The organism is Cellulomonas alba (assembly GCF_030362835.1).
In the GTDB taxonomy this organism is placed as follows: domain Bacteria; phylum Actinomycetota; class Actinomycetes; order Actinomycetales; family Cellulomonadaceae; genus Cellulomonas; species Cellulomonas alba.
In genome coordinates this window covers 573469-629380 of the sequence record NZ_JAUCGQ010000001.1, presented here as the reverse complement: position 1 = coordinate 629380, position 55912 = coordinate 573469, and the positions used below count along the sequence as shown (strand labels likewise).

The window sequence follows — 55912 nt, the reverse complement described above, 5'->3', positions numbered from 1 at the left end:
TCTCGCCAGCTCGTCCACGAGCTTGTCGAGGTAGCGGATCCTCTGCATCAGCGGGTCCTCGATCTGCTCGACGCGCACGCCGCAGACCACGCCGGTGATGAGCGACGCGTTCGGGTTGAGGTGGGCGTCGGCGAAGAAGCCCTCGAACGTGGTGCCGGCGTCGAGGTGCTTCTCGAGCGCGGCGTCGTCGAAGCCGGTGAGCCACTCGATCGCCTCGTCGAGCTCCGCGCGCGTGCGTCCCTTGCGCTCGAGCTTCGCGACGTACAAGGGGTAGACCGCCGCGACACTCGTGGTGAAGATCCGGCTCATCCCCGCACGGTAGCGACAGACGGCGCGGCCCGGAGCCGCCGGGTGCCGGGCAGCATTGCGGTTGGCCGGGCGTCGGCCCGCTGCCAGGGTCGGGCGGGGGGCGCGGACCCGGACCGCCGGGCCGCGACCCCGGCGGATCGAGGTGATGACGATGTCGGACCGGCGGGCGGTGGCCGCGGAGCTCGCTGCGGCGGGGTACGAGAGCGGACCGGGCGCCGCGGTGCTCGCCACGGCGCGGGCGTCGACGCGCATCGGCGCCGCAACGGTGGTGCTGCTCGTCGAGGGGATCAGCGACCAGGCGGCGGTCGAGGCGGCGGCGCTCGGCCGCGGCCGCGACCTGCGGGCCGAGCGGGTGGTCGTCGTCCCGGTCGGTGGCGCGCACGCCGCGGGCCGGTTCCTGCGCGCGGTCGGTCCGCTGGACCCCGGCACGCTCGTGCTCGGACTCTGCGACGCGCCGGAGGCGGACGTGTTCCGCCGGGGGCTCGACGGTGCCCGCACCGGGGCACCCGCGCACGGGACGCCCGCGCCCGGGACGTCCTCGGAGGGGCCGGTCGATGCGCTGTTCGTCTGCACGCCCGACCTCGAGGGCGAGCTGATCCGGGCGCTCGGCCCGGCGCTGGTCGAGGCGTGCCTCGCCGAGCAGGGCGACCTCGCCGCGTTCCGCTCGCTGCAGGGACAGCCGGCGTGGCGCGACCGTCCCGTCGATGCGCAGCTGCGCCGGTTCCTCGGCAGCGGCGCGCGGCGCAAGACGCGGTACGCGCGCGTGCTGGTCGCGGCGGCGACGCGGGACGCCCGGCTGCCGGCCCCGCTCGACCGGATCCTGGACGCGGCCCGGCCGGCGTGAAGCGTCCTGCGACGTACCCGCGCGAGCACCGGCGGATGTCCACGGAAAAGCGCTGACGGACGCGTCCGAGGTGCTTCAGGAGGCATTGTACCGTGCATTCTGAGATCGTTTCTCGACGCACGTCACCCCTCGCGAAAGAATGCGTGCGGGCGGTCGACAGCGGCTTTCCGGAGAATCCGAGCGGGCCAGCATCGGCCGCTCCCTGCGACGCACGGGTTGCCGCATGTCGTCCGCCGGCGGGCGTCGTGACCGCCGCGCAGGCCTCCATCCGCTGCCGACGTGCCGGGGCCGGACGGGGCGCCCGGTAAATCCACGGGTCGGACCGGTCCCGACGCGTTCCGGCTGGTGGACGTCCCGACGAAGAGCGGCCCCGACGTGCGATCTCGCGTCGCCATTCCGCCGTCCGTCACCCATCCACCGCGCGGTCCGCGGACTCGGCCCGCGTCCCGACCGCCCGCAGCGCACGCCCGCGCGCGGCAGCAGGCGGACGCGTCGGCGGGCCGGTGCCGCGTCCTGGGGCCTGGGACCCGGGGCCGCAGGCGCCGACCCTGGGACCTTTTTCCCAGACGAATGCACGCCACAGGTGATCGCGGTCGCCATCGGTTCCCGGCGGGGGACAAAGGTCCTGCGAATCGTGAAGATCGGGCGCAAGTCTGTGTCTCGGGCGACGACTCAGCCGCCACCAGCGGACCACCCGGTCCGCACGAACAACGCACCGTGGGGAAGACACCATGTCCACTGCTCTGGTCGGCAAGTCGCCTGCTGACAACACGCTCGCTCCCGCCGGCGCGGAGCCGGCCAAGGTCAAGAACGGCTCGTCCGCGCTCCGCGTCCTCACCGTCGTCGTCGCCGTGGTCGGCGCGGTGTTCCTGGTCGTCGGCGGCACGATGTTCGGCGTCACGTCGGCGCAGCTGAAGAACCAGCAGGTGACCGTCGCGCCGTACGACGAGGGTGCCAACGGCGTCGAGAACGGCGCGTTCGCGGGCAAGACGGTCGCGGGTCCGTTCACCGCCCTCGCCCAGATCCACGCGATCCAGCACCACATGGGCCAGGCGGGCGCGAAGGCGACCGGCGGCAAGGCCGACCCGCAGACCGGTGTCGTCACCGGCGGCGACGCGAACCTCACCTTCGGCACGACCCCGATGATCGTGCTGAACCAGGACGGCACCTGCAAGATGCCGGTCGACTGGACCGACCCGGCCGGCATGGGCACCTTCAAGTGCGAGGCCAACGCCCAGCCTGCGGTCACGGGCTCGGTGAACGCCCAGGCGATGTCGACCGTGCGGTCGACGCTCCAGACCGGCTCGCTGCTCGTCGGCTCGCTGTACGTGTCGGTGCTCGCGTTCGGTGTCTCGGCGCTCGTCGCCGGCCTGGGCGTCGTGCTCCTGATCGTCGCCGCCTGGCAGTACCTGGCGCTCCGTACGCGCAGCTGACCCGAACGCTGCGCGGCGGTCCGCACGGACCTCGCCGCGTCCCCAGGGTCCGGCACCGGCGGGAAGGCCGGCCGAAGGCTGGCCTACCCGCGGACGAGGCGCGTGAGCAGCGCGAGGAGCTGACGCTGCTCGTCGGCAGCCAGGGGCGCGAGCACGTCGCGCTGGATCTGCTCGATGACGCCGTCGAGCGTGCGGAGGGTCGTCAGCCCGTCCGGCGTGATCGTCACGATGTTGCGGCGCTTGTGCTCGGGGTCGACGCGCCGCGCGACGAGGCTGCGTCGCTCGAGCTCGAGCAGCGCGGCCGTGACGTCGCTGCGGTCGATGCCGGTGTCACGCCCGAGGTCGGCCTGGCTGGCGGGGCCCCACTGCTCGAGGGCCGCCAGCAGCCGGTAGTGGTAGCCGCGCAGGCCGTCGCCGTGGGCCTCGAAGCCGGCGTGCAGCATCGCCACCGACCGGGCGTGTGCCCGGTTGAGGAGCCAGGTCGGGCGGTCACGCACCCGGTCGGGCGTGCGGCCGGCCGGATCGTCGCGGATGGGCACGCGGCGAGCCTACCCATTGTGGGGACGGCCAACACGACATATGTTGGCGCCATCAACATTGGGACGGCCAACACCGGAGGATCCATGACCGCCACCCCGCACCACGACCGCGGGACGTCCGTGCTCATCGTCGGACGCAGCCCGAGCGTGCTGGAGGACGCCGTCGCGATGCTCCGCTCGCGCGGCATCAGCGCGGGCGCGACCAACGACTACGACCGCGCCCTCGACGGCGGCGGGCCGACCCCCGACGTCCTCGTGCTCGGCGGCGCCGTCCCGCCCGCGACGAAGGAGCTGCTCACCGCGGAGCTCCAGCGGCGGAACCCGGCGGCGCGCGTGCTGCTCGGTCTCGTCGGGATCGCCGAGGTCGTCGCCGCGCAGGTCGAGGCCGAGGTCGAAGGGACGCCGTCGAGCCAGGTGGCGTACGACGCGGCGGAAGGCGCCGTCGTGATCGACCTCGACCGGTCGGCGCACGTCGCGGTCGACGCGTTCTGGGCGACCAGCCTGACGCCGCCGCAGCCGACCAGCACCGGCACCCAGGTGCTCGCCGCCGACCTCGCACCGGGCCGTCACCGCGTGCCGCTGCCCGACGGCCTGCCCGACAGTGCCGCGTTCGCGGTGGTGCGCGTCGACGACCGGGTCGCGGTGCTGACCCTCGCCGCCGTGCCGGACCTGCAGCTCGCGCCCGGCGCACTGCCGCCGGTCCGGCCGGTGACGCTCCGCGCGGGGTCGCTCTCGTGAGCGCGACCGAGCACGGCCGCGCCCGCACCCTGCCCGGTCAGCGCGCCGCCAACCGCGTCGTCCGCGGGCTGCTGCGGGTGCCGGGCGTGTCGCGCCTCGTCGGACGCCGGCTGGTGACGCTCTACGTCGTCGGCCGCTCGACGGGCCGGCGGTACACGATCCCCGTCGCGTACGAGCCCGACGGCGGCAGCCTGCTCGTGGGTACACCCTTCGCGTGGGCCCGGAACCTGCGTACCGGTGACGAGCTCGAGGTGCGGCTGCGCGGCCGCCGTCGGCGGTGCGACGTCGAGGTGTTCACGGACGAGGCGGAGGTCGTCGCGGCGTACACCCGCATGGCGCGGGCCAACCCGGCGTTCGCGAGCTTCAACTCCGTGCGCCGCGGCGCCGACGGCGAGCCCGACCGCCAGGACGTGACGGCGGCCTGGCGCGGCGGGGCGCGCGTGATCCGGCTGACGCCGCGCGCGGCGGGCTGACGGGTCCGGCGGCGTCCGCACCTGCTCTGTCGGCGGGTGCGGGCGCCGCACTACGTTCGCGCCATGGTCAACGACGGCATGCGGCAGACGTGGACGGCCGGGGCCGAGCACTGGGTCGCGAACGAGGCGCTCCTCGACGGCCTCTACGTGCCCGTCACCGCCGCGATCCTCGACGCGGCCGGGCTCGCGCCCGGCGTCAGCGTGCTCGACGTGGGGTGCGGCACCGGCACGCTGCTCGAGGCCGGCGCGGCCGCAGGCGCGGCCGTGACGGGGGTCGACATCTCGGCGGAGATGGCAGCCGCCGCGGCGCGCCGCGTGCCGTCGGCCGACGTCGTGGTCGACGACGCGCAGACCGCCGACCTCCGGGCGTTCGGTGCGGCGCCGTTCGACCGCGTCGTGTCGCGCTTCGGCGTCATGTTCTTCGACGACCCCGTCGCGGCGTTCGCCAACATCCACGCGGCGAGCGCCCCGGGTGCGCGGCTCGCGTTCGCCTGCTGGCGCCCGGCCGACGAGAACCCGATGTTCACGCTCGGCACGTCCGTGCTGCTCGAGGCGACGGGATCCGACGCCGCCGCCGCCGCGCCGGGCGCGTCGGGCCCGATGGCGTTCGAGGACCCGGGACGCGTCGTCGCGTTGCTGACGGCCGCGGGCTGGTCCGACGTCGAGCTCGCACCGCTGGACTTCACGTGCGACTACGGCCCGGACGGCGTCGACGCCCGGCTCGCAGTGATCTTCGGCACCACCGCGGGGATCCGCGCCCGGCGCGACCTCGAGGCGCGCGTCGGGGCGCCCGGCTGGGCGCTCGTCGTCGACGAGGTGCGCGACGAGCTGCGCCGGTGGCAGGGCGACGCGCCGACGCTCACGCACCCCGCCGCCGTGTGGGTGACGACCGCCACGGCCTGAGCCGGCGGCGGTGTGCGACCCTGGAGGGCGACCCGCGCTCGCGGGACCGCCGGACGAGATGTGCGCCGTACCCGGACCGACAAGACGACGCTCCTCAAGGAGTCGTCATGACCGGCCAGCTCGTCCAGGTCGTCGGTTCGCTGCTCGTGCTGGCGGGGTTCGCCGCGGCGCAGACCGGCCGCCTCGACCCGAGGTCGCTGCCGTACCTCGTGCTCAACCTCGTCGGTTCCGCCGTGCTCGCGGTCGACGCGCTGCTCGGGCACCAGTGGGGCTTCCTGCTGCTCGAGGGCGTGTGGGCCGCGGTGTCGCTCGTGGGGCTCGTGGGCGTGCTGGTCGCCCGGCGCCGGACGACCGACGCCCGCGACGCGGGTTCCGCGGCCGGATAGGGCTCCACGCCCAGGCGGGCTCGGTACGTTCAGGTCCAGGTGTCCAGGTGCCCGGCTGTGGGGGTCCGGCTCGGGCGGCGGCCGATCGTCGGCCTCGACGCCGTCCGGACGGCGGAAGGAGGCGGCGCGCATGGCCGTGGTCGCCGTCTGCGAGGACGACCCGAGCGTCCGACGCGTCGTCACCGAGATCCTGCGCGGCGAGGGCCACGACGTGCGCGTCGCGCACACGGGCGCCGAGGCGATGCGCCTGTTCGGCCCGGAGCAGCCGCTCGACGTCGTCGTCCTCGACATCGGTCTGCCCGACGCCGACGGCCGTGACGTGTGCACCGCGCTGCGGGCGGCCGGGCAGCACGCGCCCGTGCTGTTCCTCACGGCGAAGGACACGCTCACCGACCTCGTGTCGGGCTTCAGCGCCGGCGGTGACGACTACCTGACGAAGCCGTTCGCCGTGCCCGAGCTCGTGGTGCGCGTCGCGGCTCTGGCGCAGCGCCGTCCGGCACCGCCCGCGCCCGTAGGCCTCGTGCTCGACCCGGCGACGTTCTCCGTGCGCCACGGCGACCTCGCCGCCGCCCTGACGCCGACCGAGTTCCGGATGCTCGCGGCGCTCACCGCGCGGCCGGGCACGGTCGTGCGCCGGCGCGAGCTCGTCGCGGCGGGCTGGCCGATGGGCGCGATGGTGCAGGAGAACACGATCGACTCGTTCGTGCGTCGGCTGCGCACCAAGCTGGAGGCCGTCGACTCGCCTCGGCGGATCGAGACGGTCCGCGGGGTGGGGTACGTGCTGCGATGAGCGGACGGTCGTGGTCGCCTGGGTCGCCGCGCGCGTGGGGCCTGCGCGCGCGGATCGTGACGACGGCCGCGGTGCTCACCGCGGTCGGGATGGCGGCGCTCGTCGCGATCACGGCGCTCGTCCTCGACCGCGCGAACGACGCGAACGTGCGCGGGCTGCTCGAGGACCGCGCACAGGCCGTCGCGGCGGCGAGCGTCGCGCCGGACGGCAGCCTCGGGGAGCCGCAGGGGCTCGCCGCGAGCGACGAGGTCGCGTGGATCTTCGACGCGTCCGGCGCCCAGGTCCACGGGCCGGCCGGCTCGGACCTCGACCACGCCGCCGCGCGACTCGCCACCGTCACGGCGCCGGCGACGGCCGAGCCCGACGGGTGGCTGCTCTACGCGGAGCCCCTCCCGCGCGGCGCGGGTGCGGTGGTCGTCGGGTCGTCGCTGCGACCGTACGAGAGCACGCGGGACACCGCCCTGCTCGTCGCCGGTGCGCTCGGCGTGCTCGTGGTCGGCTCGGTCACGGCGATGTCGGCCTGGACGGTGACGCGCGCGCTGCGGCCCGTCACGTCGATGGCCCGCAGCGCGGCCGCCTGGAGCGAGCAGGACCTCGACCGGCGATTCGACCTCGGCCCGCCGCACGACGAGATCACCGAGCTCGGGGCGGTGCTCGACGCGCTGCTCGGACGCGTGGCGCGGGCGCTCGTCGCCGAGCAGCGGCTCACCTCCGAGCTCGCGCACGAGCTCCGCACGCCGCTGACCGTCGTCCGCGCCGAGGCCGAGCTCGCGCTGCGATCGCCGGCGCTCCCGGCCGACGAGGCGGACCGTCTGGAGCGGATCGTCGCGGCGACCGACCACCTGGCGTCGGTGATCGACGCGCTGCTCAGCGCGGCGCGCGGCGCGTCGTCGGCCGAGACGCCCGTGCCGGTCGACGAGGTGCTCGCCGCCGCAGCGAGCGTCGCGTCGACCGGGCGCCTCGACGTCGACCTGGTGGTCGCGCCGGCGGGGCGGCTGTACGTCGCGACGCCCGTCGACGTCGCGGCCCGCGCGCTGTCGCCCCTCGTCGCGAACGCGCTGCGGTACGCGCGCACGGCGGTGACCGTGGCGGCGCGGGACGGCGGGGCGGTCGTCGAGATCGAGGTCCGTGACGACGGGCCCGGCGTCGACCCGGGCCGCCGCGAGGACGTGTTCGTGCCCGGGCGGCGCTCCGTCGAGAGCCCGGGCGCCGGGCTCGGCCTTCCGCTCGCGCGGCGGGTCGCGCGGGGGAGCGGCGGCGACGTGCAGCTCGCCGAGGGGTCGCCGACCCGGTTCGTGCTGACGCTGCCGAAGGCTGCGCGACCGCCGCGGGACTGAGCGCCCGGCGCCGCGGCCGGTCAGGTCGGCGGCAGGTGCGCGCCCCTAGCGTGCGCGCGTGCGCCCCTCTGCCCTCCGGTCCCTGCCCGCCACCATCGCGCTCGCCGCCGCCTGCCTCGTGCCCTTCGTCGTCCTGCTGGTCGCCGTGCTCGCGGCCGACCTCCAGCCGCTGGCCATGGACACCCGGTGGGCGACGACGGTCGCGTCGCTGACGAGCCCGGCGATGACCTCGTTCCAGCAGCTCGTGAGCGCGGTCGGCGGCGACGTGCTCGGCGGCATCGTCGTCCCGCTCCTGGTCGGACTGGTGCTGTGGCGCGTCCGGTCGTGGCGCGCCGCGACCGTGTTCGTCGTGGTGGTGCTCGGCTCCGCCGTGGTGGTGCAGGTCGTCAAGCACGTGGTCGCCCGACCCCGGCCGCCGGCCGCGCTCGCGCCCACCGACCTGACGTCGTTCCCGTCGGGGCACGTCACGAACGCCGCGACGCTCACGCTCGTGCTCGCGCTGCTCGTGCGGCGCCGCTGGACCGTCGCGCTCGCGGTCGTGTGGCCGGTGCTGATGATCGTCAGCCGCACGTACCTGCACGTCCACTGGCTCAGCGACACGCTCGCCGCCGCCTCGCTCGGGGTCGCGGTCGCGCTGGTCGCGACGCCGGTCGCGGCGGCGCTCCTGGACCGGATGGTGCCACCGGGCCTCGCGCCGCAGCGCGAGCCGACGCCGCTCGAGCCGGCGCAGCACGGCGACCCGGTCACGCCCGCGCCCCGTCAGATCACCCGGCGTGCGCGGGTGACGCCGCGCGCGTGACGCCGGGCCTGTGACGCGCGCGGCCTAGCCGCGTCGACGGGCGGCAGCCGTCGGCGCCGCAAGCGAGGATGGATCAGTGGCGCAGGCGGGCTCAGGCGCAGCCGCCGGCGGGCCGGGCGCGGCGCCCGGCGCCCGCCGGGAGCTCCTCGCGGCCGCAGCCGCGATGGCCGGCGTCTCGGTGCTCGTGGTCCAGTTCGCGCGCTGGGGCCCCGACTGGCCCGCGCAGCAGTTCCGCGCGTGGCTCGCGCGGTCGAGCGCGTTCCTGCTGTGGAACGACAGCTGGTACGCGGGTCACCCGCTCCCGGGCTACTCCGTGCTGTACCCGCTCGTCGCCCACCAGCTCGGCGCGGGCGGTACCGGCGTCGCGGCGAGCGTCGTCGCCGCGTGCGGCGCCCACCGGCTGCTGCCGGTGGGAACCGGGGTCGCCCGGCGCCGGCTGTACACGGGCGCGGTCGTGGTGACGCTCACGGTGGTGCTCGTCGTCGGCCAGCTCCCGTTCCTGCTGGGCGTCGCCCTGGGCGCCTGGGCCGTCGTCGCCGTCCTGCGCGTGCCCGGCGCTCGCGGCTGGAGCCTCGCCGCGGGGCTGGCCCTGGCGTGCTCGTTGGCGAGCCCGCTGCCCGGCGCGCTCCTCCTGCTCGTCGCCAGCGGACTCATCGCCGTCCTCCCGGGCCGCCGCGTCGCTGCGCTCGCCACTGCTGGGGGCGGGATCGTCGTGGCGCTCGCCGTCGGCGGTGCCGGCGGCCGGATGCCGTGCCCCTGGAGCGCGCTCGTCGGCACGCTCGTGTTCTGCGCCGTGGTCTGGCTGCTGAGGCCCTCGGCACCCCCCGCCGTTCGTGCCTTCGCGACCCGCTTCGTGCCGCTCTACGCCGTCGCGGCCGTGGCCTGCTGGGCGGTGCCGAACCCGGTCGGCGGCAACATCGCGCGGCTCGGCCAGCTCCTCGCGGTCCCCGGCGGCGTGTACCTCGCCACACGCGGGTCGGCGCGTCGGGTCACCGCGACCGCGCTCGTGCTCGGGCTCGCGCTGTTCTGGACGGCGCAGCCCGCGGGCGGCTCGGTGTTCGGCGGGTCGCGCCAGCCGTCGCGCGACGCCGCGTACTACCGAGGGCTCCTCGGCTTCCTCGCGACCCGGCCGGACGTCGGACGCGTCGAGATCCCGTTCACGCGCGACCACTGGGAGGCGTCGTACGTCGCGCCGCACTACCCGCTCGCGCGCGGGTGGGAACGGCAGACGGACCTCGCCCAGAACGCCGTGCTCTACGAGCCGCTCAGCGCGGCCGCGTACCGCGGGTGGCTGCAGGACGACGCGGTGACGCTCGTGGCGCTGCCCGACGTGCCGCTCGACGCGGGCGGCCAGGCGGAGGCGGCCCTGCTGCGCCACCCGCCCCCGTACCTGCGGCCTGTCTGGCACGACGCGCACTGGCGCGTGTGGAGCGTCTCGGGGAGCCGCCCGCTCGCGACGGGCGCGGGGACGGTGACCTCGCTCGGCACCCAGGAGTTCGTGCTCCGGGTGACGCGGCCGGGCGTCACCGAGGTGCGGATCCACGCGAGCCGGCTCTGGACGGTGGTCGAGGGCGACGCGTGCGTCGGCGCGACGTCCGACGGGTGGCTCACCGTGACGGCGACCCACCCCCAGGTGGTCGTCGCGTCGACAGAGCTCGCGACGCTGTTCCGCGTGCGGGACGAGGAGCCGGGTTGCGCGACCTGACGGACCAACCACGTCGCCCCGCGCGCCCCGGACGGGCGTCCGCGTGTGGTTGATCCTCCAGGCTCACCCCGCGGCGCCGGCGCCGCCACCGGGGCAGCAGGTGCAGCTCCCGCGGGCCGGACCTAGCGTCGGACGATGGGAAGGATCGCCGCGGAAGTGCTCGTCGACCGGCTTGCCGAGTGGGGCGTGGACACCGTCTTCGGGCTCCCGGGTGACGGGATCAACGGGATCATGGAAGGTCTGCGCCGGGCCTCCGACAAGGTCCGGTTCGTGCTCGTCCACCACGAGGAGGCGGCCGCCTTCATGGCGACGGCCCACGGGAAGGCGACCGGTCGGATCGGGGTCTGCCTCGCGACGAGCGGCCCCGGCGGCATCCACCTGCTCAACGGACTGTACGACGCGAAGCTCGACCACGCGCCGGTGCTCGCGATCACGGGCCTGCAGGAGACGAGCGTGCTCGGCACGGGCTACCAGCAGGAGGTCGCGCTCGACCACCTCTTCGAGGACGTCACCGAGTACAACCTCGTGGTCAGCAACCCGGTGCAGCTCCCCGGCGTGGTCGACATCGCGATCCGCACCGCGCTGGCGCGACGCGGCGTCGCCCACCTGACGATCCCGAACGACGTGCAGGTCGCGGACGCCGAGGCGGACCCGTACGAGCACGTGGCGCCCGCGCGGCCGCCGGCCACGTCGCCGACGTTCCTGCCCGCACCGGGCCGCCCGCGCGACGAGGACCTGCGCGCCGCGGCCGCGGTGCTCAACGCGGCGGAGCGGCCCGCGATCCTCGCCGGCCAGGGCGCGTTGCGTGCGCGCGACGAGGTGCTCGCCGTCGCCGACGCGCTCGGCGCGCCGGTCATCAAGACGCTGCCCGGCAAGGCCGTGATCCCCGACGACTCGCCGTTCGCGGTCGGTGGGATCGGACTGCTCGGCACGCGCCCGGGGGAGGATCTCGTCGAGGACTGCGACACGCTCCTGATGGTCGGCACCAACTTCCCGTACACGAAGCACCTGCCCGCACCCGGAACGGTCAAGGTCGTCCAGCTCGAGGCGGACCCGGTCCGCGCCGGGGTGCGGCTGCCGACGGACGTACCGATGATCGGCGACGCCGCGGAAGGCCTCGCGGCCCTCCTGCCGCTGCTCGACCGGCGCACCGACCGCGGCCACCTCGAGAAGTACCAGGCGGCGATGGCTACGTGGCGCGCGGAGATGGATGCGCTCGAGGACGAGACGCGCCGCCCGATCGCGCCACAGCTCGCGGTGGGCGTGCTCGACGACCTCGCGTCCGACGACGCGATCCTCACGTGCGACTCGGGCACGATCGCCACGTGGGCCGCCCGCCACTGGACGATCCGCGGCGACCGCCGGTTCTTCCTCTCCGGCACCCTCGCGACGATGGCGCCCGGCCTGCCCTACGCCAACGCGCTCGCGCTCGCGTACCCCGGCCGCCAGGTGATCGCGTACCTCGGCGACGGCGGCTTCGCGATGCTCATGGCGGAGTTCCTCACGGCGGCTCAGCACCGGCTGCCCATCACGGTCGTCGTCAACAACAACGACTCGCTCGGCCAGATCCTCTGGGAGCAGATGGTGCTCGGCTACCCCGAGCACGGGGTGCGGTTCGGCGAGCCCGCGGGCGACTTCGCCGCGTGGGCGCGCGCCTGCGGCGGGTCGGGCGTCCGCGTGACGGAGCCGGGTGACGTGCGTGGCGCGATCAAGGACGCGCTCGCGTTCGACGGCCCGTCACTCGTCGACGTCGTGGTCGACCCGAACGAGCCCCCGATGCCCGGCAAGGTCTCGTACGAGCAGGCCAAGAAGTTCGCGACCGCGTTCCTCAAGGGCCAGCCGCACAAGGCCGCGATCGCCACGACGCTGTTCAAGGACAAGATCAGCAAGCTCGGCAAGCGGTGACGGCCGGGGGCGAGCGCCGCGCCGCGTCGGGACGCTCGAGCGGGGCGAGTGACCGCGGGCCGCGACGGCCCCCTCAGCAGCCTGCCGTGCTGAACCCGTTCGCCTTGTGCGTGCCGTCGCAGTAGGGCGGGATCGTCGTACCGCCGCACCGGCAGAGCGCGACCGTCCGGCGCCGGCGCGGCACCGGACGGCCTCGGTCGTCGACGATCTCGACGTCGCCGCGCACCACGATCGGCCCGTCCGGGCACGCGACGATGCGAGGCACGGTCGGGACCGCCGGGTCCTCCCGCACGGACGCGCGCGCCCCGTCGGCGGCCGTCATCCGGCGCGCCTCGCCGCCGCCGCGGCGGGTCGCAGCGAGGACTCCCCGCGCTCCCACGCGCCGAGAACGTGCTCGCCCACGAGGTCGTCGAGGTACAGGCACGCCGCGGCACCGAACAGGATGTCGGGCAGCAGCTCCGGCTCGTGCTCGGCGAGCCCCCCGGCGAGGTCGCGGGCCGCGATCTGCTCGTGCACCGCGTCCGCCTCGACGTGCTCGTCGAAGTACTCCGTGGTCGCCGTCCCGTAGCCGTGCCGGCGGAAGCCGTCGCCGTACAGCCGGTTGGGCAGCGAGCTCGTCATCTCGAAGGCCGCCAGGTGCCCCGCGATCGCGCCGCGCAGGCGGCGGTGCAGACCGAACAGCGACATCGCGTTCACGCCCGCGAGCGTCACGGCGGGCACGCGGTCGACGTACGCGCCGAACGTCGCGTCGAGCCCCGCGCCGTGCATGGTCCGCGCGAACAGCTCGCTGTGCATCCGGCCCGGCGTGCCGCCGCCGTACTCGTCCGCCTGGATCTCGACGAGGGCCGCCTTGGCGTGGCCCGCCAGGCGCGGGATCGCCCACGTGTGCGGGTCGGCCTCCTTGAGCTGGTACACGGACCGGTGCACGAGGAACTCGTGGAGCTGGTCGTCGTCGGCGCGCCGTCCGACGTAGCGCGCCACGCTCGGGCCCGGGCCGGGCGCCGTCAGGGCGAACAGCGCGTCCGCCACGGACCGCCCGTCGGCCGCGACATCCGCCGGCACCTCGACCCGATCGCGCAGCGCCTCCTCGAACGCGGCTTCGAGCACGCCGCGCGCACGCAGCAGGTCCGCGTCCCACTCCCACGCGTCGTCGACGCCCGCGACGCCGCGGTAGTGCAGCTCGTAGAGCACGAAGAGGGTGAGCTGGACGTCGTCGTCCGCGAGCAGGTCGCCGGACGCGACGGCGGTGCGCGCCGCCGTCACCAGGGCGGCGCGCACCTCCTCGTCGACCTCGTCGGGCCGCCGGTCGAGCGCGCCCCACACGAGCGCGCCGAGCGGCCCGCGCGGCTGCGGACGGGCCATGCCGGTTCGCAGCCCTGCCGGGACGGTGGCGGTCACGGCCGCCCCGTCGACGAGGGGTCCGGCGGGAACGACGGCGGGAGGTCCGAGCCAGAGCCGGTCTCCTCGGGCTCGAACGTGGACGCGGGGGCCCGCGTCGTGCCGACGCCGGCGCTGCCCGCCGTGCCGGGCCCCGACGCTCCCGCGCCCGACGCGCCGAAGCCGGAGGTGCCGGCGCCCGACGCTCCGAAGCCGGAGGTGCCGGACCCGGGGCCGGTTCCGTCTCCGCCCGACGTCGCGCCTCCCGCGGCGTCCCTGACCTTCTCCTGCGCGTCCTGCGCGTGGTCGACCACGTCGTCCTTCGCGCTCGCGGCCTCGCCCTTGACGTCGTGCGCCGCCTGCTTGGCCGTGTCGCCGACGCGGCTCGCCGCCTCGCGGGCGGGTTCCTTGAGGTTCTGGGCGACGTCCTGGGCAGCCTGCTTGGCCTCGTCGACGAGCGGCTCGCTCTTCTCCTTGACCGTCTGGGCGGCCTGCTGCTCGGGACGCGAGGCCGGGATCAGCGCGGATGCCACCAGCCCGAGGCCGAAGGCGACCAGGCCGGCGGCGAGCGGGCTACCCGCCGTGCGCTCGCGGGCGGCGTCGGGTGCCGACGCGACCGCGTCGCGCGCGGACTCGATCGTGTCGCCCACGCCGTGGGCCGCGTCGTGCGCCGACGACCGGACGTCGTCGGCCGAGCCCATCACGCGGTGGCGCAGCGAGCCGCCCGCGGACCGCAGGCGGTCGCCCTGCCGGTGCAGCACGCGTCCGGGGCTGACCTTGTCGGCCAGCGCGTCCACATCGGAGCTCAGCTCGTACCGCGTGCGCTCGATGTCGGAACGGATCTCGTCCGGGTCGCTGCTCATGAGTTCTCCTCCTCGTGCCCCTGCAGGGCGTGCGGGATCTTCTTGACGGTGTCGGCCGTGCGGGGCAGGCCCTGGACGCGGCGCAGCTCGGTACGGCCGCGCAGGGCCAGCACCGCCGCGACGATCGCCCACAGCACGGCGACGATCACGCCGGACCACCCGAGGCCGACCGGGTCGCCCAGCGCCCACCAGAGCGCGAGCGAGACGAAGATCAGCGCGAGGTGCACGGCGACGCCCGCGCCGCCGAACATCCCCACGCCGCGGCCGGCGTTGCGCGCCGACTGCGTCGCCTCAGCCTTCGCGAGCTCGATCTCCTGCCGGATCAGCGTCGACAGGTCGCGGGTCACGGCCCCGAACAGCTCGCCGGTCGACGCCGAGCTCGTGGTCGTGCGGCCGGGTGCGACCGGATCGGGCCCGGCGGTCATCAGAGCACCTCGCCGGTCGCCGGCCCCGTCGGCGTCGGGGGGAAGGCGGGAGCGCTCGCCGGCGCGGGCCCGGCCGAGGTCGGCGGGAACGCGGGCGGCGGCGTGGCGCCGGGCTGCGCGGTGCCGGTGGCCTGGCGCGTCTCGTCGTACACGGGCTCGGGGCGCAGGCCGTTGCCGGTGCTCGTCGTCGCCGCGGAGCGCTGCCCCCACGACGACCGCTGCGTGGACGGACCGTGGCCCGACGAACCCTGCGACGAGGAGTCCTTCAGCGCCCGCGACAGCCGTCCGACCAGCACGCCCGCGCCGGCCGCGACCAGCAGGAACGTCCCCGGCCGGCGGCGCGCGAACGCGCGCACCTCGTCGAGGACCTCCCCGGGACCGCGCTCGGCGAGCCAGTCGCCGAGGCGCCCGCTCTGCTCGGCGACGCGGCGGACGACCTCCGCGGCGACGCCGCCGTCGGCCGACTGCGCCATCGTGTGCAGGTCGCCCGAGAACGTCCGCATGCCGTCGGCGAGGCGGGACTGCTGGCTCGCGGCCTGCCCGCTGACCTCGCCACGCGTCTGGTCCCACAGCCCGCGCAGCTGGTCCTGCGCCTCGTGCGCGACCTCGCTCGCGGACTCCTTCGCCTGGTTGGCGACCCGCTGGCCCGCGTCCTTCGCGGTGCCGGCGACGTCGCGGGCCTCGTCCTTCGCCGTCTGCGCGGCGGCCTGTGCGGACGAACCCGCACCTCCGGTGCCCGCGCGTCCGGACTGGTCGTACTCGCTCATCGTGCCTCCCGAGGGCTCGACGCCGGGGCGGTCTCCCGCCGGCGCCCGTACAAGACGTACGCATCGAGGTGGTGGGAGAGAGCTCTGGCTCGACTCTCGGGGACGGGGGACGCGGCATCGCGTTCCCGTCACGTCGGCATCGCCGAGACACGAAAGTAAGCAGGTTCCCGTGGGCCCGCCAGCCGGACGGTCGGTCCCCTGGACGCAGCACGGCCCGGCGGCCGATACCGGTTGCGGGCCGCGTGCGCCGTGCGAGGCTGGCGTACACGGTCGGTCTGGAAGCGCGCCGGCAACGGGGCACGCGCCACGGCGGGTGCCCGCCCGGACGGAGCTCCCGATGGCTGACGCCACGACCACCGGGACGCACGGCGTGACGGGCGAGGTCGAGCACGACGTCCGCCCGGCTGTCGAGGTCGACATGGGCTCGACCGACGACCAGGACCTCGACGAGACGCCCGACACCACTGCCGGCACCACCGCGACGCTCGCGGCGCACCTGGTGCACGGCGCCCGCCTGCTGCGCGACCCGCAGTACCCCGCGGGCTCCTGACCCGAACACCCAGAGCGAGAGGACCCCCATGAGCGCGCAGACCTTCCCGGCCCAGCAGCAGACGCCGCCGGGCCTGACGGGCGAGATGCGCCCGCGCCCCGACCACGGCGAGGACAGCTACGTCGGCGCGTCGCGCCTCGAGGGCCGGCGCGCGCTGATCACCGGCGGCGACTCGGGCATCGGCCGCGCCGTCGCGATCGCCTTCGCGCGGGAGGGCGCCGACGTCGCGATCGTCTACCTCCCCGACGAGCAGCCGGACGCCGACGAGACCTGCCGGCTCGTGGAGGACGCCGGCCGACGCTGCGTGCTGGTGCCCGCCGACCTGACGGTGGAGGACGAGGCGCGCGGCGCGGTCCGGACGGCGGTCGACGGGCTGGGCGGCCTCGACGTGCTCGTCAACAACGCGGGCTTCCAGATGGCGCGGCGCGAGTCGGTCGCCGACATCACGAGCGAGGACCTGGACCGCACGTTCAAGACGAACCTCTACGCGCTGTTCTGGGTCACGCAGAGCGCGCTCGAGCACCTGAAGGACGGCTCGTCGATCGTCAACTGCTCGTCGATCCAGGCCTACCAGCCGTCGGAGCCGCTGCTCGACTACGCGTCGACGAAGGCCGCGATCAACAATGTCACGGTCAACCTCGCGGCCGAGCTCGCCGAGCGCGGCATCCGGGTCAACGCCGTCGCGCCGGGGCCGATCTGGACGCCGCTGCAGCCGGCCACGCAGCCGCCCGAGAAGGTCGAGAAGTTCGGCTCCGACACGCCGCTCGGCCGCGCCGGTCAGCCGGCCGAGGTCGCGCACGCGTTCGTCTTCCTCGCGTCCGAGCAGACCGCGTCGTACGTCTCGGGCACGGTGCTCGGCGTGACGGGCGGCAAGCCGGTGTTCTGACGCGAGCGGGATTCGCGCCCGCCTCGAGCGGGGGACGCACGCCGCCCGCACGGCTGACCAGGGTGCTCGCACCCCGATCTGCCGACCGCGCGGCGGGGCATTACTCTCGCAGGAACGCATCGCCGCGGCGGTGCGGCAACGGGTTGAAACAGCAGCCCGCAAGTGCGACCAGGTCGCCCTGAACCTGTGGGGACACCGTGCACGAGCGTGCCACGGCCCGCGTGGGCCATTTCCGAATCAACGCCGAGGACGGCCGGGCCGAGTGGTCCGACCAGCTGTTCGAGCTGCACGGCATGGCGCCGGGCGAGGTCGTCCCGTCGCGCGACGTGCTGCTCTGGCACGTCCACCCCGACCAGCGTGAACGCGTCGACGCGGCGCTGCGCTCCTGCGTGCGTTCGGACCAGCCGGTCGCCTTGTCGTACGTGCTCGTCGACCTCGCCGGTGACGAGCTGATGGTGGACCTGACGGCGGTCGGACAGGCCGGGCCGGACGGCCGGCGCGCCATCGTCGGGTTCCTGCTGGACGCGGGCGTCGCGTTCCGCAGCGCGGTGGCGGCGCAGGTGGACGACCAGCTCCGGCGCGCGGTCGAGTCGCACGCCGTGATCGACCAGGCCAAAGGCGTCCTGATGCTGGTGTACGGGATCGACGGCGAGGCCGCGTTCGAGCTGCTGCGGTGGAGCTCGCAGCAGCGCAACGTCAAGCTGCTGTCCCTCGCCGAGCGGGTGGTGCGCGCGGCCGTGACGGTCGGCGGCCTCGCGCCGGACGTGCGCGCGCAGCTCGACGAGCTGTTCTTCGTCGCGTTCGGCGAGGAGGCGGTCGACCTCGAGATCGCCGCCATGGGCATCGACGTGACCACGGCCGTGCACGACGGCGTGGCCGTGCTGACCGTGCGCGGCACCGTCGACCTTGCGACGGCCGGCACGTTCGCGGCCGCGCTCGCGGCGGCGCCCCGGCCCTCGGGCGGCGTCGTCATCGACCTGCGCGAGGCGTCGCACGTCGGGTCCGCCGGCGTCGCGGTCCTGGCGTCCCTCTCCCGACGCGAACGCGCGCGCGGGTTGCGCCTGCGCATCGTCGCGGCTCCGGGGAGCTCGCTGGCACTGGCGGGCGACGCGCTCGACGTCGTGGAGGCCGCGTCGCGGCCCTGACCCGCGGATGCGACGCTGGTGGCATGAGGGGGATGCCCGCCGGGACCGGGGCTGGCGTGGAGCAGGTCTTCGACGACCTGCCCGTCGCCGCGGCCGCGATCGCGGCCGACGGTCTTCGCGTGGTCGTCGCGAACCGGCAGGCGCGCGACTGGGGCATCGGCGAGGTCGTCGGCGCCTCGGCGGCCGACGCGCTGACCGAGCCCGTCGCGAGCCGCATGCTGCCGCGCCTCGAGGAGGCCGTGCGCACGCGCCACCGCGTCGGGCCGGAGGAGGCGCTGGTCGAGCTGGGCGAGAACCGCACGGAGCTCTGGATCCGGTGGTCGCTGGAGCCGTGGTACGACGCCGACGGCACGTTCCTCGGGGTCCTCGTCCTCGCTTCCGACGTCACCGCGGAGGTCGGCGAGCGCCGGTCGGCGGCGTCGCGCCTCGCGGGGGTGGAGGAGAGCTACGACGTCGCGCGGGGCGTCGTCTCCGCGGTCCAGGGCGCCCTCCTGCCGTCGAGCGTGCCGGTGCTGCCGCGCCTCGACATCGCGGCCACCTATCTCGTCGCCGGGCGCGAGCAGGCCGCCGGGGGAGACTGGTTCGACGCGGCGATCATCCCCGACGGCAGGGTGTCGCTCGTGGTCGGTGACGTGGTCGGGCACGGCGTCGCCGCGTCAGCCGCCATGAGCCAGATGCGCGCGGTCCTCGCGTCGCACCTGCTCGACGGCGAGTCGATCGAGCGGTCGCTCGCGTCGATGGACCGGTACGCGCAGGTGGCCGCGCAGGCGTTCGCGACGACCGTGTGCGTGGTCGTGCTCGATCCCGACACGGGAGAGCTCGACTACGCCACCCGGGGCCACGTGGGGCCTCTCGTGGTCGGTCCGACCGGCGCCCGGAACCTGGAGCCGACGGGCGGCGGCCCGCTGGGCGTCGACGCGACCGGGTCCGTCCAGTCTGCCCGGCTCGGCGAGGACGAGGCCGTCGTCCTGTTCACGGACGGCCTCGTCGAACGGGCCGACCGCCCGCTCCAGGCGGGACTGGAGCGGGTCGCCGCGGCGGCCGAGCAGGCGGTCCGCGGTGCGGTGATGGCGCGCCACGAGACAGCCTCGGTCGCCGAGCGGTTGTGCCTGCACGTGCCGTGGGCGCTCGACGACGGCTACGTCGACGACGTGACGATGCTGGTCGCCGCGCGCCGACCCGCCGTCCCCGACGCGCGGCTCGACATCCCGGCGGTGCCGTCGCGGCTCGCCTCGGTGCGCTCCTGGGTGTCGGCCTGGGCGTCGGCGGCCGGACTCGACGAGCTCGAGTCGATGGTGCTCGTGCTCGCCGCCAGCGAGGCAGCAGCCAACAGCATCGAGCACGGGTACGGCGGTGCGGCCACGGGCGACGTGCGGCTCGAGCTGCGCCTGCGCGGAGCGGCGGTGACGCTGACGGTCGCCGACGACGGCCACTGGCTCAGTCCCGCGCGGGACGTGGCCGACCGCGGGCGAGGGCTCGCCATGGTGTCGGCCGGCGGTGCGCGCGTGACCGTCGACGCGTCGGGCGGCGGCACACGCGTGGAGTTCGAGGTCGACGCGCGGCGGCGCGCGCCCGTTCCTCCGCTCGTCACGCCCCGCGAGGCGCCGCGGCCCGAGGGTGCGGACGTCTCGACGGACGGCGACGGAGTGGTCCACGTGCACGGGGCTCTCGACACCGGCCCTGCGGCCCGTCGCCTCGAGACCCATCTCGACCGCCAGTCGCGCGGCGGCGTGGTACCCGTCGAGGTACGCATCGCGGCCTCGGCGTTCCTCGGCAGCGTGGCCATCCGGGTGCTGGAGCAGCGCATCCGCGGCGGGCAGCGCGACCAGGCGCCGGTCACGCTGCGCGTGCCGCGTGCGTCCGGGCCCGCGCGGACGCTGGCGATCGCCGGTACGCCGTTCGTCGAGGTCTGACGCGGCTTCCGACCATCCTCGGGGCCGCCGATCGCGGTGGGGTGCGGTTGCAGCACCGGTGCTGCTGTCGCACGCTCGACGAGATCGTTCCTCCGGCCAGCCAGGTGGTCCGGCACCGTGCGTCCCGCCCCGAGGAGCCTGTGATGACGACCGACGACATGGACGTGCACGGCAGCGCCACGGCGACCCGCGCCGTCCCGCGCGCGGCCCGCCGGCGGCGTGCGCCCGACGAAGGCGCGCCCGGTTGGAGCTCGTCCGAGCTCGCGCGCGCGGAGACCGCCCTGCGGCAGCTGGGCCGTCGCGACTGCGTGGGTGACACGGACGGGCTCGACGAGCTGCTCGCCGGTGCCACCCAGCAGCTGCTCGCGGCCGACGACGAGATCCGCGTGCAGCGCGCGGCCCTCCGCGGCCTCGCCTCCGAGACCGCCGCGACTGTGCACCGCCGATCGCGCGCCGGCGCGTCGCCGCCCGTGCCGGGCCACAGCACCCACCCAGGCCAGAGCGAGCCGGCGGCCCTGGACGTCGTCGTCGCGGCCGAGCGGGCGCCCGACCTGCTCACCTGGACGGTGCCCGATGCGGGCAGCGTCGAGCGCGGCGACACGGCGCTCGCGCGTGGTCTCGCGGAGATGTGCGGCGTGGCGTCCTCGAGGGGCGGCCGGCACGAGGTTCTCGTCGCGCTCGCGCGGGCGGCGTCGGTCGGGGTGCAGGCGCCGGGTCGACGGCGCTGACGCTCGGCCCCTCAGAAGCGCCTGCGGCTGTCGGGTACGCCGGTGAGCTCGCCGCGAGGCTGGACGCGAACCAGCTGCGCTGCGGCGAGGGGCCCTCGCTGCTCGCCGAGCAGAACGACGACGTGGTCATCAGCGACGACCTGCTCGCGGACGCGCGCTGGCCACGGCTCGCGCGGATCGCCACCGGCACGACCGTGCGCTCCGTGCTCGTGGCGCCCGTGCGCGTCGACGGCCGGCACGCAGGGCTGCTCACCTGCTGCTCCTCAGGCCCCCGGGCCTTCGGACCCGGGCATCGCGACGCGGCCACCACGCTCGCGACCGCGGCGGGCTCCGTGCTCGCGGGGATGTTCGAGCGCGACCGTCTCTCGGCCCTCGCGGTGCACCTCGATCTCGCGCTGGTCTCCCGCCAGGAGATCGACGAGGCGAAGGGGGTCGTGATCGCACAGCGCGGCTGCACGCCGGACGAGGCTTTCGCGCACCTCGCCGAGCTGAGCCAGCGCGAGAACGTCAAGCTGCGCGTGATCGCGCACCGCATCGTGGTCGAGGCAGCCCTGCCCGACGACGTCGCACCGACCCGGTGGCGCGCACACGGTCGACGCGCGACCTGACGACCGGCCGCGCCGACCGCCGTACCGAGCGACCGGGCCGCGGCCGCCCTCGAGCGGATCCCGCCGCAGGCGTCAGAGGCGAGGCGGGCCCGGCCGGCTCACGCCCCACGCTCCTGCGCTGCCCGCACGAAGGCGCCCGGGCGGACCGCCTGCAGCGTCCGCTCGACGGTCGCGAGCTGCGCGTCGGCGCGCGCGCCCAGCGCCGCGAGCTCGACCGCGTCGAGCCCGAGCGGGCCGGACCAGACCTCGAGCGTCGCCCACAGCGACCGCTTCCCGGCGATGCCGGAACGAAGGGCCTCCAGCTCGACGACGGGCGTCAGCGGCGACGTCTGGGCCACGCGTCCGTTGAGCTTGAGCCGCCCGACGCGCTCACCGAGCCGTCCGAGCCAGCGCCGGGGGATCGGCGGCGAGATGCCGAGCCGGCGGGTCATCTCCACGAGCGCCACGCGGTCCGACGCGATGCCGTCGGCGAGCTCGCCGACCGCGCCGCCCCAGGGCTGGTCGGCGTACCGCTGCGCCATCCAGCGCACGCGCGCGGTGGCGGCGTCCGCGCCCGTGAGGTGGTCGCCGAGGTAGACGCGCAGCACCCGGCGGTCGGGGGGCCCGACGGTCGGCAGCTGGCCGACGCGCCGCGCCGACGATTCGGGTCGAGTGCTCATGGGCAGCTCCTGGCCGCTCGGGCGGCCGGTCCGCCGCCGTGCGGTTGGTCGGCGCTGCCCGAGCGTGGCCGTCCGGGTGAACGCGACCGGCACGGCGCCGACTTCACCGCTGGGTTCATGCTGACGCGTCCCGCCGCCCGGCGCATCCCAGCGTGCCGGCCGTTCCCGGCGTGCGACGCGCGGTGGGCGTGCCTACCGTCGAGTCCCCGCTCGGAGCGCTCCGCGAGCGGGCCCTCGGCACCCGACGGAGGAACCATGCCCCAGGACACCCTCGACGTGACGGCCCTCGACCGGACGACGGGCGACCCCGGTCCCCGCGGCGTCGCGGTCGTGACGGGCGGCTCGGGCGGCCTCGGCCGCGCGATCGTCCGACGGCTCGCGGACGACGGCTACGACGTGGCCGTGCTGGCCCGCGGCCGCGACGGGCAGGCAGGCGCCGTGGCCGACGTCGCGGCCCGTGGCCGGCGCGCGCTCGGCGTGCCCACGGACGTCGCACGCCACGCCGAGGTCGAGGCGGCGGCCGACCAGGTCGAGGAGCGGCTCGGTCCGATCGACCTCTGGGTGAACGACGCGATGACGGGCGTGTTCGGCACGTTCCTCGACGTCGAGCCGGACGACTACGAGCGCGTGACGGCCGTGACGTACCTCGGCTTCGTCAACGGCACGCGTGCGGCCCTGCGGCGCATGGTCCCGCGGCGCCACGGCACGGTGATCCAGGTCGGCAGCGCGCTGGCCTACCGGGGGATCCCGCTGCAGGCGGCGTACTGCGGGGCGAAGCACGCGATGGTCGGGTTCACCGAGAGCGTGCGGACCGAGCTGCTCCACGACCACAGCCCGGTGCAGATCGGCATCGTCCACATGCCGGCGCTCAACACCGTGCAGTTCAGCTGGCTCAAGAACCTGATGCCGCACCACGCCCAGCCGGTGCCGCCGATCTACCAGCCGGAGGTCGGCGCGGACGCGGTGTCGCACATGGCGGCGCACCCGCGGCGCGAGATCTGGGTCGGCTCGCCGACGGTCGGGACGATCCTCGGCAACCGCACGATCCCCGGCCTGCTCGACCACTACCTGGGCCGTACGGGGGAGGACGCGCAGCAGACGACGCAGGACCCGCACCACGCGATCGGCGTCAACCTCTACGAGCCGGTGCCGGGCGACCACGGAGCGCACGGCGACTTCGACGACCGCGCGCACGACCGCAGCCCGCAGCTGTGGGCGTCGGAGCACCGTCCGCTCGTGCTCGCCGGCGCCGCGGCCGCGGGCGTCGCCGCGACGGTCGGGATCGTCGCGCGGGTCCGCCGCCGCTGAGGCGGCCGGAGCGTCACGAGCCGGCCGCGGCCGACACCATCGCGCCCCAGCGCTGCCACTCGCCGAACGCCGCGGTGTACGCGTCCTGCGCGCGCCCCTGGACCGAGGCGTCGTCGAACCGCAGGCCGACGGCCCACGCCGCGACGGCCGAGAGCAGGTCCTGGGCGGCTCGGACCTCGAGCGCGTGCGCCGCGACCACTGCGGGCAGCTCGAGCCCGGCGCCGTCGGTCCGCGCCAGGTCCCGCAGCTGACGCGCCGCGGCGACCGGCCCGGCCTCGATCTCGGACGCCATCGCGGTGCCGTCGCCACCCGAGGCGATCACGGCGGCGAGCGCGCGGTCGAGCGCGTTGACCGACGCGGCGACGGTCGGGACGACCTGCTGGAGGTACCGGACGTCGGCCGCGGACGGGCCGACGGCCACCGACGTGTCCGTCGGCGAGGGCCGGTTGGACCCGTCGGACCCGTCGGACCCGTCGGACCCGTCACCCGACCCGACCGTGCCGGCGAGGTTCGCGGCCGCCACCCGCGCGGCCACGGCGTCGGCCTCGGCCGTCGCGGCCGGGTAGAGCGCGTCCCGTGCCGTGAGCGCCGACGCGCCGAGCAGACCGGCGACGGCAGCGGCAGCGACGCCGGCCGCGACGAGTCGGCGCGGTGCACGCCGAGGTGCGTCGCCCGCGTCGTCGCGCCAGGCGTCCACGGGTGTCGCGTCTGCGACCGCGTCGTCCGCGAGGGCCGCGCCGGCGCCCGGGACCCGGCCCGCCCGGACGGCGAGGAGCCCCGGCGCCGTCACGAGCACGAGCACGAGCCCCATCGCCACGATGCCGCGCTGCACCGGCTGCACGAAACCCCAGGTCAGGTGCCCACCGAGCGCGGTGTTCAGCAGCACGAAGCCCGCGACCGCCACCAGCGCGGCCGTGATGCCGGCCACGAGCGCGGCCGCGAGGTCGGCGCCCAGCCCGACCACCGCCGCGAGCACCGCGGCGACCGCCGTCGCCCCCAGCACCCACGTGTACACCGCGTACCGCTGCTCGGCCGCGTCGGCGCTCGCCGCCCCTGCCACGGCGCGGAACACGGCGACGGCCGCCGCGCCGGCAACGCCCCCGCAGAGCCCGACCAGCAGCAGCGCGGCCAGCGTCGGCGACGTCCGCAGCGGCCACGGCCGCACCGGTCGGGGCTCGTCGACGGCGTGCGCCCAGGCGGGCACCCCGGCGGCGCGACGCAGGACGGTGAGCAGCGCGGCCACCGCCGCGAGCCCCCAGAACGTCGCGGCCGGCCACACCACGGGCACGAGCGTCGCGGCGGTCATCAGACCGAGCCAGCGACCGCCGAGGCTCAGCGACGCGTCGACGGTGAGCCCGGCCCACAGCGCGATCGCGAACGCGGCCGACGCGCCCACCGCGACGACCACCCACGCCGCGACGCGCGGCAGGTGCGGCGCGGCGTCCGCGGTCAGCTCGCCGAGCCCCCGCGTCAGCACCACCGCACCCGCGACGCCGAGCGCGGTCAGGGCGAGCCCGACGGGCGTCGAGTGCGACAGCCCGGCCGAGTTCCCGAGCGAGCACACGCCGCCGAGCACGATCCCGGCGAAGGCGCCGGCGGCCGCGGGCGCGACCGACGCCCGGGTGCCCGCGGCGCGGCGGAGGACGGCGTCGCGCCAGGCGGCGAGGCCGAGCGTCAGCCCGAGCATGAGCCCCAGGCCCGCGGCGGGCACGCCGATCGCCACGGAGCTCGCGCCCGGCGCGGTGAGCAGCAGGCCGCGCACCAGCGCGACCGCGAGCATGCCGAAGAACGCGACCGCCGCCGCGTCGAGCGCCGTCACACGCGAGGCGAGCGCGGGCCGGTCGAGCACCGCGACGCGCTCCGCCGCGCTCGGGTGCAGCGCGAGCCACGGCGGGCGTGGGCGGCCGGTCGCCGCGTCGGCCTGGCGGGCGAGCAGCGTGCGGAGCGCCGCCCGCTGCTCGTCGCTGCGCGCGGAGTCGAGGTCCGCGTCGTGCTCCCGGTCGCGCACGAGCGCCCGCGCCGCGACGAAGGTCGCCGCCACCAGCACCACCGACCGCCACACGTACGCGCCGAGGATCGAGGCGTCGCCGTCCACCACGGCCCACACCACCGGCACCACGACGAGCACGGCGAGCACCCACCAGGCGGCCGTCACCACCCACACCCAGCCGGCGTCGCGCCGCCGCACGTGCACGAGCTCGTGCCGCACCACGGGGTCGAAGAGCCGCACGTCGCGGGCCCGCAGCGCGAGCGCGCGGGGCAGCGCGACCCGCCCGGCGCCGTACGCGAACGCGTCCGTCTGCCGCGGGCCGCCGACGTCGAGCCGCGCGCGGGGGACGCCGAGCTCGGTGGCGAGGGCGCCGAACCGCGCCACGGCGGTCGTGAACCGCGCGTCGGCCGGCCGCAGCGCGTGGCGTCGCCGCAGCACCACCGGGACCAGCAGCGCGCCGATCGCCGCGAGGCCGGCGACGACCACGACCCCGAGCGCCGACGCGAGGGCGAGCCGCGAGGAGACACCCGCGGTGCACGCCTCGAGTGCCGAGGCGCGTGGCAGCGTGAGCCCTGCGGCCCGCGTGCGCTCGACGCACACCTCGAGCCGGGCGACCCACTCGCGGCCCGCGGGCGACGCGTTCTCGGCCCACGCACCGAGGTACAGCCCTGCGGCCACCAGTGCCGTCGCGAGCGTGACGGTGGCGGTCGCGGTGCGCGACGGTGCGAAGGTCGTCGCCGGGTACCAGCGGGCGCCCGGCGCGCTCGTGGTGGTGGTCATCGTCGGCCCCCTCCCGGCGTCCGTGCCCAGGAGCTCAGGTCGCCGCCGGGCGCAGCAGCGCGCCCACGACGGCGTCCGCCACCAGGCCCGCGCGCGCCTCGTCGAGCCCGGCGCTCGTCGCGCTGCTCCGCGTGACGGCCCGCAGCCGTGCGACGTCCGCGTCGGAGAGCGCGAGCGCGTGCGGCGCCGTGCTCGGGTCCGGGTGCCGCCCCGCGAGCCGGCCGATCAGCGCCTTCACCCCGGCGCGCACCGCCTCGGCGCCCTCCTCCTGGGCCGAGTCCGCGACGACGGACGCGAGCCAGCGGACGGCGGCCACCGCGGCGTGCACGATGAACGGCCCCAGCAGCGCGAGCTCGAGCCCGAACCCGACCGTCCCCTCGCCGCGGCCGGGCGCGAGCGCAGCGGCCGGGTCGTCGAAGTACAGGTCCGCGGTCTCGTCGAGGATGGGCAGCTCGTCGGGCGAGGCGGTCGCGAGCGCCTCGCGCGCCAGCTCCCGTGCCGCCGCCTGCTCGACGTCCGGTGTCGTCGTCATGACGCCTCCTCGACCCCCGCTCGGCCTCGTCCTGGAGAGGAACGGGCGCGACGGCGGGTGATACCCGACGGTCCCGCACCGCGGCCGGCGGCGCCAGGGTGCTGGGCCGAGTCATCCCATCACTGACGTATGCTGCTCGGGACGCCTCGGCGTCGAGCGCCGCCCGCCGGGTCGGCGCATCCTGGGTCTCGTCAGGAAGGAGAGGTCGTGCGCGCCTGTTGTCGCTGTCCGCAGCGCCGCCGCACGACGACCGACCGACCCTAGGAGACCCATGACGCTCGACCACGCCGACGAGCTGGTCGCTGCGCCCTCGAGCCCAGGTGCGGCGCGCCCGGCGCGCCGCGAGACGTGGTGGCGCGTGCTGCGCCGCGACCGGTTCGCGTTCACCGGCCTGCTCGTCGTCGTCGGCTACGTCGTCGTGGCGCTCACGGCCCCGCTCTTCCTCGGCTGGCTCGGCGTCGACCCGTACACGTACCACCTCGACGCGCTCGACGAGAACGGCGCGCCCGCGGGCTGGGGCGGCGGGATCAGCGCCGAGCACTGGTTCGGTGTCGAGCCGCTCACGGGCCGCGACCTGTTCGCGATCGTCGTCATGGGCTCGCGCGCGTCGCTCGCGGTCGGGCTCGGCGCCACCGCGGTGGCGGTGCTCGTCGGCGCGACGCTCGGGGTGCTCGCCGGCTACGCGGGCGGCTGGGTCGACGTGCTCGTCAGCCGCATCGTCGACGTGCTGCTGGGCTTCCCGGCGCTCGTGTTCATGATCGCGCTCGGCGCGATCATCCCGCTGCGGTTCCCGCACTCGCCGCGCATCCTCATCCTCGTCCTGGTCATCGGGCTGTTCGGCTGGACCTCGATCGCGCGGGTGGTGCGCGCGCAGTCGCTGACGCTCCGGTCGCTGGGCTTCGTGCGCGCGTCCCGCGGCCTCGGCGCGGGCTCGGGCCACATCGTGCTGCGCCACGTGCTGCCGAACCTCGCCGCGACGGTCGTCGTGTTCGCGACGATCTCGGTGCCCGGCGCGATCGGCTCGGAGGCCGCGCTGTCGTTCCTGGGCGTGGGCGTGCAGCCGCCGACGCCGTCGTGGGGCCGCTCGATCGGCGACGCCGTCACGTGGTTCAGCAGCGATCCGATGTACCTGGTGTTCCCGGGCCTCGCGCTGTTCGGCATCACGCTCGCGTTCAACGCGTTCGGCGACGGCCTGCGTGACGCGCTTGACCCGAGGGCGGTGCGCCGGTGAACGCGCGCCACGTCCTGCGCTTCCTCACGACCCGCGTCGCGACCGTCGTGCTCGTCCTCGCGGTCGTCTCGTTCCTGACGTACGCGGTGTTCGTGCTGCTCCCGGCGAACCCGGCGGCCGCCGCGTGCGGCAAGCCGTGCACGCCCGAGCGGCTCGCGACGGCGCAGGCGTTCATGGGGCTCGACAAGGGGCCGCTCCAGCAGTGGTGGGACTTCGTCGTCGGCATCTTCACGGGCCGGACATTCGGCACGGGTGCCGCGGCGATCCACTGCCCGGCGCCGTGCCTCGGGTACTCGTTCCAGCTCCGGGAGCCGGTGACGACGCTCATCGCAGCGCGCTTCCCGGTCACCGCGTCCATCGCCATCGGCGCCGCGATCCTGTGGCTCGTCATCGGAGTGTTCGCCGGGACCGTCGCGGCCGTCCGCCGGGGCACTGCGCTCGACCGCGGGCTCATGGTCGCGGCCGTCACCGGCGTCTCGGCGCCGAGCTACCTCGTCGGGTTGCTCGGCATCCTGCTGTTCGGCTTCACGCTCGACATGGTCCCCGTCTCGGGCTACGTCCCGTTCGCGACGAGCCCGGTCGACTGGGCGTGGCACCTCGTGCTGCCGTGGTGCGTCCTCGCGCTGCTCTCCGCCGCGATCTACGCCCGGCTGACGCGCGCCCAGATGATCGAGGCGCTCGGCTCGGACTACGCCCGGACGGCTCGCGCCAAGGGGCTTCCCGAGCGCCGCGTCGTCACGCGCCACGCGCTCCGCAACGTCACGATCCCGATCATCACGCTCTTCGGCCTCGACCTCGGCGTGCTGCTGGGCGGCGCGGTCATCACCGAGAAGGTGTTCTCGATGCCCGGCATGGGCGCGCTGCTGCTCGACGCGGTCAGCACGACCGACCTGCCGCTCGTCGTCGGCATCACCGTGTTCTCCGCGGCGCTCATCGTCGTCGCGAACCTCGTCGTGGACCTCGTCTACGGCGTGCTCGACCCGCGGGTGCGCGCATGACCGCGCGCGTGTGGCGGCCGGCCCGGCGATGTCGGTGGCGCCTCGAGCGCCGCCCCCGATGACGCACCCGCAGACAGCCCCCGGAAGGACCCTCATGCGCACCACCCGAACCCGCCGCCTGCTCCTGGCGGCCTCCGCGACCGCGACCGCGCTCGTGCTCGCCGCCTGCAACGCGAACCCGACGACCAGCAGCACGTCGAGCGCCCCCGCGGCCGCGGCGCAGCAGGGCGGCGAGCTGCACATCCTCACGTCGCAGACCGCGATCAACTGGGACCCCGCGACGAGCCAGAACCTCGCGATCACCACGCTGGGCCTGGTCGAGCGCCGCCTCACGACGTGGGACGCGCAGGCGGGACAGCCGTCCAAGGTCGTCCCCGACCTCGCGACCGACACCGGCACGCCGTCGGACGACGGCAAGACGTGGACGTACCACCTCAAGCCGGGTCTGAAGTTCGAGGACGGCACGCCGATCACGGCGAAGGACGTCAAGTACTCGGTCGAGCGCTCGTTCGCGCCCGAGCTGTCCGGCGGCCTCAGCTACCACAAGAGCCTGCTGGTCGGCGGCGACTCGTACACCGGGCCCTACCAGGGCAAGGAGCTCGACTCGATCGCGACCCCCGACGACTCGACGATCGTCTTCCACCTGAAGTCGGCCTTCGGCGACTGGCCCTGGATCGTCTCGATGCCGGCCTTCGGCGCGGTGCCGCAGGCCAAGGACTCCGTCTCGGGCTACACGACGAAGCCGGTCGCGACCGGCCCGTACAAGGTCGCCGAGACGCAGCAGGGCGCGTCGGTGACGCTGGTCCGGAACGACCAGTGGGACCGCTCGACCGACGCGGTCCGCACGGCGGGCCCGGACTCGATCGTGTTCGAGCTCGGCCAGGACCAGACGGTGAGCGCCAAGCGGCTCATCGCCGACTCGGGGGCCGACAAGAACGCGTTCGGCGCCAACTTCGTGCCGCCCGCGCAGCTCGCGCAGGTCGCGCGGGACCCCTCCGCCAAGGACCGCCTCGTCACGTCGGGCGCGGGCGCGCTCGCGTACCTCGCGATCAACACGCAGGCGCCGGGGCTGACCGACGTCAAGGTGCGCCAGGCGCTGCAGTACGCGGTCGACAAGCAGGCGTTCCTCGTCGCGTCGGGCGGCGCGACGGGCGGCGAGCTCGCCTCGACGCTCATCACGCCCGGCATCGCGGGGCGGCAGGACTTCAACCTGTACCAGGCGGCGCCGTCGGGTGACGTCGCGAAGGCCCGTCAGCTGCTGTCCGAGGCCGGCTGGAAGAGCCGGCAGCTGCGCCTGCTCGTCGACTCCGACGCGACCAACCCCGCGCAGGGGCAGGCGATCCAGCAGGGCCTCGCGCGCGTCGGCCTCAAGGTGACGATCGTGTCCCAGCCGGACGACGTCTGGTCGCAGACCGTCACGCAGGGCGACGGCTCCAAGTACGACCTCGTGCTGTCGTCGTGGCAGCCGGACTTCCCGAGCGCGAACGGCAACATCCAGCCGCTGTTCGACTCGTCGCAGATCGGCGGGGGCGGGTACAACATCTCGCGCTACTCGCAGCCCGAGGTCGACCAGCTCATCGCGCAGGCGACGGTGGAGACGGACACGAGCAAGGCCGCGGCGATCTGGGCGCAGGCGGACAAGCGGATCATGCAGGACGCCCCCGTCGTGCCGCTGATCTACACGAAGAACTCGTTCCTGCACGGCTCCCACGTGCAGAACTTCGTCATCCCCGCGTTCCCCGCCTACCCGAACTACCTCAAGGTGACGCTGGGCCAGTGAGCACGCAGACGCGCGGCACGGCCGCGGAGCGCGACGGTCGGCCCCTCCTGCAGGTCGAGGGGCTGACCGTCGAGTTCGACGCGCGCGAGCCCGGCGAGCCGCGCACCGTGGCGGTCGCCGGTACCTCGTGGTCGCTGCGGGCGGGCCGCGTGACGGCGCTCGTCGGCGAGTCGGGCTCGGGGAAGTCGGTCTCCGCCATGGCCGTGCTCGGGCTCCTGCCGCGGACCGCGCGGGTCGGCGGCAGCATCGTGCTGCGGCGCGACGGCGACGGGGTCCGCGCCGGTGACGACGTGGCCGGCGTGGAGCTCGTGGGTGCGGCGCCCGCGACGCTCCGTGCCGTCCGCGGCGCCGTCGTCTCGCTCGTCTCGCAGGAGCCGATGGGCGCGTGGAACCCGGTCCTGACGATCGGCGGCCAGGTCGCCGAGGCGGTCCGGGCGCACCGCCGGGTGTCGCGCGGCGAGACGCGCGAGCAGGTCCGCGCGCTGCTGCTCGAGACCGGGCTGACGGACCCCGACCGCATCGCGGCGGCGTACCCGCACCAGCTCTCGGGCGGCCAGCTCCAGCGGGCGCTCATCGCGATGGCGCTCGCGCAGGACCCGGTCGCGATCGTCGCCGACGAGCCGACCACGGCGCTCGACGTGACGGTGCAGGCCGGGATCCTCGACGTGCTGCGCCGGCTGCGCGACGAGCGCGGTACCGCGACGCTGCTCATCACGCACGACATGGGCGTGGTGGCCGACCTGGCCGACGACGTCGTCGTGATGCGCGACGGTCACGTGGTCGAGCACGCCGAGGCGCGCGACCTGTTCGCGGCGCCGCGGCACGACTACACGCGCGCGCTGCTCGACGCGGTGCCGCAGCTGGGCGTGACGGCGGCAGCAGGCGGCTCTGCCGCGCCCTCGGACCCGACGCAGGCGGGTGCGCCCGCGCCGGGCGCGGCCGTCGAGAGCCCTCGAGGGCACGCCGTCTCCGCCGACACCGCCGTCTCCGCCGACACCGCCGCCGCCGACCCGGTCGTCCGCCTCGACGACCTGCGCGTCACCTACCCGGGCTCGCGCGGCCGGCCGCCGGTGCACGCGGTCGACGGCGTCAGCCTGACCATCGAGCGTGGCCAGGTGCTGGGCCTGGTGGGGGAGTCGGGCTCGGGCAAGACGACGCTCGGCCAGGTGGTGGCGGGTCTGCTGCGCCCGACGAGCGGCCGCGTGGTCGTCGCGGGCACCGACCTGGCGGACGCGAGCCGGGCCGGTCAGCGCGCGCTGCGCCGCCGCACGGGCGTCGTGTTCCAGGACCCGGCCTCCACGCTCGACCCGCGCTGGACGGTGGCCCGCAGCGTCGCCGAGCCCCTGCGGCTGCACACGGACCTGTCGACGGAGGCGGTCCGTGCGCGCGTCGGCGAGCTCCTCGACGCCGTGCACCTGCGGCCCGAGCTCGCCGACCGGTACCCGCACGAGCTGTCCGGCGGTCAGCGGCAGCGCATCGCGATCGCCCGCGCGGTCGCGCTCGACCCCGACGTGCTCGTCGCCGACGAGCCGACGAGCGCGCTCGACGTCTCGGTGCAGGCGCGCGTGCTCGCGGTGTTCCGCGAGCTGCAGGCGCGGCTCGGCTTCGCGTGCCTGTTCATCTCGCACGACCTGGCGGTCGTCGAGCGCGTGTGCGACCGCGTCGCGGTGATGCACGCAGGGCGCGTCGTCGAGTCCGGGACGTCGGCGGAGGTCCTCGCACGGCCGCGCGAGGCGTACACGCGCGCGCTGATCGGTGCGGCGCCGGTCGCCGACCCGGAGCGGCAGGCCGAGCGCCGCGCGGCTCGAGCCGCCGCCGACGCGTAAAGCCGGCGGCGCGACCCGCGCCGGGCGCCTAACGTCGGGCGCGTGACGCTGCAGCTGGTCCAGGTGAACATCAAGGCGCGGGACGACGAGCGCGTCGGCCGGTTCTGGGCGGAGGCGCTCGGCTGGGCCCTGTCGAGCGAGGGCCCGGGGGTCACGAACGTCGAGCCGGTGGGCTTCGACTGGCCGGACCCGACGGCCGTCTGCGTCGACGTCGTGCGCGTGCCCGACCCGGAGACGGTCCGGTACCGCGCGCACCTCGACCTCGCCTCGACGTCGGCCGAGCACCAGGCCGAGCTCGTCGCGCGGCTGGAGGGCCTCGGCGCGACGCGGGCCGACATCGGCCAGGGCGACGTGCCGTGGACGGTCCTCGCGGACCCCGAGGGCAACCTGTTCTGCGTGCTCGAGCCGCGGCCGGTGTACGCCGACACGGGACCGATCGCCGCGGTCGTCGTCGGGTGCTCCGACCCGCGCGGCCTCGCGCGGTTCTGGGGTGCCGCAGCCGGCTGGACGGTGCACGAGGAGCACGACGAGTGGGCGCGGCTCCGCTCGCCCGCCGGTGTGGGCCCGTACCTCGAGCTCGTCCGCGTCGACGACCCGGGTGCCCTGCGTCACCGCATCCACGTCGACCTGCTGCCCACGCCGGGCTCCGACCAGGACGCGGAGGTGGCGCGCCTGCGCGCGATGGGCGCGACCGACGCCGACGTCGGCCAGGGCGACGTGCCGTGGCGGGTGCTCGCCGACCCCGAGGGCAACCAGTTCTGCGTGCTGCACCCGAGGTGACGTGAGCGCGACCGCCGGGTGAGCGGCTCAGACGGACGGGCTCCGAGCGGGCGTCGCAGCGTCGGGCGGCGCCGCACTCGACGCCGACGGAACCTCGTCCGGCCGCGCCCCGGCCGCCGGGACGCCCTCGCGCCGGGCCTTGCGCAGCCGCAGGAACACGACGACGAGGGCCGCGGTGGTGATCGCGCTCGAGATGACGATCGACGCGAGGGGGAAGTCGGCGAGCGCGCTCGCGACGACGTACGCGAGCGTCGCGGTGTAGACGGCCCACAGCGTCCCGCCGATCGCCGACCAGAGCATGAAACGCCGCCACGGGTAGCGCGTCACGCCGAGGCTCGCGTTGACCACGAAGCGCATGCCGGGCACGTACCGCCCGACCACCAGCAGGGCCGGCGCGCTCGACCCGAGGTACGACATGGCGAGCGCGACCTTGTCGTTCTGCATCGTCGCGTCGACGCGCGGCTGGAACCGCCTGCCCGCGCCGCGTGCGAGGAAGTAGAGCGTCCAGTCGCCGACGACCGCGCCGATCGCCGACGCGAGGATCACGAGACCCAGCGCGAGCTGACCGGAGGCGGCCAGGGTGGCGCCGGCGTTCACCGTCGTCTCGCCCGGGAACAGGGCGCAGATGGCGTCCGCGAACACGAGCCCCGCGATCGCCACGTACGCCCAGGCGCCGGACTCCCCGGTGACGGTGCCGAACCCGTCGGACGCGCCGACCCGGTTGAGCACGGCGACGACGACGAGCAGCAGGACGACGGCGGCGAGCGCGACGCCGAGCACCCGGCGGCGGGACCAGCGGTGACGGGTCGGGGCCACGGGCCCACTGTAGGGATCCCGGCCCGGTCGGCGCGGGTGGTCGCACGGCTCTTCTCGTCGGGTCCTTGACGGGCACGTCCCGGCACGTCACGGTCGTGGCGTGCCCCGGGACCGCGCGAACCCCGCTGCGGCGCCCGCCCGCGGTGGGGCGCGACGCGCGGCGGCCGAGGAACCGCAGCGGGTCACGGCTACCCGTGGCGGTGCGCTGGACGAGGCGTCCACGACGTGGTTGCGCACGCTGGCCGCCGACGGCGCCGAGCGCGACGCGGCCTGCGCGAGGCTCCACGACCTGCTGCGCCGCGCCGCCCATCGCGAGGTCGCCCGACGCGCCGGACAGCTGCGCACCACGGGGACCGAGCTGGACGACCTCGCGCTCCAGGCCGCGGACGACGCGATGGTGTCCGTCCTCGGCAAGCTCGGCGAGTTCCGCGGCGAGAGCCGGTTCACGACGTGGGCCTACAAGTTCGTCGTGCTCGAGGTGTCGAGCAAGGTCGCGCGGCACCGCTGGCACCACGACGCGCCGACCGTCGCGGAGACGGACTGGTCGGCGCTGCCGGACCGGCTCGGCCTGGGTCCGGAGGCGTACGCGGTGCAGCGCGACCTCGTGCGGGCCGTCCGGCGCGCGGTCGAGGCAGAGCTGACGGAGCGCCAGCGGGGCGTGTTCGTCGCGGCGGTGCTGGACGGCGTGCCGCTCGACGTCCTCGCGATCGAGCTGGGCTCGACCCGCGGCGCGCTCTACAAGAGTCTGTTCGACTCCCGACGGAAGATCCGCGAGCGGCTCGTCGCTGATGGATATCTGGACACCCTGGTGAGGCACCGATGAGCGGCTGGACGAGGCTGGACGCCTTCCTGCGCACCGACCCGCGCGACGTCGGCTGCGACGAGACGCTGCGCGTGCTCGAGATCTATGCGGAGCTCACCGCCGCCGACCCCGCAGAGGCGCGCTCGCGCTTCCCGGGTGTCGCGGCGCACGTGGCGAGCTGCGGCCCGTGCGCGCAGGACCTCGCCGGCCTGCTGGAGCTGATCCGCGCCGAGCAGGACGCGGCGGACGGCGCCGACGACGGGGGCCTGCCCGCCGCCCCGAGGTAAGACCCGCGCCGCGCGCGACACGAACGGGAGGTCCGATCCCTCGAGGAAGGAACTCCCATGAAGCCCATCGCCCGTGCGGCGGCCACGCTCGCCGCAGCCGCGGTCTCGATCCTCACCACCGCAGGCGTCGCCTCGGCGAACGCCGGGCCGAGCGCGGCCGGCGAGGTCTACGTCCAGACGAACGACCCGGGCGGCAACGTCGTGCGGGTCTACGACCGGCTCCACGACGGCTCGCTCCGCGCGGCCGGCAGCTACGACACGGGCGGCCTCGGCGGAGCGCTGACCGGCGCCGTCGTCGACCGGCTCGCGTCGCAGGGCTCCGTCCTGCTCGACGCGCCGGCGCACCTGCTCTACGTCGTCAACGCCGGCAGCGACTCGCTGACCGTGTTCGGGGTGCAGGGCAGCCGCCTGCACCGGCTCCAGGTCGTGCCGACCGGTGGCGACTTCCCGGTCTCTGTCTCCGCGCACGACCACCGGCTCGCCGTGCTCAACGCGCGCGACGGCGGCTCGGTCCAGGGCTTCGCACGGGTCGGCGCCCGGGTGGTCCCCGTCGCCGGGTGGCACCGCGACCTCGGCCTGGATCCGGCCGCGACGCCCGAGTTCACGCACACGCCGGGCCAGGTGGCGTTCACGCCCGACGGCCGCGCACTCCTCGTGACCACGAAGGCGGGCAGCAACGCGGTCGACGTGTTCCGCTGGGGTGCCACCGGTCTCGCGGACGCGCCCGTCGTGACGTCGCTGCCGGGCGCCGTCCCGTTCGCGGTCGCGTTCGACCCGCGCGGCCACGCCGTCGTCGCCGAGGCCAGCAACGCCGTCGCCACGTTCGCGGTCGAGGCGTCGGGCGCGCTGCGACCGCTCGACGCGCAGCCGACCGGCCAGGCGGCGACCTGCTGGATCGCGGCCGACGGCCGGCACGTGTTCCTCTCCAACGCGGGTTCCGCGACGGTGTCGACCTACCGCGTGGCCGCCTCCGGCGCGCTGCGGGCAGGCGCCGTCACGGCGACGCACCCGGGCACCGTCGACGCGGCCGTGTCGGGGGACGGCCGGTACCTCTACGTCGAGACGGGCGCACAGGGCGTGGTCGACGCGTTCCGCGTGGGGTCGCACGGCGTCCTGACGCCGGTCGGCTCGACCACCGTGCCCGGTGCCGCGGGCGGCGAGGGGATCGCGGCGTCCTGACGCGGCGATCGCGGGTCGGCGGCCGGTCCTCGCGGGGCCGGCCGCCGGTCCGTGCTCACGCCGGGGCGGCGCCGCTGATGTTGACGAGCCAGCTGACGCCGAACCGGTCGACGAGCATGCCGAACGTGTCGCCCCAGGGCGCCTTCTCGAGCGGCACCGTGACGGTCGCGCCGTCGGCGAGGCCGTCCCAGTAGCCGCGCAGCTCGCCCTCGTCCTCGCCCGAGAGCGAGACCGAGTACGTGCCGCCCGGCGTGAACGGCATGTCGGCGGGCACGTCGGCGGCCATGAGCACGAAGCCGCCGGGGGAGTGCAGCTGGCTGTGCATGACCTGCTCGGCCTCGGCCGGGTCGTGACTCATGCCGAACTCGCCGAACGTGCTCCGCTGCACCTCGCCGCCGAACACGCGCTGGTAGAAGTCCATCGCCTCGCGGGCCTGTCCGCGGAAGTTGAGGTAGGGGTTCAGGGTCGACGCCATCGTGGCCTCCGGTGCGGGTGGGATGCCTGGATTGTCTGCCCGGAGCAGCCCTCACCGCGAGGGGGCGCGGGGCTGCGCGTCGCCCCGACGCGCGTTCCCCAACGGTCGCCCGCGGGGGTGACGGTGCTGGTCGTCGCCGGTCGCGCCGCGTAGCGTCCCGTTCGAGCGTCGGTCGACGACGACTGATACCGGAGGTGCGCATGGCGCTCGCGGCGCCGCTCGACTGGGCCGGGCTCGACGCCCCTCGGAGTCCGCGGCGCGGCCCCTGGGTCGCGTGGCTCGTGCTCGCGGCGCTCGTCGTCGGGTTCGCGGCCTGCGCTGCCGCGGCGTACGCGCTGCAGCGTCACCCGCTGGCGTCCGACGGGCTGCCCGAGCGCATCAGGGTCGACGGCCGCGACTACGACCACGGGGACGCGCTGTCCCCTGCGCAGGTCGCCGCCGAGCCGCAGCCGTGGACATCGCTGGGCGACGTCGGTCCGCACCACGCGGCCGTGTTCGCGCCCGGCGCGGGCCAGGCGGCGCCGGGCTCGGACCCGACGGGCGTCCTCGTCGAGACGTCGCCCGGCGCGTACGTGTCCTACTCGCTCGTCGGCGGCCCGTGACGCCACGAACCTGACCCGCAGCGAGTGAGGCACACGGTCGACGCGGATGGTCGACTGGTGACGCCACCCGCACGCGCACAGGAGCAGCCATGGCACCCGACACGTTGGTCGTCATCGCCGGCCGGTACGACCAGGAGGAGGACGCGCTCGCGGACTTCGCCGCCGTCCGCAGGCTCTACCAGGAGCTCGACATCGTCGAGACCTTCGACGCCGCGGTGCTCACGCGCGACGCCGACGGCACGGTGCACGTCGTCAAGCGCGTCGACGAGCCGGTCCGACAGGGGTCGGTCGGTGGCCTGACGCTCGGCATCGCGGTGGGCGCCCTCGTGGCGTTGTTCCCGGCCGTCGCGCTCGGCGCGGGCGTCGTCGGCGGCGCGGCGCTCGGTGCCGGCGCCGGAGCCCTGGCCGGGCACGTCGTCGGCGGGATGTCCCGCACGGACCTCAAGGAGCTCGGAGAGCTGCTCGACGAGGGCACGAGCGGGCTCGTCGTCGTTGCCGCGGCCGACGCCGCGCCGCGCGTGGAGCAGGAGATCACGCTCGCCAAGAAGCGGGCGAGGGCTCGGCTCGATGCCCGGGTCCCGGGTCTGCGGGGCGCCCTCCCCGCAGTCTGAGCGGTGCCGTGGCTGCACTCCTAGGGTCGGGTGTGTGCACACCAGCCTGGGCGGCGGCCCCGCGTACGTCAGTGAACCGGTGGGCGAGCCCCGCGGCGCGGTGATCCTGATCCACGAGATCTGGGGGCTCGTGCCCCACGTCGAGGACGTGGCCGACCGGCTCGCCGCGCACGGCTACCTCGTCGTCGCGCCGGACCTGCTGTCGGAGGCCGGCATCACGCCGCAGGCCGGTGCCGAGCTGTTCGCGCTGCGGGACGACCCGGACGAGGCGAGACGGCTCGCGGCGCAGCCGCGGCTCCGCGAGGCCTTCGGCATGTCGCGCGACCCGGAGTACGCCGCGTTCGCGGTGCAGCGGCTGAGGGCCGTGCTCGACGAGGTCGTGCAGCGCGACGAGCGCGTCGCGGTCGTCGGCTTCTGCTTCGGCGGCACCTACGCGTGGGCGCTCGCGGCGTCGGACGACCGGCTGCGCGCGGCCGTCCCGTTCTACGGCGGTGCGCCGGACGACGCGGGCATCGCGCGCATCGCGTGCCCGGTGCTGGCGTTCTACGGCGACCGGGACGAGCGGCTCATGGCCGAGCTGCCGCGGGTGCGCGCGGCCGCGGCGGCGTCGGGGCTCGCGTTCGAGGCGCTCGTCATGGCCGGTGCGGGGCACGCGTTCTTCAACGACACGGGCTCGGCGTACGTCCCTGAGGCCGCGGCGCAGGCGTGGGACGCGACGCTCGCCCTGCTCGGCGAGGCGCTCGGCTGAGCGCCGGTGTGACGGGCGCCATACCCACCTGCTGGGCACCCCGTAGGGCTTGACCCGCGCGTGGCTTAGTTTTGGCCCGTGAACGCACCCCTTCCGGCACGGGACCTGCCGCGCGGGCTCGTGAGCCACGACGTCCCGGAGCCGCTGCGCAACGACATCCGCGAGCTCGGCGAGCTGCTCGGCCGCGTGCTGCGCGAGTCGGTCGGCGACGACCTGCTCGCGGACGTCGAGCGCCTGCGCCAGCTCGCGATCGTCGCGCACTCCGAGCCCGACGGCGACGCCCTGCAGCAGGCCGAGGAGCTCGTCGCGAGCTTCACCATCGAGCGGGCCGAGCAGGTCGCGCGCGCCTTCACGTGCTACTTCCACCTGGCGAACCTCGCCGAGGAGTACCACCGCGTGCGCGTGCTGCGCGACCGCGAGGCGAGCCTCGAGCCCCACAGCCTCGCGCCCGACGACTCGCTGCCCGCGGCGGTCCGCCAGCTCGAGGCCGAGGTCGGCGAGGAGGAGGCGCGCCGGCGTCTGCTCGAGCTCGAGTTCCGCCCGGTCTTCACCGCGCACCCGACCGAGGCGCGCCGGCGCGCCGTATCGGCGTCGATCCGACGCATCGCCGACCTCGTCGCCGAGCGCGACCTACGTGCCAAGGGCGGCATGTCGCTCGCCGAGAACGAGCGCCGCCTGCTCGCGGAGATCGACACGCTGTGGCGCACCGCGCCCCTGCGCGCCGCCAAGCCGACCGTGCTCGACGAGGTCCGCACGGTCCTCAACGTCTTCGAGTCGACGCTCGCCGACGTGCTGCCCGCGGTCTACCGCAGGCTCGACGACTTCGTGCTCGGCGACGCGGCGGGCACGACGTCCCCCGCCGTCCGCGCGTTCGCGAGCCTCGGCACGTGGATCGGCGGCGACCGCGACGGCAACCCGAACGTCACCGCCGAGGTGACCCGCGCCGCCGCAGTGCTCGCGTCGGAGCACGCGCTCGCGGCGCTCGAGACGTCGGCCGGCCGCGTCGCCGAGGCGCTGACGATCGACGCCGAGGGCACGCCGCCGTCCACCGAGCTGCTCGCGCTGTGGCAGCGCCAGCGTGCGCTGTCCGAGGAGGTCGCGGCGCAGGCCGGCGCCGGCTCGGCGGCGAACGAGCCGCACCGCCGCGCGCTCCTCGTCATCGCGCAGCGCATCACGGCGACGCGCGAGCGCGACGCGGACCTCGCGTACGCGACCCCCGCCGAGCTCGAGGCCGACCTGCTCGTCGTGCAGCGCTCGCTCGCGCACGCCGGTGCGACCCGGTCCGCGTACGGCGAGCTGCAGCGGCTGCTGTGGCAGGTGCAGACGTTCGGGTTCCACCTCGCCGAGCTCGAGGTGCGCCAGCACTCGCAGGTGCACGCCGCGGCGCTCGCGGACCTCGAGGCGAACGGCGTCGACGGCGCCCTCGAGCCGCGCACCGTCGAGGTGCTCGACACGTTCCGCGCGCTCGGAGCCGTGCAGCGCCGGTTCGGGGTGAAGGCGGCCCGGCGGTACATCGTGTCGTTCACGCAGGCGCCCGAGCACCTCGCCGCGGTCTACCGGCTCGCCGAGCTCGCGTACGAGGGCGCCGGCGAGGTGCCGGTCATCGACGCGATCCCGCTGTTCGAGACGTTCGCGGACCTCGAGGCGTCGGTCGACATCCTCGAGGCGGCGCTCCAGCTGCCGCAGGTGCAGAAGCGCCTCGCGGAGAACGGCCGCAAGGTCGAGGTCATGCTCGGCTACTCGGACTCGTCGAAGGACGTCGGCCCGGTCTCGGCGACGCTCGCGCTCGACACCGCGCAGCAGCGCATCACGCAGTGGGCCCACCGGCACGACATCGAGCTCACGCTGTTCCACGGCCGTGGCGGCGCGCTCGGTCGCGGTGGCGGCCCGGCCAACCGCGCGCTCCTCGCACAGCCCCCGGGCTCCGTCGACGGGCGCTTCAAGCTCACGGAGCAGGGCGAGGTCATCTTCGCCCGCTACGGCGACCCGACGATCGCCGCGCGGCACATCGAGCAGGTCACCGCGGCGACGCTGCTCGCCGGAACGCCGTCGGTCGAGAAGCGGAACGCCGAGGCCAAGGAGCGCTTCGCGCCGCTCGCGGCGAAGCTCGACGAGGCGTCGCGCACCCAGTTCCACCGGCTGGTGCGGGCCGACGGCTTCCCGCAGTGGTTCGCCGAGGTGACGCCGCTCGAGGAGGTCGGCCTGCTGCCGATCGGCTCGCGCCCCGCGCGCCGCGGCCTGTCGGTGTCGTCGCTCGACGACCTGCGCGCCATCCCCTGGGTGTTCAGCTGGTCGCAGGCGCGCATCAACCTGGCCGGCTGGTACGGCCTCGGCACGGCGCTCGAGTCGGTGGACGACCTCTCGCTGCTGCAGGACGCGTACGCGTCCTGGCCGCTGTTCACCACGATGATCGACAACGTCGAGATGTCGCTCGCCAAGACGGACGGCCGGATCGCGCGCCGCTACCTGGCGCTCGGCGACCGTGACGACCTCGCCGACCTCGTGCTCTCCGAGATGACGCTCACCCGGCGCTGGGTGCTCGCGATCACGCAGTCCGAGGACGTGCTCTCGCGGCGCCGGATCCTCGGCCGGGCGGTCCAGCTGCGCAGCCCGTACGTCGACGCGCTGTCCCTGCTGCAGCTGCGTGCGCTGCGCGGCCTGCGCACCGGTGCGGCCGTCGAGCACGCGGACGACCTGCGCCGGCTGCTGCTGCTCACGGTCAACGGGGTCGCCGCCGGTCTGCAGAACACGGGCTGACGTCAGCCGTCCCCGTCGGGCCCGGTCGCCGCGTGCCGCCGGGCCCGACGTGCGTCGGGCCCACCACCGGACCCGCCCGCTCCTACGACCCGGTCGGCCCGAACCGCTCGGTGCGGATGCGCCCCGGCATGTGGCCGAGGTCGACGAGCGCGTTCGCGACCGCCTCGACGAACGGCGTCGGGCCGCAGACGAAGACGTCGGGCTCGTCGGCGGGCGGGAAGCAGGCCGCCGCGAGCGTCGCGGCGTCGGCGCGGCCGACCGGGCCGGTCCAGCCCTCGGGAGCCCGGCGCGTCCACACGCGCGTGACCTCGACGTCGGTCAGCGCGGCCAGCTCCTCGTCGTAGAGGGCGTCCGCCGGCGTCCGCGCGGAGACGAGCAGGCGGAACGGCGTCGACGCGCCGACGGCCTCCCGCGTGCGGACCATCGACATGAGCGGCACGAGCCCCGACCCGCCGGCGATCAGCTGCACGGGCCGCGTCGAGCCGGGACGCCACACGAACCACCGGCCGATCGGTCCGCGCAGCTCGAGGTGGTCGCCCGGCTCCATGTCGAGCGTCAGGTACGGCGAGACCTCGCCGTCGTCGACCACCTGCACGGTGAGCTCGACCGGCGCACCCGCCGGGGACGCCAGGGAGTACGAGCGCTCGGCCGCGTAGCCGTCGTCCGCGGTGAGGCGCACGTCGACGTGCTGCCCGGCGAGAGCGCCGGTCCAGCCGGGCGCGTCGAGCACGAGCGTCGCGGCGCTCGCCGTCTCCGGTCGCCGCTCGACGAGCGTCGCCGGCAGCCAGGGCAGCACCCGCGGCGCGACGGGGTCGTCGGCGCCGTCCGGGAGCAGCTCGTGGAGGCTCGGCTCGTCCTCGGCGGGCTCCTCGACCGCTCCGTCGGCCACCGTCAGTCGCCCCAATACCGCTGCTCCTTCCAGGGATCGCCGTACTCGTGGTACCCGAGCCGCTCCCAGAACCCGGCCACGTCGTGGTCGAGCAGCTGGAGGCTGCGGATCCACTTGGCCGACTTCCAGAAGTAGAGGTGCGGGATCAGCAGCCGCGCCGGCCCGCCGTGCTCGGGCGGCAGCGCGCCGCCGTCGTAGCCGTACGCGATCCACGCCTGGCCGCCGCGCAGGTCGGCGAGCGGCACGTTCGTCGTGTACCCGCCGTCGCAGTGCGCGAGCACGTACTGCTCGTCGGGCTCGATCCGCACCGCGTCGAGCAGGCGGTCGAGCGAGACGCCGCGCCAGTGCGAGTCGAGCTTGGTCCACCGGGTGACGCAGTGGATGTCGCGCACGATGTCGTCCGCGGGCAGCGCCTGGAGCTCGCGCCACGTCCACGAGCCGCGCTCACCGTCGGCGCCGCGGATGCTGAACGTCCAGGTGTCGAGGTCGGCGCGCGGCGTCGGCCCCGCAGAGAGCACGGGGAACCCGCGCTCGAGGTACTGCCCGGGCGGCAGCCGCGGGTCCTCGGTACGCCGCCCGCGGAACCCGCGCGAGACGATGGCCATCAGTGAGCGGTCCTGTTCGGCACGGGCCCTCCCGGGGTCGCGGCGGATGGGCCCATCATCGCGGGTCGCAGCCGGTCGACCGCAAGGGGGTCAGCCCTCCTCGCGGTCCGTGCGCCAGACGACGACGGGCGCGAGGGGCCGCCCCGTCGCGATCGCGTCCAGCACGGACCGCTCGTGCGGCACGACCGGCGCGGGCAGCGCCGTCAGCGGGAACCACCGCAGGTCGGCGGCCTTGTCGGGCTCGCGGATCGCGGGCGTGCCCGACCACGCCGTCGCCTCGAAGAAGACGTCGACGCGCTGCTCGACGGCCGGGCCGCCAGGGTCGAACCGGTGCATCGCGGTCAGCGGCCGGAGGTCGCTCGGCTCGACGCCGACCTCCTCGCGCGCCTCGCGCACGGCCGCCTCGACGACGGACTCGCCGGGGTCGACGTGGCCGGCCGGCAGGGCCCAGTGGCCGTCGCGGTAGCCCGTGCCGCGGCGCAGGTGGAGCAGCACCTCGTCGCCCCGTCGCAGCACCACGTACGCCGCGGCGACGAGCTGCGTCCGGTGGGGGAGGTGGTCGTCGTCCGCGTAGCGATCGGGCACGGCCCGGAGTCTGGCACGCGCCGCCGACACCGCGGGGGCGCCGCGTCAGGTCGCCCTGCGCCGCGGCGGCTCGCGGCGCGGCGGCCCGAGCCGGGAACCGGGCGCGGAACCGCGGCGCGCCGGGGGTCAGGCGCGGGGTGCCGGCGTCCCGGCGGCGCGTCCACGGCCGCGGCCGCCACGGCGACGACGGCGCGCGGACGCGCCCTCGGCCGAGGTGCCGTCCGTCGCCGGCCGCTGCTCCGCCGGGGCGGACGCCGGGCGCGTGGCCCGACGGGGCGCCTGCGAGGTCGGCGCGGTCGCGGTCAGGCCCGCCGCGGAGGCGACGGTCGTGGTCAGGCGGGCTGAGGAGCCGACGGTCGCGATCCGGGCCGCAGGCGACGTGCGAGTGCCCGCGGGGGTGCGCGCGGCGGCCGGGCGGGCGGCCGTCGTGCGGGCGCCGCTGCGGGCCTGGCGCGGCCCGCGTGCACCGGGGGCCTGCGTGGCCGGAGGCGTCGGTGCGACGTGCGGCGCGACGTCGCCGACGAGCGCGGACAGCGTCGCGTCACCGGGCGTGACGGGCCGGAGCTCGGCGGTGATCTTCGCGGCGCGGGTCAGCGCGCGGACGTCGGCCCGCTGCTCGGGGAGCACGAGCGTGACGACGTCGCCGCCCGAGCCCGCGCGCGCCGTCCGGCCGGACCGGTGCAGGTACGCCTTGTGCTCGGCCGGCGGGTCGACGTGCACCACGAGCTCGACGTCGTCGACGTGGATACCGCGGGCGGCGATGTCCGTCGCGACGAGCACGCGCACGTCGCCCGACGAGAACGCGGCGAGGTTCCGCTCGCGCGCACCCTGGCCGAGGTTGCCGTGCAGGTCGACCGCGGGGATGCCGTCGCTCGTCAGCTGCTTGGCGAGCTTCTTCGCGTGGTGCTTGGTGCGCGTGAAGAGCACGCGGCGGCCGGTACCCGACGCCAGGTGGTGGACGACGGCCTTCTTGGCGGCCGCGTCGCGGACCTCGAGCACGTGGTGCGTCATCGCGACGACCGCCTGCGCGGCGGGGTCGACGGCGTGCTCCACGGGCTTCGTCAGGAAGCGCTTGACCAGCACGTCGACGCCGTTGTCGAGCGTCGCGGAGAACAGCAGCCGCTGGCCGCCCGCCGGGGTGCGGTCGAGCAGCCGACGGACCACCGGCAGGAAGCCGAGGTCGGCCATGTGGTCCGCCTCGTCGAGCACGGACACCTCGACGCCGTCGAGGGTCACCAGGCCCTGGCCGATGAGGTCCTCGAGCCGGCCGGGGCACGCCACGACGATGTCGATGCCGCGGTCGAGCGCGGCGACCTGCCGCGACTGCGCGACGCCGCCGAAGATGGTCGTGGTGCGGAGCCCCACCGCCGCGGCGAGCGGGGCGAGGGTCTCGTCGATCTGGCTCGCGAGCTCGCGCGTCGGTGCGAGCACGAGCGCGCGCGGCCGGCGCGGTGTCGTGCGCCGGGGCTTCGCGGCGAGCCGCGCGACGACCGGCAGCGCGAACGCGATGGTCTTGCCCGAGCCGGTGCGGCCACGGCCGAGCACGTCGCGCCCGGCGAGCGAGTCGGGCAGCGTCGCGGTCTGGATGGGGAAGGGGGACGTGATGCCGCGCTCGCCGAGCGAGCGGACGAGGGCGGCGGGCACGCCGAGGTCGATGAACGTGGTCATGCGCAGGGGAGCCTCTCGGGGCAGGAAATGGTCGGGGTCGCCGCGCAAGCAGCCGAGCGAAGCGGGCTCGGGCGATCTCCACGACGCGGGGCGCTCGCAGGTCGCGGCGCTCCCGATGGCCCTCAGTGTCTCATGCGCGCGTCCGGGTCCGGGTCGGGTTGGTCCCTGATCGCGTCGCGGCACGTCGCAGGGCACGATCGGGTGAGGCGGCCCGGGGGTGGGGGATGACGACGCAGACCGACGGCACGGCGATCGCGACGGCCCGCGATCTGGTCAAGGTGTACGGGCAGGGGCCGATGGCGGTGCGCGCGCTCGACGGCGTCGACGTCGACCTCGTCCGCGGCGAGCTGACCGCGATCATGGGGCCGTCCGGGTCGGGCAAGTCGACGCTGATGCACTGCCTCGCGGGGCTCGACCGGCCGACCTCCGGCGCCGTGGTCGTGGACGGCCAGGAGATCAGCGCGCTGTCGGAGCGCCGGCTGACGCAGCTGCGCCGCACGCGCGTCGGGTTCGTGTTCCAGGCGTACAACCTGATCCCGACGTTGACGGCGCTCGAGAACATCACGCTCCCGCTCGACATCGCGCGCCGCCCCGTCGACCGCGCCCACCTCGAGCACGTGGTGGACACGCTCGGGCTGCGCGACCGGCTGACGCACAAGCCCGCCGAGCTGTCGGGGGGCCAGCAGCAGCGCGTCGCGTGCGCCCGGGCGCTGGTGGCCCGCCCGGCGATCGTGTTCGCGGACGAGCCGACCGGCAACCTCGACTCGTCCTCGTCCGCCGAGGTGCTCGGCTTCCTACGGCGCAGCGTGGACGAGCTCGGCCAGTCGGTCGTCATGGTGACGCACGACCCGACGTCCGCCGGCTACGCCCACCGCGTGCTGTTCCTCGCGGACGGCCGGGTGGTCGGCGAGCTGCGCGACCCGACGGCCGAACGGGTGCTCGACGCGCTCGCCGGGCTGCGGACCGCGGGCCGGCCGTGATCCGCGTCGCGCTGCGCGGCATCCGGGCGCACGTCGTGCGGTTCGCGCTGTCGGTGCTCGCCGTCGCGCTCGGCGTCGCGTTCGTCGCGGGCACGTTCGCGCTGCGCAGCATGCTGAGCTCGACGTTCTCGGACATCGTCGCGACGACGACGCTCGGCGACGCGTACGTGCGCGGTTCCCACGAGGCGGGCGGCCCGAGCGGCGCCGACCTGTCGGCCGGCACGCAGTACAACCGCGTCCCGCTGACGCTGGTGGACGACCTCGAGCGGGTCGACGGCGTCGCCGCCGCGATCCCTGACCTGCAGGGTCCCGTGGTGCTCGTCGGCGCCGACGGCACGGCCGTGCAGAGCTCGCAGGCGCCGTCGTTCGCGTTCGGCTACGACCCCCGGGACCGCGCGACGCACCTCGTCGCCGGCCGCGCGCCGCGCGACGGGTCGGAGATCGGGCTGGAGTCGCAGACCCTGCGCGCGTCCGGCCTGGCGCTCGGCGACCGGACGCGGGTCGTCGTCGGGGGAAAGATCCAGCCCGTCACGGTGGTGGGGGAGCTGGGCGTCGGTGCGGCGCTCGCGGGCGCGACCGTGGTGTTCCTCGACCCGGCGACCGCGCAGGCCGCGTTCGCGCCCGACGGGGACGTCGCGCACGTCGCGGTCAACGGCGACCCCGGCGTGACGCAGGACGAGCTCGTGCAGCGGCTCGCGCCCGTCGTGCATGCGGCGGACGTCGACGCGCGCGTCGTCACGGGCGACGCCGAGCGTGCGCAGGCCCGCGCGCAGATCATGTCGCTGCTGGGGTTCGTCACGACGTTCCTGCTGGTGTTCGCCGCGATCGCGCTGTTCGTCGGCGCGTTCATCATCGCGAACACCTTCGCGATGTGGGTCCGGCAGCGGATGCGCGAGCTGGCCCTGCTGCGCGCGGTCGGGGCGTCGCCGCTGCAGGTGTTCGCCTCGATCGTGCTGCAGGCGGCGCTGGTCGGCGTCGTGGGCGCCGCGCTCGGGCTCGCGGGCGGCCTCGGGCTGGTGGTGCTGCTCCGGACCGTGCTCGCGAACCTGGGCATGCACCTCGCGGGCCGCATCCCGGTCGACGGGTTCACGATCGTGGTGTCGGTGCTGGTCGGCACGGCGGTGAGCGTGGTGGCCGCGGCGATCCCGGCCCGCCGCGCGGCGCTCGTGCCGCCCGTCGAGGCGCTGCGGGACGAGGTCACGGTGCCGGAGCGGTCGCTGCACCGCCGTGCCGTGCTCGGCCTCGTCGTGCTCGTGGTCGGGATCGCGGGAGTGCTCGTCGCGGTGCGTCGACCCGACGCGCCGCGCGCGAGCTCGTGGCTCGGGGCGGGTGCCGCGGGCGTGCTGCTCGGGGTGCTCCTCGTCTCGCCGGTCGTCGCCCGGTCGGTCCTGCGCGTGCTCGGTGCGCCCGTGGTCGCGTGGCGTCCGGTCGGGCGGCTCGCGCGCGGCAACGTCACGCGCAACCCGCGCCGGACCGCCAACACGGCGGGCGCGCTGATGATCGGCATGGCGCTCGTCGGCGCCGCCGCGGTGATCGCGGCGACGACGCAGGCGTCGACCCGCGCGATCGTCGAGCACGAGGCGACGACCGACTTCATCCTGCGCGTCGCACCGAGCGCGACCGTGCCGCAGCAGGCGCTCGCGGACGTGCGGGCCGTGCCGGGCGTGCGGGCCGCGGACGCGTTCGCATCGGGTGGCGTGCTCGTGCGGGTGGGCTCCGGCACCGACGCGCGGGCCGCCGGCTCGCTCGCGATCACGGGCATCGACCCCGCCGCGGTCGGCCGCAGCATCCGCACGGACGTCGTCGCGGGCGACTTCCCGGGCGCGCTCCGCGCGGGCGAGGTGGCGGTCCAGCGGAGCACGGCGCACGACCGCGACTGGTCGGTCGGCGACCGGCTGACGCTCGTCGGCACGTCCGGCCAGGTGCCGGCGACGATCGGCGCGGTGATCGACTCACCCGCGTTCGGCGTGCCGCTCGTGGTCGGCCAGGGCGTGCTCGACCGGTTGGTCCCGACAGCGCAGCAGCAGGTCACGACGGTGTTCGTCACGGCGGAGCCGGGCACGGACCTGACCGCGCTGCGCGCCGGTCTGACCGACGCCGTGCGGCCGTACCTCGTGGTGAGCGTGCTCGACTCGGAGCAGTTCGTCTCGCAGCTCGCCGACCAGGTGAACCGCGTGCTCGTCATCCTGTACGCGCTGCTCGGGCTCTCGGTCGTGATCGCCGTGCTCGGCATCGTCAACACGCTCGCGCTCTCGGTGATCGAGCGAACCCGCGAGATCGGGCTGCTGCGCGCCGTGGGCCTGGGCCGCCTGCAGCTCGGCTCGACGATCACCGTCGAGTCGGTGCTCACCGCGGTGTTCGGCACGGCCGTCGGGCTCGTCGTGGGCGTCGCCCTGGCGTCGACGCTGCCCCGGCTGTACGCCGACCAGGGGCTCCGGACGCTCGCCGTGCCGTGGGGGAGCCTCGGCCTGATGCTCGTGCTCGCGGTCGTCGTGGGGGTGCTCGCCGCGGCGTGGCCGGCCGTGCGGGCCGCGCGACTGCCGGTGCTGGAGGCCGTCTCGGTCGAGTGAGCGCGACCGGTGGTGCACGGCCTCCCCGCTGGTCAGGGCACGCGTGGCTAGGCTCGCGACATGAGCGACACCGGCTACGGCGACTTCGAGTTCGAGCGCCGGTTCTGGGTCCGTGACCTGCCGCGCGACCTGCTCGACGGTGCGCCCGCGCTGATCGTCCAGAGCTACTACCTGGCCGATGAGGGGTACGCGATCCGCGTCCGCGTCCAGGGCACCGTTCCGGGCCTCGTCGTCGGCGCGCAGGACGACGAGCTCGCGCTGCTCGACCGGCACGCCGAGGCGATCGACTTCTGCGCGATCACGGTCAAGGGCCCGATGGTGGGGGGCACGCGGTACGAGGCCGAGCGGGAGCTCGACCCGGCGATGGGGCTCGAGCTGGTGCGCCGCGGGGGGGCGCGCGTCGCGAAGACGCGGCACTCGGTGTGGCTCGGCGACGACGGCTGGGTCATCGACACGTTCGCGGCCGGCAACGCGCCGCTGCTCGTCGCCGAGGTCGAGCGCGGCGGGCCCGTCACCGACCTCGTCGTCCCCGACTTCGTCGTCACGGAGGTCACCGACGACCCGCGGTTCTCGAACGACGCCCTCGCCCGCCACCCGTACGGCGCGTGGGCCGGCGCGTTCGAGGCGGAGCTCGCGACGTCCGGGCCGCGCTTCCTCCAGGGGCTGGGGCACAACCACCTGCCGGGTGAGGCGCACGACTGACACATTGGTTGAAACATCAACTACACTGGGTCGTCCCTGAGAAGGAGGCGGCATGTCCACCGCACCCCGGCCCGGCGACGGCTCGCCGGCCACGACCCCGCTCGTCGAGCGCGCGCACGAGTCGATCGCCGCTGACACGGCGATGGACGCGGTCACGCTGCTCGTCGGCGACCTCGACCGCCAGCTGCACTACTACCGCGACGTCCTCGCGCTCGAGGTGATCGACCGCCCGGGCGACCGGTTCGAGGGCGCCGGCCGGCCCGACGCCGTGACGCTCGGACGCGCCGGTCGACCGCTCGTCGTGCTGCGCCACATGCCCGACCTGCCGCCCGCTGTGCGCGGCGCCGCCGGGCTGTTCCACACCGCGATCCTGTTCGACGACCGCGCCGGGCTCGCCGCCACGCTCGCGTCGGTCGCGCAGCACGCGCCGCAGACGTACGTCGGCTCGGCCGACCACCTCGTCTCGCTCGCGTTCTACCTGACCGACCCCGAGGGCAACGGCGTCGAGCTGTACTGGGACCGCGGCCGCGACGAGTGGCGCCACGGGGCGGACGGCACGGTCGTGATGGACTCGCTGCGCCTCGACCCGAACGCGTTCCTGGGCGAGCACCTGACCGACGCGTCGCTCGAGTCGCCGCACGCCGGCGAGGCGGTCGTCGGCCACGTGCACCTGCAGGTCGGTGACGTTCCGACGGCCCGCGCGTTCTACGTCGACGCGCTCGGCTTCGACGTCACCGCGTCGTGGCACGGCGCGCTGTTCGTCTCCGCCGGCGGCTACCACCACCACCTCGCGATGAACACGTGGAACAGCGCGGGCGCGGGGCCGCGGGCGTCGTCGCTCGGCCTCGGCGAGGTCCGCATCGCCGTGCCCGGGCAGGACGACCTCGGCGCGCTCGCGGGCCGGCTGGCGTACGCCGGTGTCGTGGCGGCGGACGACGGCGCGACGCTGCGGTTCGAGGACCCGTGGCGGAACGTCGTGCGGGTCGCCGTCGCCTGACGCGACGCCGCGCCGGCGTGACCGGTGGCGCGGCTGGACCGCGCTCGCGCCGTCCTCGCACCGATGTCGCGCGGGTTGACGGCGACCCAGCGTTGCGCGCCGGGGGGCGGCCGGCGGCTGCCCTAGGGTGACCCGATGCCTCGCCGAGCCCAGCCCGTGCCGCGCAGGGTCGTCGCCCTCGCGACTGCCGCTGCGCTCGCCGCGACGCTCGCGGCGTGCACGATCGGGACGCGCGTCGGGGACCCCGCGCCCGCGGCCTCGTCGACGGCATCGGCGCCCGCCGACGCCGGGCCGGCCTCGGCGGCGCCGCCCGCGGCGGTCGTGCGTGCCCCGTCGGCCGCCGCGACCGTGCTCCCCGCCGCGACGCCCGAGCGGGCCGCGGTGGAGGCCTCCCGAGCGCTGTTCGTCCGGGCGCCGGTGGTCGTCCTCGCGGCCGCGTCGGACGGCCCGGGCCAGCTCACCGCCGCGTCCGCGGCGGTGGCGGTCGGCGCGCCGGAGCTCCTGACGAGCGCCGCGGCGAGCGCGGACGTGACGCGCGAGCTCGCGCGGCTCGACCCCGTGGCCGTGCTCGTCGTCGGCGCGGCGTCGACCGCGGGCGTGCCCGCGAAGGCCGTCGTCGCCCGACTGCCCGCCGGGGCCGACGCGCGCTCGCTCGCAGCCGTCACGGGCGCGGGCATCGCGCGGACCACGGTCGTGCCCGCCGGGGGCGGCCCCGCGGCCGTGCGCGCGCTCAACCCCGTGGCGCCCGTCGCGCTCGTCCCGGCGGGCTGGAAGCCCCCGGCGGCGAAGCCCGTGCCGAGCACGACCGAGACGCCGACGCCGACGCCGCCGACCTCGCCGTCACCGGCACCCGCGTCGCCCGCGCCGACACCGTCGCCCACCCCCGACGCGCCCGCCCTCCCCGCGACCACGCCCCCCGCGCCCGGCGCGGACGCCGCGGCCGTGGTCGGCGTCGGCGTCGCGCCGGTCGCCGCGCTCGCGACGTTCCGCGCGGCCGGCCTCCCGGTGCTCGACGCGCCCGGCGGCGACCCCCGCTCGACCACGGCGTCGGTGCGCGCCTTCGCCGCCGCCCGACCGGCGCACGTCATCGCGTTCGGCGCGGCGTTCGGCGACCCGGCGCGCCTCGCCTCGCGCGTTCGCGCGGCGTCGACCGGGGTGCTCGCGCCCGGCGGCGGCCAGCTGGTGTTCCCGGCGCTGCCGGGCGCCCCGGGCAAGCGCTACGTCGCGCTGTACGGCACCCCGGGCACGAGCGCGCTCGGCGTGCTCGGCGAGCAGGGCGTGCCCCAGACCGTGGCGCGCGCGGCGCGGACCGCGGACCGGTACCGCCGGTACACGCACGACACCGTGGTCCCGGCGGTCGAGATCATCGCCACGATCGCGTCGGCGGGGAAGGGCGAGGACGGCGACTACTCCCGCGAGCGGTCCGTCGCGGCGCTGCGCCCGCTCGTCGAGGCCGCGGGCGCCCAGGGCCAGGCCGTCGTGCTCGACCTCCAGCCCGGACGCGCGGACTTCCTCAGCCAGGCGAAGCGCTACCAGTCGCTGCTCGAGCTGCCGTACGTCGGCCTCGCGCTCGACCCCGAGTGGCGGCTCACGCCCAAGCAGAAGCCGCTGCGGCAGATCGGCTCGGTCGACGTCGCCGAGATCAACCGGGTGGTCGACTGGCTCGCCGATCTCACGGCGTCGCACGCGCTGCCGCAGAAGCTGTTCGTCGTCCACGAGTTCTCGCTGCGCATGGTGCGCGACCGGGACGACCTGGACACGTCGCGCGACGAGCTGGCGATGGTCATCCACGTCGACGGGCAGGGCTCGCAGCCCGCCAAGGCCGGGACGTGGCGCACGATCCGCGCGGGCGCGCCGCACGTGCACTGGGGCTGGAAGAACTTCGTCGACGAGGACCACCCGATGCTCTCGCCGCGCCAGACCTACCGCGTGAGCCCGAGGCCCGACCTCGTCACTTACCAGTAGCCGCCGCCGCACCGCCCGCCGCGAGGTAGGCGGCCAGCCCCCGCTCGCCGGCGCGCATCACTGACGCGTGGGACGCCGCGAACCCGCGCGCGAGCAGCGGCGCCGCGACGTTCATCCAGCCCCGCGTCGTGGCGACGTCCCACCGCACCCGGATCTCCGTCGACGTCGGCGACGGCGCCTCGAGCTCCACGAGGCCGGTGCCCACGAGGTCGCCAGCCGCGCTGACGCGCACCCACCGCCGCACGCTGGCGTCCTCGATCACGAGCGCGAGCCGCAGTGCGTACCCGACGCGCGTGCGGAACCGCAGGGTGGCGGAGCTGCCCGTGAGCCCGTCGAGCGTCGGCGCGACGTCGGCCGCGGTGACGCCCGGCCACCAGCGTGGCCAGCTCATGCCCGGGTCGGCCAGGACGTCCCAGCACCGGGCGACGGGCGCGTCGAGGCGCCACACGGACGTCAGCGTGTAGCGGCGGGCGGCGCTCACCTGGCGAGTTTAGGGTGGCCGCGATGACGGAGCCGACGACGCAAGCAGCGCGGCGCAGGCGCTGGCCGGGCGTCGTGCTGCTCGTGCTCACCGCGCTGTTCTCGCTCGTCATGGGTGTCACCACCGCGTCCGCCGACGGGAGCCTCGGCCCGCACGAGGCGCGTTACGCCGTCACGACCGACGACACCGTGACGCTCGACCTCGGTCCGCTCGGCACGTTGCAGATCGACTCGCCCCTGCCGCTGACGCTCGGCGTGCACGTGACGGTCCAGGAGATCCCCGAGGGGCTCACCGAGGTCACGTCGGCGACGACGCTCGCCGCGCTCGGCACCGACCTGCACGGCTACGTGCAGCTCTTCTCGGCCCCGCGGCCGACGGTCGAGGCGGCCGCCCGAGCGCTCGTCCGCGACGCCGTCGTGCGTGCGACGACCTGGTTCGTGTGCCTCGTGGGCGCGTGGTGGCTGCTGCGCTGGCTGCTGGGCCCGGCGCGGCGGCGGGAGCTCACGGTGCAGGTCGCGCCGCACCGTCGGCAGATCGCCGTGGGGAGCGCGCTCGCGCTGGTCGGCTTCGCCGTGCTGACGGCGAGCTCGGCGGGTGGCGACCGCGGCCCGCAGGGGGAGCCCGCGTCGCCGGTGTTCGCCGGGACGCCGCTCGCGGGTGCGCGCGTGACGGGCCGGCTCGGCGGCGTCATCGACACCTACGGCGCGCAGGCCGTCGCGGCCTACCGCAACAACCAGCGGTTCTACGCCCGCGCGGACAGGAACCTCGTCGCCGCGTGGACCAACCGGCAGGCGTCGATCGACCAGCGGGAGGCGTACCAGCGAGCCGCGGCCGAGGCGGCGGCGACCCCCGAGGCCACGGTGTCACCCACGACGCCCGCGGGCCTCGAGGCGCCGACCGTGCCGCCGCTCGCGCTCCCGACCGGGGGCGAGACCATCGGACCGAGCCCGACCCCGACGCCCACCCCCACGCCGACCACCAGCCCGGAGGACCTCGTCACGGTCGTGCTCATGTCCGACCTGCACTGCAACGTCGGCATGGCGCCGCTCGTGCACACGCTCGCGTCGCGCAGCCACGCGGACCTCGTGCTCGACGCGGGCGACACGACCATGGACGGCACGACCGTCGAGCAGTTCTGCGTCACGACGTTCGCCGACGCGATCCCGAAGGGCGTCGACCTCGTCACGTCGCCCGGCAACCACGACTCGCGCCAGACGAGCGCGCGGTACGGGCGAGCCGGCGCGACGGTGCTGTCCGGCAAGGTCGTCACGGCCGACGGCATGCGCATCCTCGGCGACCACGACCCGAACGAGACCCGCCTCGGCAGCGGCACGGCACAGACCGGCGCCGAGTCGACGTTCGACGAGGGCGCGCGGCTCGCCGAGACCGCCTGCCACGACCAGGACGGCGTCGACCTCCTGCTGATCCACACGCCCGACGTCGGCCTCTCGTCGCTCGAGTCCGGGTGCGTGCCCGCGCAGATCTCGGGGCACCTGCACAAGCGGTTCGGTCCCGAGCAGGTGGGGACGGGGGTCCGGTACATCAGCTCGTCGAGCGCGGGCGCGACGCTCGGCAGGCCGACGATCGGTCCGCTCAACGGCACGGCCGAGCTGACCGTGCTGCGCTGGGACCCGGCGACGCGCCGCTTCCTCGACTACCAGCTCGTCCAGGTGCGGACAGACGCGTCGGTCGCGGTGAGCGACCGGCTGCCGTGGCCCGTGCCGAACCCCGTCGCGCGCACCGACACGGCGATGCCGGGCCCAAGTTCACCCGAGACGGCTTCGCCCTCGCCGGGAGCAACCGCGCGCTGACCGGTCTACGGTGGTTCGGGCGTTTCGGTCGGCGGTGCAGCCGGCCGAACCGCCAGGGGGAGACCGTGCGCACCAGGCCCAGGGGAGTCGTCGGTGGGGTCGTCTGCGGCCTCCTGACGGCCGGCGCGGTCGCCCTCACCGTCGTCGCGGCCGGGCCCGCCGGTGCCGTCGCGGGCGACGACCGGCTCGGCCCGCGCGAGACCCTGACGGCAGGTCAGGGGCTCGTCTCGTCCGACGGCTCCCAGACGCTCGTCCTCCAGCCCGGCGGCCAGCTCGCACTGTTCGGGGCCGACGGTGGCGACCCCCGCTGGGTCTCGGACGGCGGGCGCGCGGGCGACCGGCTGGTCGTCACGGCGGGCGGCGACGTGCAGCTCGTGTCGAGCGACGGCAAGGTCGAGTGGCGCACCTCGACGCGCGGGCACCGCGGCGCTGCCCTCGTGCTGCGCGACGACGGCGACCTCGTGGTCCGCGCGCGTGACGGGTCCGTCGTCTGGGACTCCGGCACGGCCGTGACGCCCTCGATCCTCGCGGCGGGCCGCAGCATCGGCCCGGGGGAGGCGCTCGCGTCGCCCGACGGGCGGCAGACGCTCGTGGTCGACCCCGACGGCAGCGTGACGCTCCGCGGGCCGGACGGCGACGTGCGCTGGGCGCCACCGGTGGGTGACCCGACGGCCGGGGGTGCGATCGCTGCGGCGACCACCGGCGCGGCGGCGGCGCGCGGCGCCGCCGGTGGGACCGGTACGGGCGCGGCGGCCGCGCCCGGCACCCCGGGCGCCGACGCCGGAGCGCCCGAGTCGGACGTGCCCTCGGCGGCCGTCCCCGGCTCGGCCCTCGCGCTGCACGACGACGGCAACCTGGTGCTCACCGCCCCGGACGGGAGGTGGCTGTGGCGCAGCCGCACGGCCGGCCATCCCGGCGCGAGCCTCACGCTGCAGGACGACGGCAACCTCGTGCTGTACGCGGCCGACGGCGGACGCGTCTGGAGCACCCGCACGCGGCTCGGGCCCTCGTCGCTCGCGGACGGCGCCGCGGTGTCGGCGGCCGAGGGCCTCGCGTCCCCGGACGGTCACCTGCG

General features: G+C 75.8%; 54 protein-coding genes and 1 riboswitch (2 of these 55 running past the window's edge). Of the genes, 37 read left to right on the top strand and 17 right to left on the bottom strand.

The window, feature by feature from the left end:
• Positions 1–309: the 5' portion of a DUF2200 domain-containing protein gene (locus QRT04_RS02825; RefSeq protein ID WP_289453370.1), read on the bottom strand. It extends 33 nt beyond the left edge of the window; 309 of the gene's 342 nt are visible here — the first part of the coding sequence; its start codon is at positions 307–309; the stop codon falls past the left edge of the window.
• Positions 310–460: 151 nt separating this feature from the next.
• On the opposite strand from QRT04_RS02825, the gene QRT04_RS02820 reads away from it, so the two are divergent.
• Entirely contained in the window at positions 461–1153 is a 693-nt protein-coding gene (locus tag QRT04_RS02820; protein ID WP_289453369.1) for a TOPRIM nucleotidyl transferase/hydrolase domain-containing protein, read from the top strand.
• A 731-nt stretch (positions 1154–1884) separates the two neighbouring features.
• On the top strand, positions 1885–2586 hold the full coding sequence (locus QRT04_RS02815) for a hypothetical protein (RefSeq protein WP_289453368.1): 702 nt from the start codon (positions 1885–1887) through the stop codon (positions 2584–2586).
• A gap of 83 nt (positions 2587–2669) precedes the next feature.
• Here the strand turns inward: QRT04_RS02815 and QRT04_RS02810 are convergent, their stop codons facing one another.
• Complete coding sequence (locus QRT04_RS02810; RefSeq protein WP_289453367.1) at positions 2670–3125, bottom strand: MarR family winged helix-turn-helix transcriptional regulator; 456 nt, start codon at positions 3123–3125, stop codon at positions 2670–2672.
• Positions 3126–3209: 84 nt separating this feature from the next.
• On the opposite strand from QRT04_RS02810, the gene QRT04_RS02805 reads away from it, so the two are divergent.
• From QRT04_RS02805 to QRT04_RS02765, 9 genes are all read left to right on the top strand, one after another.
• Positions 3210–3863 (top strand): hypothetical protein, encoded by a 654-nt coding sequence (locus QRT04_RS02805; RefSeq protein WP_289453366.1) that lies wholly within the window; start codon positions 3210–3212, stop codon positions 3861–3863.
• Positions 3860–4336: a nitroreductase/quinone reductase family protein gene (locus tag QRT04_RS02800; protein WP_289453365.1), complete on the top strand. Its 477-nt coding sequence runs from the start codon at positions 3860–3862 to the stop codon at positions 4334–4336. The genes QRT04_RS02805 and QRT04_RS02800 overlap by 4 nt, the downstream gene beginning before the upstream one ends.
• 63 nt (positions 4337–4399) lie before the next feature.
• Positions 4400–5239: a class I SAM-dependent methyltransferase gene (locus QRT04_RS02795; protein WP_289453364.1), complete on the top strand. Its 840-nt coding sequence runs from the start codon at positions 4400–4402 to the stop codon at positions 5237–5239.
• A 26-nt stretch (positions 5240–5265) separates the two neighbouring features.
• Positions 5266–5333, top strand: a riboswitch (guanidine-III (ykkC-III) riboswitch).
• A 13-nt stretch (positions 5334–5346) separates the two neighbouring features.
• On the top strand, positions 5347–5625 hold the full coding sequence (locus QRT04_RS02790) for a CBU_0592 family membrane protein (RefSeq protein ID WP_289453363.1): 279 nt from the start codon (positions 5347–5349) through the stop codon (positions 5623–5625).
• 130 nt (positions 5626–5755) lie between these two features.
• Positions 5756–6415: a response regulator transcription factor gene (locus QRT04_RS02785; RefSeq protein WP_289453362.1), complete on the top strand. Its 660-nt coding sequence runs from the start codon at positions 5756–5758 to the stop codon at positions 6413–6415.
• A complete protein-coding gene (locus QRT04_RS02780; RefSeq protein ID WP_289453361.1) occupies positions 6412–7752 on the top strand; it encodes a sensor histidine kinase in 1341 nt (446 codons plus the stop codon). The genes QRT04_RS02785 and QRT04_RS02780 overlap by 4 nt, the downstream gene beginning before the upstream one ends.
• A gap of 58 nt (positions 7753–7810) precedes the next feature.
• Positions 7811–8551: a phosphatase PAP2 family protein gene (locus QRT04_RS02775; RefSeq protein WP_289453360.1), complete on the top strand. Its 741-nt coding sequence runs from the start codon at positions 7811–7813 to the stop codon at positions 8549–8551.
• A 76-nt stretch (positions 8552–8627) separates the two neighbouring features.
• Complete coding sequence (locus QRT04_RS02770) at positions 8628–10256, top strand: hypothetical protein (RefSeq protein ID WP_289453359.1); 1629 nt, start codon at positions 8628–8630, stop codon at positions 10254–10256.
• Between the two features lie 135 nt (positions 10257–10391).
• Positions 10392–12161: a thiamine pyrophosphate-dependent enzyme gene (locus QRT04_RS02765; protein ID WP_289453358.1), complete on the top strand. Its 1770-nt coding sequence runs from the start codon at positions 10392–10394 to the stop codon at positions 12159–12161.
• Positions 12162–12234: 73 nt separating this feature from the next.
• On the opposite strand, the gene QRT04_RS02760 is transcribed toward QRT04_RS02765, so the two are convergent.
• The 5 genes from QRT04_RS02760 to QRT04_RS02740 are packed head-to-tail and all read right to left on the bottom strand — an operon-like array spanning position 12235 to position 15593.
• A complete protein-coding gene (locus QRT04_RS02760) occupies positions 12235–12483 on the bottom strand; it encodes a CDGSH iron-sulfur domain-containing protein (protein ID WP_289453357.1) in 249 nt (82 codons plus the stop codon).
• Positions 12480–13523 carry an iron-containing redox enzyme family protein gene (locus QRT04_RS02755; protein ID WP_407653601.1) on the bottom strand — a complete coding sequence of 348 codons (1044 nt, stop codon included), beginning with the start codon at positions 13521–13523 and terminating at the stop codon, positions 12480–12482. Before QRT04_RS02755 ends, QRT04_RS02760 begins: the two co-directional genes overlap by 4 nt.
• Before the next feature lie 32 nt (positions 13524–13555).
• Positions 13556–14401, bottom strand: coding sequence for a DUF3618 domain-containing protein (locus QRT04_RS02750; RefSeq protein ID WP_289453355.1), 846 nt, complete (start codon positions 14399–14401; stop codon positions 13556–13558).
• Entirely contained in the window at positions 14398–14826 is a 429-nt protein-coding gene (locus QRT04_RS02745; RefSeq protein WP_289453354.1) for a phage holin family protein, read from the bottom strand. The genes QRT04_RS02750 and QRT04_RS02745 overlap by 4 nt, the downstream gene beginning before the upstream one ends.
• On the bottom strand, positions 14826–15593 hold the full coding sequence (locus QRT04_RS02740) for a hypothetical protein (RefSeq protein ID WP_289453353.1): 768 nt from the start codon (positions 15591–15593) through the stop codon (positions 14826–14828). The genes QRT04_RS02745 and QRT04_RS02740 overlap by 1 nt, the downstream gene beginning before the upstream one ends.
• A 337-nt stretch (positions 15594–15930) precedes the next feature.
• Here QRT04_RS02740 and QRT04_RS02735 point away from each other — a divergent pair, with 337 nt between their 5' ends.
• The 6 genes from QRT04_RS02735 to QRT04_RS02710 all read left to right on the top strand — a co-directional run bounded on the left by QRT04_RS02735 (position 15931) and on the right by QRT04_RS02710 (position 21423).
• Complete coding sequence (locus QRT04_RS02735; RefSeq protein WP_289453352.1) at positions 15931–16143, top strand: hypothetical protein; 213 nt, start codon at positions 15931–15933, stop codon at positions 16141–16143.
• Positions 16144–16171: 28 nt separating this feature from the next.
• Positions 16172–17029 carry an SDR family oxidoreductase gene (locus QRT04_RS02730; protein ID WP_289453351.1) on the top strand — a complete coding sequence of 286 codons (858 nt, stop codon included), beginning with the start codon at positions 16172–16174 and terminating at the stop codon, positions 17027–17029.
• 221 nt (positions 17030–17250) lie between these two features.
• Positions 17251–18174: an ANTAR domain-containing protein gene (locus QRT04_RS02725; RefSeq protein ID WP_289453350.1), complete on the top strand. Its 924-nt coding sequence runs from the start codon at positions 17251–17253 to the stop codon at positions 18172–18174.
• Between the two features lie 23 nt (positions 18175–18197).
• The gene (locus QRT04_RS02720; RefSeq protein ID WP_289453348.1) at positions 18198–20087 is read left to right on the top strand and encodes an ATP-binding SpoIIE family protein phosphatase; all 1890 of its coding nucleotides are present in this window, start codon (positions 18198–18200) and stop codon (positions 20085–20087) included.
• A 143-nt stretch (positions 20088–20230) separates the two neighbouring features.
• Entirely contained in the window at positions 20231–20815 is a 585-nt protein-coding gene (locus QRT04_RS02715) for a hypothetical protein (protein WP_289453347.1), read from the top strand.
• Positions 20716–21423: a GAF and ANTAR domain-containing protein gene (locus tag QRT04_RS02710; RefSeq protein ID WP_289453346.1), complete on the top strand. Its 708-nt coding sequence runs from the start codon at positions 20716–20718 to the stop codon at positions 21421–21423. Before QRT04_RS02715 ends, QRT04_RS02710 begins: the two co-directional genes overlap by 100 nt.
• Positions 21424–21521: 98 nt before the next feature.
• On the opposite strand, the gene QRT04_RS02705 is transcribed toward QRT04_RS02710, so the two are convergent.
• The gene (locus QRT04_RS02705; RefSeq protein ID WP_289453345.1) at positions 21522–22082 is read right to left on the bottom strand and encodes a hypothetical protein; all 561 of its coding nucleotides are present in this window, start codon (positions 22080–22082) and stop codon (positions 21522–21524) included.
• Between the two features lie 255 nt (positions 22083–22337).
• Here QRT04_RS02705 and QRT04_RS02700 point away from each other — a divergent pair, with 255 nt between their 5' ends.
• Complete coding sequence (locus tag QRT04_RS02700; RefSeq protein WP_289453344.1) at positions 22338–23390, top strand: SDR family oxidoreductase; 1053 nt, start codon at positions 22338–22340, stop codon at positions 23388–23390.
• A 13-nt stretch (positions 23391–23403) separates the two neighbouring features.
• Here the strand turns inward: QRT04_RS02700 and QRT04_RS02695 are convergent, their stop codons facing one another.
• Together QRT04_RS02695 and QRT04_RS02690 are read right to left on the bottom strand one after the other, a co-directional pair.
• The gene (locus tag QRT04_RS02695) at positions 23404–26160 is read right to left on the bottom strand and encodes a M48 family metalloprotease (RefSeq protein ID WP_289453343.1); all 2757 of its coding nucleotides are present in this window, start codon (positions 26158–26160) and stop codon (positions 23404–23406) included.
• Between the two features lie 34 nt (positions 26161–26194).
• Positions 26195–26692 carry a hypothetical protein gene (locus tag QRT04_RS02690; RefSeq protein ID WP_289453342.1) on the bottom strand — a complete coding sequence of 166 codons (498 nt, stop codon included), beginning with the start codon at positions 26690–26692 and terminating at the stop codon, positions 26195–26197.
• A 271-nt stretch (positions 26693–26963) separates the two neighbouring features.
• Between QRT04_RS02690 and QRT04_RS02685 the strand changes: the two genes are divergently transcribed.
• From QRT04_RS02685 to QRT04_RS02665, 5 genes are all read left to right on the top strand, one after another.
• Positions 26964–27923 (top strand): ABC transporter permease, encoded by a 960-nt coding sequence (locus QRT04_RS02685; RefSeq protein ID WP_289453341.1) that lies wholly within the window; start codon positions 26964–26966, stop codon positions 27921–27923.
• Positions 27920–28921: an ABC transporter permease gene (locus tag QRT04_RS02680; RefSeq protein WP_289453340.1), complete on the top strand. Its 1002-nt coding sequence runs from the start codon at positions 27920–27922 to the stop codon at positions 28919–28921. The genes QRT04_RS02685 and QRT04_RS02680 overlap by 4 nt, the downstream gene beginning before the upstream one ends.
• A 94-nt stretch (positions 28922–29015) precedes the next feature.
• Positions 29016–30701: an ABC transporter substrate-binding protein gene (locus QRT04_RS02675; RefSeq protein WP_289453339.1), complete on the top strand. Its 1686-nt coding sequence runs from the start codon at positions 29016–29018 to the stop codon at positions 30699–30701.
• The gene (locus QRT04_RS02670) at positions 30698–32527 is read left to right on the top strand and encodes a dipeptide ABC transporter ATP-binding protein (RefSeq protein WP_289453338.1); all 1830 of its coding nucleotides are present in this window, start codon (positions 30698–30700) and stop codon (positions 32525–32527) included. The genes QRT04_RS02675 and QRT04_RS02670 overlap by 4 nt, the downstream gene beginning before the upstream one ends.
• Positions 32528–32569: 42 nt before the next feature.
• Complete coding sequence (locus tag QRT04_RS02665) at positions 32570–33307, top strand: VOC family protein (RefSeq protein WP_289453337.1); 738 nt, start codon at positions 32570–32572, stop codon at positions 33305–33307.
• Between the two features lie 27 nt (positions 33308–33334).
• Here QRT04_RS02665 and QRT04_RS02660 read toward each other — a convergent pair whose 3' ends face one another.
• A complete protein-coding gene (locus tag QRT04_RS02660; RefSeq protein WP_289453336.1) occupies positions 33335–34123 on the bottom strand; it encodes a DedA family protein in 789 nt (262 codons plus the stop codon).
• Positions 34124–34223: 100 nt separating this feature from the next.
• On the opposite strand from QRT04_RS02660, the gene QRT04_RS02655 reads away from it, so the two are divergent.
• Genes QRT04_RS02655 through QRT04_RS02645 form a run of 3 tightly spaced genes read left to right on the top strand, consistent with a single transcriptional unit; the run spans position 34224 to position 36391 of the window.
• Positions 34224–34946, top strand: coding sequence for an RNA polymerase sigma factor (locus tag QRT04_RS02655; protein ID WP_289453334.1), 723 nt, complete (start codon positions 34224–34226; stop codon positions 34944–34946).
• Entirely contained in the window at positions 34943–35212 is a 270-nt protein-coding gene (locus tag QRT04_RS02650) for a hypothetical protein (protein ID WP_289453333.1), read from the top strand. The genes QRT04_RS02655 and QRT04_RS02650 overlap by 4 nt, the downstream gene beginning before the upstream one ends.
• 57 nt (positions 35213–35269) lie before the next feature.
• Positions 35270–36391 carry a lactonase family protein gene (locus tag QRT04_RS02645; RefSeq protein WP_289453332.1) on the top strand — a complete coding sequence of 374 codons (1122 nt, stop codon included), beginning with the start codon at positions 35270–35272 and terminating at the stop codon, positions 36389–36391.
• Positions 36392–36446: 55 nt separating this feature from the next.
• Here QRT04_RS02645 and QRT04_RS02640 read toward each other — a convergent pair whose 3' ends face one another.
• On the bottom strand, positions 36447–36866 hold the full coding sequence (locus QRT04_RS02640) for a VOC family protein (protein WP_289453331.1): 420 nt from the start codon (positions 36864–36866) through the stop codon (positions 36447–36449).
• A 200-nt stretch (positions 36867–37066) separates the two neighbouring features.
• On the opposite strand from QRT04_RS02640, the gene QRT04_RS02635 reads away from it, so the two are divergent.
• The 4 genes from QRT04_RS02635 (at position 37067) to QRT04_RS02620 (ending at position 41584) form a co-directional block, all read left to right on the top strand.
• On the top strand, positions 37067–37468 hold the full coding sequence (locus QRT04_RS02635; protein WP_289453330.1) for a hypothetical protein: 402 nt from the start codon (positions 37067–37069) through the stop codon (positions 37466–37468).
• An 89-nt stretch (positions 37469–37557) separates the two neighbouring features.
• A complete protein-coding gene (locus tag QRT04_RS02630; RefSeq protein ID WP_289453329.1) occupies positions 37558–38079 on the top strand; it encodes a hypothetical protein in 522 nt (173 codons plus the stop codon).
• A 34-nt stretch (positions 38080–38113) separates the two neighbouring features.
• The gene (locus tag QRT04_RS02625; RefSeq protein WP_289453328.1) at positions 38114–38827 is read left to right on the top strand and encodes a dienelactone hydrolase family protein; all 714 of its coding nucleotides are present in this window, start codon (positions 38114–38116) and stop codon (positions 38825–38827) included.
• A gap of 78 nt (positions 38828–38905) precedes the next feature.
• On the top strand, positions 38906–41584 hold the full coding sequence (locus QRT04_RS02620) for a phosphoenolpyruvate carboxylase (protein ID WP_289453327.1): 2679 nt from the start codon (positions 38906–38908) through the stop codon (positions 41582–41584).
• An 82-nt stretch (positions 41585–41666) separates the two neighbouring features.
• On the opposite strand, the gene QRT04_RS02615 is transcribed toward QRT04_RS02620, so the two are convergent.
• From QRT04_RS02615 to QRT04_RS02600, 4 genes are all read right to left on the bottom strand, one after another.
• Positions 41667–42488, bottom strand: a complete 822-nt coding sequence (locus tag QRT04_RS02615; RefSeq protein ID WP_289453326.1) for a ferredoxin reductase — start codon at positions 42486–42488, stop codon at positions 41667–41669.
• Positions 42476–43078, bottom strand: a complete 603-nt coding sequence (locus QRT04_RS02610; RefSeq protein WP_289453325.1) for a sulfite oxidase-like oxidoreductase — start codon at positions 43076–43078, stop codon at positions 42476–42478. The genes QRT04_RS02615 and QRT04_RS02610 overlap by 13 nt, the downstream gene beginning before the upstream one ends.
• Before the next feature lie 90 nt (positions 43079–43168).
• A complete protein-coding gene (locus QRT04_RS02605; RefSeq protein WP_289453324.1) occupies positions 43169–43663 on the bottom strand; it encodes an NUDIX hydrolase in 495 nt (164 codons plus the stop codon).
• Positions 43664–43789: 126 nt separating this feature from the next.
• The gene (locus tag QRT04_RS02600) at positions 43790–45331 is read right to left on the bottom strand and encodes a DEAD/DEAH box helicase (RefSeq protein WP_289453323.1); all 1542 of its coding nucleotides are present in this window, start codon (positions 45329–45331) and stop codon (positions 43790–43792) included.
• Between the two features lie 224 nt (positions 45332–45555).
• Between QRT04_RS02600 and QRT04_RS02595 the strand changes: the two genes are divergently transcribed.
• The 5 genes from QRT04_RS02595 (at position 45556) to QRT04_RS02575 (ending at position 52545) form a co-directional block, all read left to right on the top strand.
• Positions 45556–46311, top strand: a complete 756-nt coding sequence (locus QRT04_RS02595) for an ABC transporter ATP-binding protein (RefSeq protein ID WP_289453322.1) — start codon at positions 45556–45558, stop codon at positions 46309–46311.
• The gene (locus QRT04_RS02590) at positions 46308–48881 is read left to right on the top strand and encodes an ABC transporter permease (protein ID WP_289453321.1); all 2574 of its coding nucleotides are present in this window, start codon (positions 46308–46310) and stop codon (positions 48879–48881) included. The genes QRT04_RS02595 and QRT04_RS02590 overlap by 4 nt, the downstream gene beginning before the upstream one ends.
• Before the next feature lie 60 nt (positions 48882–48941).
• Positions 48942–49583, top strand: coding sequence for a CYTH domain-containing protein (locus QRT04_RS02585; RefSeq protein WP_289453320.1), 642 nt, complete (start codon positions 48942–48944; stop codon positions 49581–49583).
• A gap of 52 nt (positions 49584–49635) precedes the next feature.
• Positions 49636–50580, top strand: coding sequence for a VOC family protein (locus tag QRT04_RS02580; protein ID WP_289453319.1), 945 nt, complete (start codon positions 49636–49638; stop codon positions 50578–50580).
• Between the two features lie 135 nt (positions 50581–50715).
• Complete coding sequence (locus tag QRT04_RS02575) at positions 50716–52545, top strand: hypothetical protein (RefSeq protein WP_289453318.1); 1830 nt, start codon at positions 50716–50718, stop codon at positions 52543–52545.
• Here the strand turns inward: QRT04_RS02575 and QRT04_RS02570 are convergent.
• Positions 52532–53026 carry an SRPBCC family protein gene (locus QRT04_RS02570; protein WP_289453317.1) on the bottom strand — a complete coding sequence of 165 codons (495 nt, stop codon included), beginning with the start codon at positions 53024–53026 and terminating at the stop codon, positions 52532–52534. The two genes, QRT04_RS02575 and QRT04_RS02570, sit on opposite strands and share 14 nt — an antisense overlap.
• Before the next feature lie 23 nt (positions 53027–53049).
• Between QRT04_RS02570 and QRT04_RS02565 the strand changes: the two genes are divergently transcribed.
• Together QRT04_RS02565 and QRT04_RS02560 are read left to right on the top strand one after the other, a co-directional pair.
• Complete coding sequence (locus QRT04_RS02565; RefSeq protein ID WP_289453316.1) at positions 53050–54837, top strand: metallophosphoesterase family protein; 1788 nt, start codon at positions 53050–53052, stop codon at positions 54835–54837.
• 65 nt (positions 54838–54902) lie between these two features.
• Positions 54903–55912, top strand: partial view of a D-alanyl-D-alanine carboxypeptidase family protein gene (locus QRT04_RS02560; RefSeq protein ID WP_289453315.1) — the 5' portion only. It continues 703 nt past the right edge of the window; the window shows 1010 of its 1713 coding nt (coding positions 1–1010); the start codon lies at positions 54903–54905; its stop codon lies beyond the right edge, outside the window.

Bases quoted from the DNA above. Each gene is read 5' to 3' on its own strand.
- QRT04_RS02820 (WP_289453369.1), top strand. From the start codon at position 461: ATGTCGGACCGGCGGGCGGTGGCCGCGGAGCTCGCTGCGGCGGGGTAC.
- QRT04_RS02815 (WP_289453368.1), top strand. From the start codon at position 1,885: ATGTCCACTGCTCTGGTCGGCAAGTCGCCTGCTGACAACACGCTCGCT.
- QRT04_RS02805 (WP_289453366.1), top strand. From the start codon at position 3,210: ATGACCGCCACCCCGCACCACGACCGCGGGACGTCCGTGCTCATCGTC.
- QRT04_RS02795 (WP_289453364.1), top strand. From the start codon at position 4,400: ATGGTCAACGACGGCATGCGGCAGACGTGGACGGCCGGGGCCGAGCAC.
- QRT04_RS02790 (WP_289453363.1), top strand. From the start codon at position 5,347: ATGACCGGCCAGCTCGTCCAGGTCGTCGGTTCGCTGCTCGTGCTGGCG.
- QRT04_RS02785 (WP_289453362.1), top strand. From the start codon at position 5,756: ATGGCCGTGGTCGCCGTCTGCGAGGACGACCCGAGCGTCCGACGCGTC.
- QRT04_RS02780 (WP_289453361.1), top strand. From the start codon at position 6,412: ATGAGCGGACGGTCGTGGTCGCCTGGGTCGCCGCGCGCGTGGGGCCTG.
- QRT04_RS02765 (WP_289453358.1), top strand. From the start codon at position 10,392: ATGGGAAGGATCGCCGCGGAAGTGCTCGTCGACCGGCTTGCCGAGTGG.
- QRT04_RS02760 (WP_289453357.1), bottom strand. From the start codon at position 12,483: ATGACGGCCGCCGACGGGGCGCGCGCGTCCGTGCGGGAGGACCCGGCG.
- QRT04_RS02755 (WP_407653601.1), bottom strand. From the start codon at position 13,523: ATGGCCCGTCCGCAGCCGCGCGGGCCGCTCGGCGCGCTCGTGTGGGGC.
- QRT04_RS02750 (WP_289453355.1), bottom strand. From the start codon at position 14,401: ATGAGCAGCGACCCGGACGAGATCCGTTCCGACATCGAGCGCACGCGG.
- QRT04_RS02745 (WP_289453354.1), bottom strand. From the start codon at position 14,826: ATGACCGCCGGGCCCGATCCGGTCGCACCCGGCCGCACGACCACGAGC.
- QRT04_RS02740 (WP_289453353.1), bottom strand. From the start codon at position 15,593: ATGAGCGAGTACGACCAGTCCGGACGCGCGGGCACCGGAGGTGCGGGT.
- QRT04_RS02735 (WP_289453352.1), top strand. From the start codon at position 15,931: ATGGCTGACGCCACGACCACCGGGACGCACGGCGTGACGGGCGAGGTC.
- QRT04_RS02730 (WP_289453351.1), top strand. From the start codon at position 16,172: ATGAGCGCGCAGACCTTCCCGGCCCAGCAGCAGACGCCGCCGGGCCTG.
- QRT04_RS02720 (WP_289453348.1), top strand. From the start codon at position 18,198: ATGAGGGGGATGCCCGCCGGGACCGGGGCTGGCGTGGAGCAGGTCTTC.
- QRT04_RS02715 (WP_289453347.1), top strand. From the start codon at position 20,231: ATGACGACCGACGACATGGACGTGCACGGCAGCGCCACGGCGACCCGC.
- QRT04_RS02705 (WP_289453345.1), bottom strand. From the start codon at position 22,082: ATGAGCACTCGACCCGAATCGTCGGCGCGGCGCGTCGGCCAGCTGCCG.
- QRT04_RS02700 (WP_289453344.1), top strand. From the start codon at position 22,338: ATGCCCCAGGACACCCTCGACGTGACGGCCCTCGACCGGACGACGGGC.
- QRT04_RS02695 (WP_289453343.1), bottom strand. From the start codon at position 26,160: ATGACCACCACCACGAGCGCGCCGGGCGCCCGCTGGTACCCGGCGACG.
- QRT04_RS02690 (WP_289453342.1), bottom strand. From the start codon at position 26,692: ATGACGACGACACCGGACGTCGAGCAGGCGGCGGCACGGGAGCTGGCG.
- QRT04_RS02685 (WP_289453341.1), top strand. From the start codon at position 26,964: ATGACGCTCGACCACGCCGACGAGCTGGTCGCTGCGCCCTCGAGCCCA.
- QRT04_RS02675 (WP_289453339.1), top strand. From the start codon at position 29,016: ATGCGCACCACCCGAACCCGCCGCCTGCTCCTGGCGGCCTCCGCGACC.
- QRT04_RS02650 (WP_289453333.1), top strand. From the start codon at position 34,943: ATGAGCGGCTGGACGAGGCTGGACGCCTTCCTGCGCACCGACCCGCGC.
- QRT04_RS02645 (WP_289453332.1), top strand. From the start codon at position 35,270: ATGAAGCCCATCGCCCGTGCGGCGGCCACGCTCGCCGCAGCCGCGGTC.
- QRT04_RS02640 (WP_289453331.1), bottom strand. From the start codon at position 36,866: ATGGCGTCGACCCTGAACCCCTACCTCAACTTCCGCGGACAGGCCCGC.
- QRT04_RS02635 (WP_289453330.1), top strand. From the start codon at position 37,067: ATGGCGCTCGCGGCGCCGCTCGACTGGGCCGGGCTCGACGCCCCTCGG.
- QRT04_RS02630 (WP_289453329.1), top strand. From the start codon at position 37,558: ATGGCACCCGACACGTTGGTCGTCATCGCCGGCCGGTACGACCAGGAG.
- QRT04_RS02610 (WP_289453325.1), bottom strand. From the start codon at position 43,078: ATGGCCATCGTCTCGCGCGGGTTCCGCGGGCGGCGTACCGAGGACCCG.
- QRT04_RS02600 (WP_289453323.1), bottom strand. From the start codon at position 45,331: ATGACCACGTTCATCGACCTCGGCGTGCCCGCCGCCCTCGTCCGCTCG.
- QRT04_RS02595 (WP_289453322.1), top strand. From the start codon at position 45,556: ATGACGACGCAGACCGACGGCACGGCGATCGCGACGGCCCGCGATCTG.
- QRT04_RS02585 (WP_289453320.1), top strand. From the start codon at position 48,942: ATGAGCGACACCGGCTACGGCGACTTCGAGTTCGAGCGCCGGTTCTGG.
- QRT04_RS02580 (WP_289453319.1), top strand. From the start codon at position 49,636: ATGTCCACCGCACCCCGGCCCGGCGACGGCTCGCCGGCCACGACCCCG.
- QRT04_RS02575 (WP_289453318.1), top strand. From the start codon at position 50,716: ATGCCTCGCCGAGCCCAGCCCGTGCCGCGCAGGGTCGTCGCCCTCGCG.
- QRT04_RS02565 (WP_289453316.1), top strand. From the start codon at position 53,050: ATGACGGAGCCGACGACGCAAGCAGCGCGGCGCAGGCGCTGGCCGGGC.